47 protein-coding genes (2 of these 47 only partly in view) are annotated in these 57,671 nt (G+C 66.2%); 29 read left to right on the forward strand and 18 right to left on the reverse strand.

Annotation, left to right across the window (positions count from 1 at the left end; translation table 11 throughout):
- From clpP to lon, 3 genes are all read left to right on the forward strand, one after another.
- Positions 1–176: the 3' portion of an ATP-dependent Clp endopeptidase proteolytic subunit ClpP gene (clpP, locus tag ACMHYJ_RS06705; protein WP_414245426.1), read on the forward strand. 484 nt of this gene lie to the left of the window's left edge; the window shows 176 of its 660 coding nt (coding positions 485–660); the start codon falls outside the window, past its left edge; the stop codon is at positions 174–176.
- 13 nt (positions 177–189) lie between these two features.
- Positions 190–1,485: an ATP-dependent Clp protease ATP-binding subunit ClpX gene (gene clpX / locus ACMHYJ_RS06710; RefSeq protein WP_414245427.1), complete on the forward strand. Its 1,296-nt coding sequence runs from the start codon at positions 190–192 to the stop codon at positions 1,483–1,485.
- Positions 1,486–1,644: 159 nt separating this feature from the next.
- On the forward strand, positions 1,645–4,101 hold the full coding sequence (lon, locus tag ACMHYJ_RS06715; protein WP_414245428.1) for an endopeptidase La: 2,457 nt from the start codon (positions 1,645–1,647) through the stop codon (positions 4,099–4,101).
- A gap of 246 nt (positions 4,102–4,347) precedes the next feature.
- On the opposite strand, the gene lexA is transcribed toward lon, so the two are convergent.
- Together lexA and ACMHYJ_RS06725 are read right to left on the reverse strand one after the other, a co-directional pair.
- On the reverse strand, positions 4,348–5,064 hold the full coding sequence (gene lexA, locus ACMHYJ_RS06720) for a transcriptional repressor LexA (protein ID WP_414245429.1): 717 nt from the start codon (positions 5,062–5,064) through the stop codon (positions 4,348–4,350).
- Between the two features lie 155 nt (positions 5,065–5,219).
- Positions 5,220–6,422, reverse strand: a complete 1,203-nt coding sequence (locus ACMHYJ_RS06725; RefSeq protein WP_414245430.1) for an amino acid aminotransferase — start codon at positions 6,420–6,422, stop codon at positions 5,220–5,222.
- A gap of 119 nt (positions 6,423–6,541) precedes the next feature.
- Here ACMHYJ_RS06725 and uvrB point away from each other — a divergent pair, with 119 nt between their 5' ends.
- The 6 genes from uvrB (at position 6,542) to iscA (ending at position 11,971) form a co-directional block, all read left to right on the forward strand.
- Positions 6,542–8,569 carry an excinuclease ABC subunit UvrB gene (uvrB, locus tag ACMHYJ_RS06730; RefSeq protein WP_414245431.1) on the forward strand — a complete coding sequence of 676 codons (2,028 nt, stop codon included), beginning with the start codon at positions 6,542–6,544 and terminating at the stop codon, positions 8,567–8,569.
- A gap of 97 nt (positions 8,570–8,666) precedes the next feature.
- Entirely contained in the window at positions 8,667–9,158 is a 492-nt protein-coding gene (locus ACMHYJ_RS06735; protein WP_414245500.1) for a low molecular weight protein-tyrosine-phosphatase, read from the forward strand.
- A gap of 320 nt (positions 9,159–9,478) precedes the next feature.
- A complete protein-coding gene (iscR, locus tag ACMHYJ_RS06740; RefSeq protein WP_414245432.1) occupies positions 9,479–9,997 on the forward strand; it encodes a Fe-S cluster assembly transcriptional regulator IscR in 519 nt (172 codons plus the stop codon).
- Positions 9,998–10,014: 17 nt separating this feature from the next.
- The gene (locus ACMHYJ_RS06745) at positions 10,015–11,232 is read left to right on the forward strand and encodes an IscS subfamily cysteine desulfurase (protein ID WP_414245433.1); all 1,218 of its coding nucleotides are present in this window, start codon (positions 10,015–10,017) and stop codon (positions 11,230–11,232) included.
- On the forward strand, positions 11,232–11,621 hold the full coding sequence (locus ACMHYJ_RS06750; protein WP_414245434.1) for an iron-sulfur cluster assembly scaffold protein: 390 nt from the start codon (positions 11,232–11,234) through the stop codon (positions 11,619–11,621). The genes ACMHYJ_RS06745 and ACMHYJ_RS06750 overlap by 1 nt, the downstream gene beginning before the upstream one ends.
- Before the next feature lie 26 nt (positions 11,622–11,647).
- Complete coding sequence (gene iscA, locus ACMHYJ_RS06755) at positions 11,648–11,971, forward strand: iron-sulfur cluster assembly protein IscA (RefSeq protein WP_414245435.1); 324 nt, start codon at positions 11,648–11,650, stop codon at positions 11,969–11,971.
- Between the two features lie 175 nt (positions 11,972–12,146).
- Here iscA and lysS read toward each other — a convergent pair whose 3' ends face one another.
- Together lysS and prfB are read right to left on the reverse strand one after the other, a co-directional pair.
- Complete coding sequence (lysS, locus tag ACMHYJ_RS06760) at positions 12,147–13,661, reverse strand: lysine--tRNA ligase (protein WP_414245436.1); 1,515 nt, start codon at positions 13,659–13,661, stop codon at positions 12,147–12,149.
- A gap of 6 nt (positions 13,662–13,667) precedes the next feature.
- Positions 13,668–14,772 (reverse strand): peptide chain release factor 2 gene (gene prfB, locus ACMHYJ_RS06765; RefSeq protein ID WP_414245437.1). Its coding sequence is split into 2 segments (ribosomal slippage): positions 13,668–14,690 and positions 14,692–14,772, totalling 1,104 coding nucleotides; the frame shifts between segments, so codons are not numbered across the junction.
- Between the two features lie 141 nt (positions 14,773–14,913).
- Between prfB and ACMHYJ_RS06770 the strand changes: the two genes are divergently transcribed.
- Positions 14,914–16,041 carry a tellurite resistance/C4-dicarboxylate transporter family protein gene (locus ACMHYJ_RS06770; RefSeq protein ID WP_414245438.1) on the forward strand — a complete coding sequence of 376 codons (1,128 nt, stop codon included), beginning with the start codon at positions 14,914–14,916 and terminating at the stop codon, positions 16,039–16,041.
- Here ACMHYJ_RS06770 and ACMHYJ_RS06775 read toward each other — a convergent pair.
- The 5 genes from ACMHYJ_RS06775 to ACMHYJ_RS06795 form a co-directional block, all read right to left on the reverse strand.
- A complete protein-coding gene (locus ACMHYJ_RS06775; protein ID WP_414245439.1) occupies positions 16,038–17,684 on the reverse strand; it encodes a methyl-accepting chemotaxis protein in 1,647 nt (548 codons plus the stop codon). The two genes, ACMHYJ_RS06770 and ACMHYJ_RS06775, sit on opposite strands and share 4 nt — an antisense overlap.
- A gap of 98 nt (positions 17,685–17,782) precedes the next feature.
- Positions 17,783–19,060 carry a TRAP transporter large permease gene (locus tag ACMHYJ_RS06780; protein ID WP_414245440.1) on the reverse strand — a complete coding sequence of 426 codons (1,278 nt, stop codon included), beginning with the start codon at positions 19,058–19,060 and terminating at the stop codon, positions 17,783–17,785.
- Positions 19,057–19,602: a TRAP transporter small permease gene (locus ACMHYJ_RS06785; RefSeq protein ID WP_414245441.1), complete on the reverse strand. Its 546-nt coding sequence runs from the start codon at positions 19,600–19,602 to the stop codon at positions 19,057–19,059. Before ACMHYJ_RS06785 ends, ACMHYJ_RS06780 begins: the two co-directional genes overlap by 4 nt.
- A 64-nt stretch (positions 19,603–19,666) precedes the next feature.
- Positions 19,667–20,671 (reverse strand): TRAP transporter substrate-binding protein, encoded by a 1,005-nt coding sequence (locus ACMHYJ_RS06790; protein ID WP_414245442.1) that lies wholly within the window; start codon positions 20,669–20,671, stop codon positions 19,667–19,669.
- Between the two features lie 132 nt (positions 20,672–20,803).
- Entirely contained in the window at positions 20,804–21,796 is a 993-nt protein-coding gene (locus tag ACMHYJ_RS06795) for a TRAP transporter substrate-binding protein (RefSeq protein WP_414245443.1), read from the reverse strand.
- 153 nt (positions 21,797–21,949) lie between these two features.
- Between ACMHYJ_RS06795 and ACMHYJ_RS06800 the strand changes: the two genes are divergently transcribed.
- Both ACMHYJ_RS06800 and ACMHYJ_RS06805 read left to right on the forward strand, forming a co-directional pair.
- Positions 21,950–23,968, forward strand: coding sequence for a sensor histidine kinase (locus ACMHYJ_RS06800; protein ID WP_414245444.1), 2,019 nt, complete (start codon positions 21,950–21,952; stop codon positions 23,966–23,968).
- 46 nt (positions 23,969–24,014) lie between these two features.
- The gene (locus ACMHYJ_RS06805) at positions 24,015–24,605 is read left to right on the forward strand and encodes a response regulator transcription factor (RefSeq protein WP_414245445.1); all 591 of its coding nucleotides are present in this window, start codon (positions 24,015–24,017) and stop codon (positions 24,603–24,605) included.
- A gap of 109 nt (positions 24,606–24,714) precedes the next feature.
- On the opposite strand, the gene ACMHYJ_RS06810 is transcribed toward ACMHYJ_RS06805, so the two are convergent.
- Positions 24,715–25,206, reverse strand: a complete 492-nt coding sequence (locus tag ACMHYJ_RS06810; protein WP_414245446.1) for a hypothetical protein — start codon at positions 25,204–25,206, stop codon at positions 24,715–24,717.
- Between the two features lie 219 nt (positions 25,207–25,425).
- On the opposite strand from ACMHYJ_RS06810, the gene ACMHYJ_RS06815 reads away from it, so the two are divergent.
- The 4 genes from ACMHYJ_RS06815 (at position 25,426) to ACMHYJ_RS06830 (ending at position 28,938) form a co-directional block, all read left to right on the forward strand.
- Positions 25,426–26,202 carry an ABC transporter ATP-binding protein gene (locus ACMHYJ_RS06815; RefSeq protein WP_414245447.1) on the forward strand — a complete coding sequence of 259 codons (777 nt, stop codon included), beginning with the start codon at positions 25,426–25,428 and terminating at the stop codon, positions 26,200–26,202.
- Positions 26,199–27,194, forward strand: a complete 996-nt coding sequence (locus ACMHYJ_RS06820) for an ABC transporter substrate-binding protein (RefSeq protein ID WP_414245448.1) — start codon at positions 26,199–26,201, stop codon at positions 27,192–27,194. The genes ACMHYJ_RS06815 and ACMHYJ_RS06820 overlap by 4 nt, the downstream gene beginning before the upstream one ends.
- 86 nt (positions 27,195–27,280) lie before the next feature.
- Positions 27,281–28,054 (forward strand): ABC transporter permease, encoded by a 774-nt coding sequence (locus tag ACMHYJ_RS06825; RefSeq protein WP_414245449.1) that lies wholly within the window; start codon positions 27,281–27,283, stop codon positions 28,052–28,054.
- Positions 28,055–28,113: 59 nt separating this feature from the next.
- Entirely contained in the window at positions 28,114–28,938 is an 825-nt protein-coding gene (locus ACMHYJ_RS06830; protein ID WP_414245450.1) for an ABC transporter substrate-binding protein, read from the forward strand.
- A 48-nt stretch (positions 28,939–28,986) separates the two neighbouring features.
- Here ACMHYJ_RS06830 and infA read toward each other — a convergent pair whose 3' ends face one another.
- Positions 28,987–29,247: a translation initiation factor IF-1 gene (gene infA, locus ACMHYJ_RS06835; RefSeq protein WP_414245451.1), complete on the reverse strand. Its 261-nt coding sequence runs from the start codon at positions 29,245–29,247 to the stop codon at positions 28,987–28,989.
- 309 nt (positions 29,248–29,556) lie between these two features.
- Here infA and ACMHYJ_RS06840 point away from each other — a divergent pair, with 309 nt between their 5' ends.
- The gene (locus tag ACMHYJ_RS06840) at positions 29,557–30,465 is read left to right on the forward strand and encodes a DMT family transporter (RefSeq protein ID WP_414245452.1); all 909 of its coding nucleotides are present in this window, start codon (positions 29,557–29,559) and stop codon (positions 30,463–30,465) included.
- A gap of 59 nt (positions 30,466–30,524) precedes the next feature.
- Here the strand turns inward: ACMHYJ_RS06840 and recJ are convergent, their stop codons facing one another.
- Together recJ and ACMHYJ_RS06850 are read right to left on the reverse strand one after the other, a co-directional pair.
- Complete coding sequence (gene recJ / locus ACMHYJ_RS06845; RefSeq protein ID WP_414245453.1) at positions 30,525–32,225, reverse strand: single-stranded-DNA-specific exonuclease RecJ; 1,701 nt, start codon at positions 32,223–32,225, stop codon at positions 30,525–30,527.
- The gene (locus ACMHYJ_RS06850; RefSeq protein ID WP_414245454.1) at positions 32,210–33,118 is read right to left on the reverse strand and encodes a hypothetical protein; all 909 of its coding nucleotides are present in this window, start codon (positions 33,116–33,118) and stop codon (positions 32,210–32,212) included. The genes recJ and ACMHYJ_RS06850 overlap by 16 nt, the downstream gene beginning before the upstream one ends.
- Before the next feature lie 40 nt (positions 33,119–33,158).
- On the opposite strand from ACMHYJ_RS06850, the gene ACMHYJ_RS06855 reads away from it, so the two are divergent.
- From ACMHYJ_RS06855 to purL, 12 genes are all read left to right on the forward strand, one after another.
- Positions 33,159–34,430 carry a lipoprotein-releasing ABC transporter permease subunit gene (locus ACMHYJ_RS06855; protein WP_414245455.1) on the forward strand — a complete coding sequence of 424 codons (1,272 nt, stop codon included), beginning with the start codon at positions 33,159–33,161 and terminating at the stop codon, positions 34,428–34,430.
- Complete coding sequence (locus ACMHYJ_RS06860) at positions 34,423–35,127, forward strand: ABC transporter ATP-binding protein (RefSeq protein ID WP_414245456.1); 705 nt, start codon at positions 34,423–34,425, stop codon at positions 35,125–35,127. The genes ACMHYJ_RS06855 and ACMHYJ_RS06860 overlap by 8 nt, the downstream gene beginning before the upstream one ends.
- Positions 35,121–35,939, forward strand: coding sequence for a TatD family hydrolase (locus tag ACMHYJ_RS06865; RefSeq protein ID WP_414245457.1), 819 nt, complete (start codon positions 35,121–35,123; stop codon positions 35,937–35,939). The genes ACMHYJ_RS06860 and ACMHYJ_RS06865 overlap by 7 nt, the downstream gene beginning before the upstream one ends.
- 157 nt (positions 35,940–36,096) lie before the next feature.
- Complete coding sequence (locus ACMHYJ_RS06870; RefSeq protein ID WP_414245458.1) at positions 36,097–38,715, forward strand: DNA internalization-related competence protein ComEC/Rec2; 2,619 nt, start codon at positions 36,097–36,099, stop codon at positions 38,713–38,715.
- A 166-nt stretch (positions 38,716–38,881) separates the two neighbouring features.
- Positions 38,882–40,114 carry a 3-methyl-2-oxobutanoate dehydrogenase (2-methylpropanoyl-transferring) subunit alpha gene (locus ACMHYJ_RS06875; RefSeq protein ID WP_414245459.1) on the forward strand — a complete coding sequence of 411 codons (1,233 nt, stop codon included), beginning with the start codon at positions 38,882–38,884 and terminating at the stop codon, positions 40,112–40,114.
- A gap of 2 nt (positions 40,115–40,116) precedes the next feature.
- Positions 40,117–41,154, forward strand: a complete 1,038-nt coding sequence (locus ACMHYJ_RS06880; protein WP_414245460.1) for an alpha-ketoacid dehydrogenase subunit beta — start codon at positions 40,117–40,119, stop codon at positions 41,152–41,154.
- The gene (locus tag ACMHYJ_RS06885; protein ID WP_414245461.1) at positions 41,154–42,542 is read left to right on the forward strand and encodes a dihydrolipoamide acetyltransferase family protein; all 1,389 of its coding nucleotides are present in this window, start codon (positions 41,154–41,156) and stop codon (positions 42,540–42,542) included. The genes ACMHYJ_RS06880 and ACMHYJ_RS06885 overlap by 1 nt, the downstream gene beginning before the upstream one ends.
- A gap of 6 nt (positions 42,543–42,548) precedes the next feature.
- Complete coding sequence (lpdA, locus tag ACMHYJ_RS06890) at positions 42,549–43,961, forward strand: dihydrolipoyl dehydrogenase (protein WP_414245462.1); 1,413 nt, start codon at positions 42,549–42,551, stop codon at positions 43,959–43,961.
- A 187-nt stretch (positions 43,962–44,148) separates the two neighbouring features.
- Positions 44,149–45,081, forward strand: a complete 933-nt coding sequence (locus ACMHYJ_RS06895; RefSeq protein ID WP_414245463.1) for an alpha/beta fold hydrolase — start codon at positions 44,149–44,151, stop codon at positions 45,079–45,081.
- 80 nt (positions 45,082–45,161) lie between these two features.
- The gene (locus ACMHYJ_RS06900) at positions 45,162–46,004 is read left to right on the forward strand and encodes a PHP domain-containing protein (protein ID WP_414245501.1); all 843 of its coding nucleotides are present in this window, start codon (positions 45,162–45,164) and stop codon (positions 46,002–46,004) included.
- Positions 46,001–46,555 (forward strand): transcription elongation factor GreB, encoded by a 555-nt coding sequence (greB, locus tag ACMHYJ_RS06905; RefSeq protein ID WP_414245464.1) that lies wholly within the window; start codon positions 46,001–46,003, stop codon positions 46,553–46,555. Before ACMHYJ_RS06900 ends, greB begins: the two co-directional genes overlap by 4 nt.
- A 153-nt stretch (positions 46,556–46,708) precedes the next feature.
- Positions 46,709–50,755: a phosphoribosylformylglycinamidine synthase gene (purL, locus tag ACMHYJ_RS06910; protein WP_414245465.1), complete on the forward strand. Its 4,047-nt coding sequence runs from the start codon at positions 46,709–46,711 to the stop codon at positions 50,753–50,755.
- Here purL and ACMHYJ_RS06915 read toward each other — a convergent pair whose 3' ends face one another.
- From ACMHYJ_RS06915 to ACMHYJ_RS06935, 5 genes are all read right to left on the reverse strand, one after another.
- Positions 50,756–51,838, reverse strand: a complete 1,083-nt coding sequence (locus ACMHYJ_RS06915; protein ID WP_414245466.1) for an ABC transporter ATP-binding protein — start codon at positions 51,836–51,838, stop codon at positions 50,756–50,758.
- On the reverse strand, positions 51,831–53,600 hold the full coding sequence (locus ACMHYJ_RS06920) for an ABC transporter permease (RefSeq protein ID WP_414245467.1): 1,770 nt from the start codon (positions 53,598–53,600) through the stop codon (positions 51,831–51,833). Before ACMHYJ_RS06920 ends, ACMHYJ_RS06915 begins: the two co-directional genes overlap by 8 nt.
- Before the next feature lie 135 nt (positions 53,601–53,735).
- Entirely contained in the window at positions 53,736–54,836 is a 1,101-nt protein-coding gene (locus ACMHYJ_RS06925) for an ABC transporter substrate-binding protein (protein WP_414245468.1), read from the reverse strand.
- Positions 54,837–54,913: 77 nt separating this feature from the next.
- Positions 54,914–57,436, reverse strand: a complete 2,523-nt coding sequence (locus ACMHYJ_RS06930) for an extracellular solute-binding protein (protein ID WP_414245469.1) — start codon at positions 57,434–57,436, stop codon at positions 54,914–54,916.
- Positions 57,426–57,671 carry the 3' portion of a response regulator transcription factor gene (locus ACMHYJ_RS06935; protein WP_414245470.1) on the reverse strand. The gene runs 426 nt beyond the window's last position, so only the last 246 of its 672 coding nucleotides appear in the window; its start codon lies off the right edge, out of view — the gene reads right to left on this strand; the stop codon is at positions 57,426–57,428. Before ACMHYJ_RS06935 ends, ACMHYJ_RS06930 begins: the two co-directional genes overlap by 11 nt.

A 57,671-nucleotide genomic window follows, 5' to 3' on the forward strand; every position in this document is an offset into this window, starting at 1 on the left:
AGGAAATCCTCAGCCTGCGCGAACGCCTCAACGGCATCCTGGCCGAACGCACCGGCCAGGACATCCAACGCATCGAAATCGACACCGAACGTGATAATTTCATGTCGGCCGATGATGCCCAGGTCTACGGCCTGATTGATAAAGTCCTGGTTTCGCGCACCGACGAAACCAAATAAGTACGGGTTTGCCATGACCGAAAAAAAGGGTTCCGGCGAGGATAAACACTTGCACTGTTCCTTCTGCAACAAAAGCCAGGCTGAAGTCCACAAACTGATCGCGGGGCCTTCCGTGTTCATTTGCGACGAATGCATCACGCTGTGCAACGACATCATCCGCGACGACAAGCAGGAAGCCGCCCGCGAAGCCGTGCGCAACGAGCTCCCCACCCCCCAGGAAATCAAGACCTTCCTGGATGGCTATGTCATTGGCCAGGAAACGCCGAAGCGCAATCTGGCCGTGGCGGTATACAACCACTACAAACGCATCCGCTACGCCGACGCCAAAAGCGGCGACGTCGAGCTCTCCAAAAGCAACATTCTGCTGATCGGCCCCACCGGGTCGGGCAAGACGCTGCTGGCGCAAACCCTGGCGCGCATGCTGGACGTGCCGTTCGTCATGGCCGACGCCACCACCCTGACCGAAGCCGGCTACGTGGGGGAAGACGTCGAGAACATCATCCAGAAGCTGCTGCAGAACTGCAACTACGAAGTCGAAAAAGCCCAGCGCGCCATCGTCTACATCGACGAGATCGACAAGATTTCGCGCAAGGCCGACAACCCGTCCATCACCCGCGACGTTTCGGGCGAAGGCGTGCAGCAGGCGTTGCTGAAGCTCATCGAAGGCACCGTGGCCTCGGTGCCGCCGCAGGGCGGGCGCAAGCATCCCAATCAGGATTTCGTCCAGGTGGACACCACCAACATCCTGTTCATCGTGGGGGGCGCGTTCGACGGCCTCGAAAAAATCATCCGCGACCGCAGCGAACGCTCCGGCATCGGCTTTTCCGCCACGGTGCGGGCGCGCTCCGAGCGCGGCGTGGGCGAACTCTTTGCCGAGGTCGAGCCCGAAGACCTGATCAAGTTCGGCCTGATCCCGGAACTGGTCGGGCGGCTGCCGGTGGTGGCCACCCTCGAAGAACTCACCGAGGACACCCTGGTGCGCATCCTGACCGAACCGCGCAATGCGGTGGTCAAGCAATTCCAGAAGCTCTTCGAGATGGAAGACGTCCAGCTCGACGTCACCCCGGAAGCCCTGGCCGCCATTGCCCGGCGCGCCATCAAGCGCCGCACCGGGGCGCGGGGCCTGCGCTCCATCATGGAGCAATCCCTGCTGGGCACCATGTTCGACCTGCCTTCCAGCCTGGACATCAACCGGGTGGTGCTGGACGCCGACGCGGTCGAAGGCCAGGGCAAGCCGCAGTTGGTCAAGGGCCCGCGCAGCAAGCCCGAAGCCGACGACAGCAAGCCGCTGCGCACGGCGGCGGCTTGATCGGTCAACCCCGCAATCGGGCTTGCAGTAACGCGTATACTAAAACAGTGCCGGGTCTTGAAATCCACCGACCCGGCACCATTTATACCAGCAGGCAACATGCAAAAAAGGAAGCCTGCGCTTCCTTTTTTATTGGAATAACCGTTTTAGGAAGCAACCATGTCTGCTAGTCAGATTCTGACCCAGGAACCTGTGGATCTACCGCTGCTGCCGTTGCGCGATGTCGTGGTCTTTCCCCATATGGTCATCCCCCTGTTCGTGGGGCGCCCGCGTTCCATCAAGGCACTGGAACTGGCCATGGAGGCCGGCAACAGCATCATGCTGGTGTCCCAGAAATCCGCCGGCAAGGACGAGCCCACGCCCGAAGATTTATTCGATATCGGCTGCGCCGCCAATATTCTGCAGATGCTGAAGCTGCCAGACGGGACGGTCAAAGTCCTGGTCGAGGGCCAGCAGCGCGCGCACATCCATGCGGTGGCCGATGTCGAAACCCATTTCATGGCGCGGGTCACCGGCCTGGCCGAAGACACCGCCGACCAGGCCGAGGCCGAAGCCTTGCGCCGCGCCGTCATGGCGCAATTCGAGCAATACGTCAAGCTCAACAAGAAAATCCCCCAGGAAATCCTGACCCAGCTCAACGGCATCGAAGAAGCCGGCCGCCTGGCCGACACCATCGCGGCCCACCTGCCGCTGAAAATCGACCAGAAACAAAGCCTGCTGGAAATGCCGGGGGCGGCCCAGCGCCTGGAAACCCTGCTCAATCAGCTGGAATCCGAAATCGAGATTCTGCAGGTCGAGAAGCGCATCCGGGGCCGGGTCAAAAAGCAGATGGAGAAAAGCCAGCGCGACTACTACCTGAACGAACAGGTCAAGGCCATTCAGAAAGAGCTGGGCGAGGGCGAAGAAGGCGCCGACATTGAGGAACTCGAACGCAAGATCGAGGCGGCGCGCATGTCCAAGGAAGCCCGTAAAAAGGTCGATGGCGAACTCAAAAAGCTGAAATTGATGTCGCCCATGTCGGCCGAGGCCACGGTGGTGCGCAATTACATCGACACCCTGATCAACCTGCCCTGGCATAAAAAAAGCCGCGTCAACAACGCCCTGGCCAATGCCGAAGAAGTTCTGGACGCCGATCACTACGGCCTCGAAAAGGTCAAGGAGCGCATCGTCGAATACCTGGCCGTGCAGCAGCGGGTCGAAAAGCTCAAGGCACCCATTCTGTGCCTGGTGGGGCCCCCCGGCGTGGGCAAGACGTCCCTGGGGCAGTCGGTGGCGCGCGCCACCAACCGCAAGTTCGTGCGCATGGCCCTGGGCGGGGTGCGCGACGAGGCCGAAATCCGCGGCCACCGCCGCACCTACATCGGTTCCATGCCGGGCAAAATCCTTCAGAACATGAGCAAGGTCGGGGTGCGCAACCCCTTGTTCCTGCTGGACGAAATCGACAAGCTGGGCGCCGATTTCCGGGGCGATCCGTCTTCGGCCCTGCTGGAAGTCCTGGACCCGGAACAAAACCACACGTTCCAGGATCACTACATCGAGGTCGATTTCGATCTGTCGGACGTCATGTTCGTGGCCACCAGCAATACGCTCAATATCCCGCCCGCGCTGCTGGATCGCATGGAGGTCATCCGCCTGGCCGGCTACACCGAGGACGAAAAAGTCCACATCGCGTTCGACCATCTGCTGCCCAAGTTGATGAAGAACAACGGGGTGCAGGATGGCGAACTCAACGTGACCGAATCCGCCATCCGGGATATCGTGCGCTACTACACGCGTGAAGCCGGCGTGCGGGCGCTCGAACGCGAAATCTCCAAAATCTGCCGCAAGGCGGTCAAGCGCCTGCTGCTGGCGAACCCGATGACCAAGGGGCGCAAGGTGGCGAAGGTATCCGAATCCATCACGGTGGATTCGGAGAATCTCAGCGAGTACCTGGGGGTGCGGCGCTTCAGCTTCGGCATGGCCGAGAAAGAAGACCGCGTGGGCCAGGTCACGGGCCTGGCCTGGACGGAAGTCGGCGGCGATCTGCTGACCATCGAGGTCGCGGACATGCCGGGCAAGGGCGTGGTCACCCGCACCGGGTCCTTGGGCGACGTCATGAAAGAATCCGTCGAGGCGGCGCGCACCGTGGTGCGGGCCCGCGCCCGGCACTGGGGAATCGCGGATCAGGTGTTTGAAAAACACGATCTGCATGTGCACTTTCCCGAAGGCGCCACCCCCAAGGACGGCCCTTCCGCCGGGATCGCCATCACGACGGCCATGGTGTCCGCGCTGACCGGCATTCCGGTGCGGGCGGACGTCGCCATGACGGGTGAAATCACCCTGCGCGGCGAGGTGCTGGAAATCGGCGGCCTGAAGGAAAAACTGCTGGCGGCCCTGCGGGGCGGCATCAAGACCGTCATGATCCCCGAGGACAACGTGAAAGATCTGTCCGAAATGCCGGACAACGTCAAGAACCACCTGGAAATCATCCCGGTGCGGTGGATCGACCGGGTACTGGAAGTCGCCCTGCAGCACATGCCCACCCCGTTGTCGGACGAGGAAGTCGCCCGCCTGGCCGCCGAGGCCGTGGCGGCGGCCAAGCCCGCGCCCGCATCGGGCGACGTGCTCAAGCACTAGTGCCCCGATTGGCGTCCTGATTGGCTGATCGGGACGCCAGGCGGCGGGGCCTTGCCCGCACCGCCGCCGCCCATGTCAATCAGTAAACCCCCGGCCTGTTTTAGGAGCAAGCCGGGGGTTTTTGCGTGGTGCGCGGCTTTGTGTGTCGGGGCGTGCGCCTGGCCCGATGGTCCCGGCTGCCGGATTTTGCGGTGCGAAACGGCCCGGCTGCCGGACTCGGAGGCGCGTACCGGCCGGGCCGGAGAATCAGTGCAGGTTGCCCGTGCGGATCAGGCCCACGGCGATGCCCTCGATGGCGAAGTCATCGGCCGCGGTGATCACGATCGGGGAGAAATCCGGGTTTTCGGGCAGCAGGCGGATGTGCGGGCCCTGGTGATCCAGGCGCTTGACGGTGACGTCGTCGCCCAGGCGCGCCACGATGACCTGCCCGTGATGGGCTTCGGGGGTGCTGCGCACGGCCAGCAGATCGCCGTCCAGGATGCCGATGTCGCGCATGCTGCTGCCGCGCACCCGCAGCAGGTAGTCTGGCGGAGAGGTGAACAGGTGGGCGGAAACATGGATTTCGGCTTCGATGTGTTCGGCGGCCAGAATGGGGTGCCCCGCAGCTACTCGGCCGATCAGGGGCAGGGTATGCCGGTGAGGCGCCCCCCAGGCGGCCGGAACGCCGGAGCGCTGAGGTGACGGCGGGGCGGCCAGGCGGCCGGCCGCCGGGGCGGGCGGGCTGGCTTGCCCCCGGGCTTCGCCGGCCAGCGTGGTGGGCTGTATGCCGCGCGACGTGCCCGCGACCAGGGTGATGTAGCCTTTTTTCGCCAGGGCGCGCAGGTGGTCTTCGGCGGCGTTGGCCGATTTGAAGCCCAGTGCATGGGCGATCTCGGCCCGGGTGGGAGGGCGGCCGTCCTGCTGGATGGCCTGCACGACCAGAGCCAGGATTTGGGATTGGCGGGCGGTGAGCTTGGTGGACATGGCGGCTGCTGGATGAAAACACAGCCTGTATTTTGTCCGATTACCCTGGAGACCGCAAGCGGGGCGCTGTCTTGCGTGGCGGCGGCGGTTTGCATCGCGGCCCGCTGCGGCTATCGAACCGGGCCAGCCCGCAGGGACTGCGCCCGGTCTTTGGATTATTGCAGCACTTGGGCGATGGCGCGGGCGACGTAGTCGACGTTCTTGCTGTTCAGCGCCGCCACGCAGATGCGGCCGCTGCCGACGGCGTAGATGCCGAAGTCTTCGCGCAGGCGTTCGACCTGGGGTTTGGTGAGGCCGGAATACGAAAACATGCCGCGCTGGGTCTTGACGAAGCTGAAGTCCTGGCTCACGCCCTGGGCGTGGATCTGCTCGACCAACTGGTGGCGCATGGTGCGGATGCGGTCGCGCATGCTGGCGAGTTCTTCGGACCACAGTTGATGAAGTTCGGGCGTGTTGAGCACCGTGGACACCAGCGCCCCGCCGTGGGTGGGCGGGTTGGAGTAGTTGGTGCGGATGACGCGCTTGAGCTGGCTGAGTACCCGGGCGCTTTCGTCGTCGCCGCCGGTGACCAGGGTGAGGGCGCCCACGCGCTCGCCGTACAGCGAGAACGACTTGGAAAACGACGAGCTGATGAACAGCGTCATGCCCAGGTCGGCGAACTGGCGCACCACGGCGGCGTCTTCTTCCAGGCCATCGCCAAAGCCCTGGTAGGCGATGTCCAGGAAGGGCACCAACTGGCCCGCCTGCAGGGTCTGGGCGATTTCGCGCCATTGCTCGGGGCTGGGATCGACGCCGGTGGGGTTGTGGCAGCAGGCGTGCAGCACCACGATGGTGCCGGCGGGCAGGGCTTTCAGGGATGCCAGCATACCGTCGAAATCCAGCCCGTGGGTGGCGGCGTCGTAGTAGGTGTAGCTGATCACGGGAAAGCCGGCGGCCGAGAACAGGGCTTCGTGGTTGGCCCAGCTGGGGTTGCTGATGGCGACCTGGGCATTGGGCAGGATGTGTTTCAGGAAGTCGGCGCCGACCTTGAGCGCGCCCGTGCCCCCCAGGGTCTGCACGGTCAGGGAGCGGTGATCGGCCAGCAGCGGGGAATGCTTGCCCAGCAGCAGGGTGGCGGCGCCCTGGTTGTAGCCGGGGATGCCGTCGATGGGCAGGTAGTTGCGCGGGGCGGCCTGCTCGAACAGGATGGCTTCGGCCTGGCGCACGGCCTTCAGCAGCGGCACCTGGCCGTTGTCGTCGGTGTAGATTCCCACGCCCAAGTTGACCTTGGTGGACCGATTGTCGGTTTTGAATTGTTCGTTCAGGCCCAGGATGGGGTCGCGAGGGGCGAGTTCGACGGAAGCGAAAAGAGAGGTCATGGGATACCGTGAGGACGATGTTAAACGAGAGGACGGGAAGACAAAAGTGAAATGGTCTTGGTCGCCAAGGCCAACGATGTGATAATAAGGGGTTAACCCGAATAGTGTCTAGGCGAACCATGGAGAACCAGAAAAACTCTCCGGGCTTTGTGCATTTCCCGGATAGTCCTTTTCAGCTGTACCAGCCGTATCCGCCCGCCGGCGACCAGCCCGCGGCCATTGACGCGCTGGAGGCCGGCGTGCGCGATGGCCTGATGTGCCAGACCCTGCTGGGGGTGACGGGCTCGGGCAAGACCTACACCATGGCCAACCTGATCGCCCGCACCGGCCGCCCGGCCATCGTGCTGGCGCCCAACAAGACGCTGGCGGCGCAGCTGTATGCCGAGATGCGCGAATTCTTCCCCCGCAACGCGGTGGAATATTTCGTGTCGTATTACGATTATTACCAGCCCGAGGCCTACGTGCCGTCGCGCGACCTGTTCATCGAGAAGGATTCGTCCATCAACGAACACATCGAGCAGATGCGCTTGTCGGCCACCAAAAGCCTGCTGGAGCGCCAGGACACCATCATCGTGGGCACGGTGTCCTGCATCTACGGGATCGGTAACCCGGCCGATTACCACGCCATGGTGCTGACTCTGCGCACGGGGGATCGTATCGGCCGCCAGGAAATCCTGGCTCGTCTGGTATCCATGCAGTACGAGCGCAACGATACGGACTTCGCCCGGGGGACGTTTCGCGCGCGCGGCGAGACCATCGACGTGTTCCCGGCCGAGCACGCCGAGCACGCCTTGCGCATCACCCTGTTCGACGACGAAATCGAATCCCTGGACTTGTTCGACCCCTTGACCGGGCAATTGGCGCAAAACCTGCTGCGTTTCACGATTTTCCCCAGTTCGCACTATGTGACCCCGCGCGAGACCGTGCTGCGGGCCATCGACACCATCAAGGTCGAACTGCGCGAACGCCTGGCCGACCTGACCGCCGAGGGCCGCCTGGTCGAGGCCCAGCGGCTGGAACAGCGTACCCGCTTCGATCTGGAAATGCTGCAGGAGCTCGGGTTTTGCAAGGGCATCGAAAACTATTCCCGGCATCTGTCGGGAGCGGCGCCGGGCGAACCGCCCCCCACGCTGATCGACTACTTGCCGGCCAATGCCCTGATGTTCATCGACGAAAGCCATGTCACCATCGGCCAACTGGGCGGCATGTATCGCGGCGACCGTTCGCGCAAGGCCACGCTGGTGCAATTCGGCTTTCGCTTGCCGTCGGCCCTGGACAACCGGCCTTTGCGCCTGGAGGAATTCGAGGCGCGCATGCCGCAGTGCGTCTTTGTTTCCGCCACCCCCGGCGCCTACGAGGCCGATCACGCCGACGAGATCGTGGAACAGGTCGTGCGCCCCACGGGCCTGGTCGATCCCGTGGTCGAGCTGCGCCCCGCCGCCACCCAGGTGGATGATCTGCTGGGCGAGGCCAAGCTGTGCATCGCCCGGGGCGAGCGGGTGCTGGTCACGACGCTGACCAAGCGCATGGCCGAGGATCTGACCGAATACCTGCAGGAAAACGGCCTGAAAGTGCGCTACCTGCATTCCGACATCGACACGGTCGAGCGCGTGGAGATCATCCGCGATCTGCGCCTGGGCGCTTTCGATGTCCTGGTGGGCATCAACCTGCTGCGCGAGGGCCTGGATATCCCGGAAGTCTCCCTGGTGGCGATCCTGGATGCCGACAAAGAAGGTTTTCTGCGTTCCGAACGCAGCCTGATCCAGACCATCGGCCGGGCCGCGCGCAACCTGAACGGCCGGGCCGTGCTCTATGCCGACCGGGTGACGGACTCCATGCGCCGCGCCATGGACGAGACCGCCCGCCGGCGCGAAAAACAACAGGCGTTCAATGTCCAGCACGGCATCACGGCGCGCGGGGTCAGCAAGGCGGTGCGCGACCTCATCGACGGGGTTTCGGTGGCCGCCGCCGCCGCGCCCGACGCCGGTTTCGACGAAACCGTTCTGGGCGATGAAAAAGCCCTGGCACGCGAAATCAAACGCCTGGAACAGCGCATGAACGAGCATGCCCGCAACCTGGAATTCGAGCAGGCCGCCGCCGTGCGCGACACCTTGCGCAGCCTGAAAGACCGCGCCCTGCTGTCCTGATTTCCGGTTTTGCAAAGTTCTGACAGATCGGGTTTTTTTATGAATTTTGGACAAAAAATACTTGCCAATTCTCGGGTTTTCCCGCACACTTCTACCTATCATGCATAAGGTACTTTTTGTCTGCACGGGCAATATCTGCCGCTCCCCATCCGCCCAGGGCGTCTTCCAGCATCTGGTCGACGAAGCCGGTCTGTCCGAAGCCATTCGCGTCGATTCCGCCGCCACCCATCAGTTTCACGTGGGCGAGGCCCCGGATGCCCGCGCCCAAACCGCAGCGCGCAAGCGCGGCTACGACCTCTCCACCCATGTGGCGCGCCAGGTCTGTGCCGACGACTTCAGCGATGCCGATCTCATCCTGGCCATGGACTGGGAAAACCTCTCGGCGCTGCAGCAGCGCTGTCCCAAAGTGTATCAGCACAAGCTGATGCTGCTGATGCGGTTTTCCAACGAATACGAAGAAGCCACGGTGCCCGATCCCTACTACGGCGGCCCCGAAGGCTTCAACAAGGTGCTGGACTACATCGAAGACGCCAGCCAGGGCGTGCTCGAACTCGTCCGCAAACGGGTGCTGCAGTACCAGGCCGCCTAGTTTCTTCCATCGCTCCCATTCCCCTCCAAGCCCTGTAAACCAGGGCTTTTTTTCTGCCGGGCCGCCCCAAGGAAAAAAGGCCCCCTTGGGGGGCAGCAAGCGGGCGCAGCCTGCGCAGCGTGGGGGTATCTTTTTCCGCCGGGCCGCCCCAAGACAGCGCACCGTGCGGCGCAGCCTGAAGACAAAATTGATATCCATCAATAAGCCCCGTCATATCGGCCTAAAGCTGAGTGTTTTAGTCGGGTACTGGGGTATACTTGACTTCGTTGGTCGGGTATAGGTTTGCCCGAGAAGATTCATCCAGATATAAGGGGTTCATCATGCGTTTGACGACGAAAGGGCGCTTTGCCGTAACGGCAATGATCGATCTGGCTTTACGGCATCACAGCGGCCCGGTCACCCTGGCCGCCATCAGCACGCGCCAAAACATTTCCTTGTCTTACCTCGAACAATTGTTCGGCAAGCTGCGTCGCCACGAGCTCGTCGACAGCGTGCGCGGGCCGGGCGGGGGCTATATGCTGGCACGCCACACGCGTGACATTTCCGTGGCCGACATCATTTTCGCGGTCGACGAGCCCCTGGACGCCACCAGCTGCGGCGGCAAGGAAAACTGCGACATCGGCCGCAATGGAAAATCCGGCAAATGCATGACGCACGACCTCTGGGCCACGCTAAGTCGTAAAATGCTGGATTATCTGGATTCGGTCTCGCTGCAGGATCTGGTGGATCAGCAGCGCCTGCGCGAATGGCAGGAATCCGGCCAGCTGCGAAGCGGCCGACCCACGATTCCCATCACCCCGGTGGCCAGCGGCGCGCAACGGGAGACCGTGTCCGCCTGATCGGAGCCCCCATCTTCATGTCACAGCAGCAGCAACATCCCCCTGTCTATCTGGATTATTCCGCCACCACGCCGGTCGATGACCGCGTGGTGCGGGCCATGGTGCCGTGGCTGGGCCAGCGCTTCGGCAACCCGGCCTCGCGCAGCCATGCCTGGGGCTGGGATGCCGAAGAAGCCGTCGAACAGGCGCGTGCCCAGGTGGCCGGCCTGATCCATGCCGATCCGCGTGAAATCATCTGGACCTCCGGCGCCACCGAGTCCGACAACCTGGCCATCAAAGGGGTGGCCGAATTCCACGCGGCCCGGGGAAAGCACATCGTGACGCTGCGCACCGAGCACAAGGCCGTGCTCGACGCCTGCCAGGCGCTGGAACAACGCGGGTTCAGCGTCAGCTATCTGGATGTGGACGCCAACGGCCTGCTCGATCCCGACACCCTGCGGGCCGCGCTGCGCCCCGACACCATCCTGGTGTCGGTCATGCTGGTCAACAACGAAATCGGCGTCATCCAGGATATTGCCGCCCTGGCGGCCGTCGCCCGGCGGCAGGGTATTCTGTTTCACACCGATGCGGCCCAGGCCACGGGCAAGGTCGACATCGACGTCCAGGCGCTGGATGTGGATTTGCTGTCCATGTCGGCCCACAAAACCTATGGCCCCAAGGGCGTGGGGGCCCTGTACGTGCGGCGCAAGCCGCGCGTGCGCCTGGCGGCCCAGATCCATGGCGGCGGCCACGAGCGCGGCATGCGTTCGGGCACCTTGCCCACGCACCAGATCGTCGGCATGGGCGAAGCCTATGCCCTGGCCGGGCAGTTGATGCACGAAGAAATCCCGCGCATCCGGGCCCTGCGCGACCGCCTGTGGGATGGCCTGAAAGACTTGCCCGACATTTATCTCAATGGCGATCCCGACCGGCGCGTGGCCCATACGCTCAATTTCAGCGTGGCCCACATCGAAGGCGAAGCCTTGTTGATGTCCATTCCCGAACTCGCAGTCTCCACGGGTTCGGCCTGCACCTCGGCCAGCCTCGAACCCTCTTATGTGCTGCGCGCCCTGGGGCGCTCCGACCCCCTGGCGCACAGCTCTCTGCGCCTGACCCTGGGGCGCTACACCACCCAGGCCCAGGTCGATCTGGCCATCCGCCTGCTGCGCGCCCAGATCCAGCGTTTGCGGGATATCTCCCCCCTATGGGAAATGCGCCAGAAAGGCACCCTGGCCGACTGGGCGGGGGTGTTGTAGTGGCCGCGCCGGTTGTTTATGGGGACGCGATCCTCGATCATTATCTGCATCCGCGGCACGTGGGTTCCTTTGATCCGCAAGACGCGCAGGTTGGCACGGCGCTGGTGGGCTCGCCGCAGCTGGGGCAGGTGCTGAAACTGCAAATCCGCCTGCGGGACGACCGTATCCAGGCGGCCTGTTTCCGGGCCTTTGGCTGCGGGGCCGTGATTGCGGCGGGGTCGCTGCTGACCGAATGGCTGCAAGGCCGCGCCCTGGATCAGGCCCTGGCCATCGAGAGCCAGGATCTGGTTCAGGCGCTGGGCCTGCCGCCTGCTAAACTACATTGTGCTTTGTTGGCTCAGGATGCCGTCCGGGCCGCTGTGGCGGATTACACCCGAAAGCACGCCTGAACCTTGATTTCACCCCAGAGGTCTTTATGGCGATCACTATTACACAATCAGCGGCCGATCACATCCGGCGTCACCTGGACAAGCGCGGCCATGGTCTGGGCCTGCGCCTGGGGGTCAAGCCCTCCGGGTGCTCGGGCATGTCCTACCAGATCGAATTCGTGGACGACCCCGCGCCCGAAGACCAGCGCTTCGAGGCGTTCGGGGTGGCCGTTTTCGTCGCCCCGGACAGTCTGCCTTATTTGCAGGGCACCCAGCTGGACTACGCCCGCGAGGGCCTGAACGAAGGCTTCCGGTTCCGCAATCCCAACGAAAAAGCCGCTTGCGGCTGCGGCGAATCCTTTACGGTTTAGCCGGATTGCACCCTGGTCGGCGGTTGCGGGGCGGCCGTTGCGTCATGCGCTGGGATGGCCCGGCATATATGCTTGAAAAGGGCTGGCCAGCGTGTGCTGGACAGCCCTTTTTGGCGCATGGCGCTGCGCGGTGGCGCGCCACGCAATCCCTACGCGGGCGCGCGCTTGGGCGCGCTCAGTCTTCGCGCCGCAGATGCGGAAACAGGATCACGTCGCGGATGTTCGGCGCGTCCGTCAGCATCATCACCAGGCGGTCGATGCCGATGCCGCAGCCGCCCGTGGGGGGCATGCCGTATTCCAGGGCGCGCACGTAGTCGGCGTCAAAGTACATGGCTTCCTCGTCGCCCGCGTCCTTGGCCGCTACCTGCGCGTGAAACCGCGCCGCCTGATCCTCGGGGTCGTTCAGCTCGGAAAACCCGTTGGCGATCTCGCGCCCGCAGGCAAACAGCTCGAAGCGCTCGGTGATGCCGGCCTGGGTGTCGGACGCCCGCGCCAGCGGCGACACTTCGACGGGGTAGTCGATGATGAAAGTGGGGTGCCACAGCCGGGCTTCGGCGGTTTCTTCGAACAGGGCCAGTTGCAGGGCCCCCAGGCCGGCGTGGGCCAGGGCGGGGCCGTCCACTTCGGCCCCCAGGCGGCGCAGTTCCTGCCGCAGGGAATCGGCGTCTTGCAGTTGCTGCGGCGCATAGGCGGGGGCGTGCTTCTGGATCGCCTCGACGATGGTCAGGCGGTCGAAGGCGCGGCCCAGATCCAGGGGCTGGCCCTGGTAGGTCAGGGCCGTGGCGCCGCAGACCCGCAGCGCGGTTTCCCGGATCAGGGATTCGGTGTAGTCCATCAGCCAGCGGTAATCCGTGTACGCCGCGTAGAACTCCATCATGGTGAATTCCGGGTTGTGGCGCGGGCTGACCCCTTCGTTGCGGAAGTTGCGGTTGATCTCGAACACGCGTTCCAGGCCGCCCACGATCAGGCGCTTCAGGTAGAGTTCCGGCGCGATGCGCAGGTACATGTCCATGTCCAGCGCGTTGTGGTGCGTGACGAACGGCTTGGCCGCGGCCCCCCCCGGGATGGGGTGCAGCATGGGGGTTTCCACTTCCAGGAAATCGGCGTCCGACATGATCTGCCGGATGGCGTTGACGATGCGGCTGCGCGCCAGAAAGGTCTGGCGCGTGCTGTCCGTCATGATGAGATCGACGTAGCGCTGGCGGTAGCGCAGTTCCTGGTCGGCCACGCCGTGGAATTTGTCGGGCAGGGGCCGCAGGGACTTGGCCAGCAAGCGCAGGGTGCGCACGCGCAGGGACAACTCGCCTTTGTGGGTCTTGAAGATTTCGCCCTCGGCCCCCAGGATGTCGCCGATGTCCCAGGTTTTGAAGGCCGCGTAGGCCTCGTCGCCCAGGACGCTGCGGTCCAGGTACAGCTGCAGCCGCCCGGTGGCATCCTGGATGGTGGCGAAACTGGCCTTGCCCATGACGCGCTTGAGCATCATCCGGCCCGCCACGCGGGCCTGGACGGCCTGGCTGTCCAGGGCGCCGGCATCCTGGGCGTCGTAGTCGGCATGCAGGGTGGCGGCGTGCGCGTCGGGGCGGAAGTCGTTGGGATAGGCCGGGCCGCCGTCGCGCAGGGCGGCCAGTTTGGCGCGGCGTTCGGCGATCAGGCGGTTCTCATCGGGGGCGGGGGTGTCTTGCGGGTTCATGTCTGCTTATACGCCCTGTTTCAGGCTGGCGGTGATGAAGGGATCCAGGTCGCCGTCCAGCACCTTCTGGGTGTTGGAGATCTCGACCCCGGTGCGCAGGTCTTTGATGCGGCTTTGATCCAGCACATAGGATCGGATCTGGTGACCCCAGCCCACGTCGCTCTTGGCGTCTTCCCGTTTTTGCTGTTCGGCCATGCGGTTGCGCATTTCCAGTTCGTACAGGCGGGATTTCAGCATCTGCATGGCTTCGGCCCGGTTGCGGTGCTGGGAGCGGTCGTTTTGGCACTGCACCACGATGCCGGTGGGGTTGTGCGTGATGCGGACGGCCGAATCGGTCTTGTTGATGTGCTGGCCGCCCGCGCCGCTGGCGCGGTAAGTGTCGATGCGCAAGTCGGCGGGGTTGATGTCGATTTCGAAGGAATCGTCGATTTCCGGGTAGACGAACACGCTGGCGAACGAGGTGTGGCGGCCGTTCGATGAATCGAAGGGGCTTTTGCGCACCAGGCGGTGCACGCCGGTTTCGGTGCGCAGCAGGCCGTAGGCGTATTCGCCCTCGAACTTGATGGTGGCGGATTTGATGCCGGCCACTTCGCCTTCGGATTCTTCCAGGACTTCGGCTTTGAAGTCCTTGCGTTCACCGTAATGCAGGTATTGGCGCAGCAGCATGGAGGCCCAGTCCTGGGCCTCGGTGCCGCCGGCGCCGGCCTGGATGTCCACGAAGCAGTTCAGCGGATCGGCCGGGTTGTCGAACATGCGGCGGAATTCCAGGGCTTCCAGGCGCTCGCCCAGGGCGGCGCAGTCGGCTTCGATGGCCTGGAGCGTGGCGTCGTCGTCGTCCTCGGCGGCCAGTTCGTACAGGTCGCGGGCGTCCAGCAGGCCTTGCTTGAGCTCGGTCAGGGTCTGGACGATGGTTTCGAGGGATTTTTTTTCACGGCCGAGTTCCTGGGCATGCGCGGGGTCGTTCCACACATCCGGGCTTTCGAGTTCGGCATTGACGACGATCAGGCGTTCGGACTTGATATCGTAGTCAAAGATACCTCCGAAGAATGTCCTGGCGCTCCAGGTAGTCTTCGATGTGGGCGCTGATCTGGTTCTGGCGTTCGGCTTCCATAGGGTTCTGTCCGGTAGGGGTGGCGCGCGTCGGGCCCGCGCGGCGGGCGGCGGATCGACGACACGTTACAATTTAAGGTAATCGTCCATTTTAACGCGTCAGTCAAGCCTCGTGATTTTGGCTGCCAGCCGGGAGAACCTCATGGAAAACAATGGGCCCAATCCGTCGCCGAAAGTGCCCGCCTCGGTGGCGGCGGCAGGCCTCCGGCCAGCGGCTCCGTGGCGGCCCGACGGCGGCCGGGGCCGCCTGCGGCACCTGCACCCCGCGTATTTCGGCCTGGTCATGGCCACCGGCATTGTGTCCATCGGCGCCCATACGCTGGGCTATCCCGGGATCGCGGGCGTTCTGCTGGGGCTGAATATCGTCCAATACCTGGTGCTTTGGGTGCTGTATGTGGCGCGGGCGGCGCGCTACCCGCGGGATTTTTTTGCGGACATGGTCAGCCACCTGAAAGGGCCGGGGTTTTTCACCCTGGTGGCCGCCACCGGGATTTTGTCCAGCCAGATGCTTCTGCAGGTGGATAATGTGCCGGCGGGCCTGGTGTTGTGGGCGGTGGCGGTGGTGCTGTGGGTGTTGCTGATGTACACCATTTTTACCGCGCTCACCATCAAGACGGAAAAACCGACGCTCGATCAGGGGATCAGCGGGGCCTGGCTGCTGGCGGTGGTGGCCACGCAGTCGCTGGCGGTGTCCAGCGCCCTGCTGGCGGCGCGCATCGGCCAGCCGTTTCGCCTGGAACTCAATTTCCTGGCCCTGTCGATGTGGTTGTGGGGCGGCATGCTGTACATCTGGATGATGTCCCTGATTTTTTACCGCTATGTGTTTTTTCGTTTTCCGCCCAGCGACCTGTCTCCGCCCTACTGGATCAATATGGGGGCGATGGCGATTTCCACCTTGGCGGGGTCGCTGCTGATCCTCAATGCCCCCGACGCGCCTTTCCTGGTGTCGCTGCTGCCTTTCCTGAAAGGCTTCACGGTGTTCTACTGGGCCACCGGCACCTGGTGGATTCCCATGCTGCTGCTGCTGGGGCTGTGGCGCTATGTGTTTCAGCGTTTTCCGTTTGAATACGATCCCTTGTATTGGGGGATGGTGTTCCCCCTGGGTATGTATGCGGTTTGTACCTGGCAGCTGGAACACGCCATGGACTTCGGCTTCCTGTCGGGGGTTTCCTGGCTGTTTTTCCATGCCGCCCTGGTGGCCTGGGCGGCCACGTTCTTTGGCATGGCGCGCAGCGTGCTGCGCCGGGGGCGGCGGCCCGCGCCGGATTAATCCGCCGCTTCGAGGGCGGCGCGGGGGCCGCGCAGCGATCCGGCATCCAGCTGAAATCGCCCCAGCGTCAGGCGCAGCCTGTGCATGCCGGATGCCTGCTCGGCGATGACTTGGGCCGTGTCCTCCGCGTGGCGGGTGCTTTGGGCGCCCATGGCCTCCAGGGCGCGGGCGGCCTGGGCGGTTTCATGGATCGCCTGGGCCTGCTGATCCGTGTCCGCGGTGACGGCATCCATGATCTCCCGGCTGCGCGCGGTCGCCTGGACGACGTTGCGCATGGCCTGCTGCGCGGCAGCAGCCAGCAGGGTGCCTTGGCGGCTGTTGTCGATGGCCTGCGCGATGGTCGCGTGCACCGTGTCGGCCGCGTTGCGGATGCCCTGGGCCAGCAGCCGGATTTCGGCGGCGACAATGGCGAACCCCCGGCCATGCGGCCCCGCGTGGGCCGCTTCGACAGCGGCATTGAGCGCCAGCAGATTGGCCTGGAACGTGATTTTCCCGATTTGTCGGGTGGCGCTCTCGACACGCAGCCCGTCTTCCGTGATTTCCGCGATGGCTTGGGTGAGCCGGGCGACGCTTTCCGAGCCTGCGTGAGCCTGCTGGTCGCTCTGTTCGCTCAGGCGTCGCGCCGCCAGGGCACGGTCGTGGTTCTGCTGGACGGTATTGTCCAGATAATGCATGGCCGCCGAGACTTGGCTGGCCATCTGGCGCTGCGTGTGACTATTGTGCAGCGCGGTGTCCTGGCTGCGGGTCAGGCGGCCGGCGTTGACATCGACGCGGGTGAAGTGGTCGGATACTTCGTACAGCGTTTTATTGATGTCGGCGCGGATGTTTTCCAGCGCCGTCGTCATCCGGCCCATTTCGTCGCGTCCGCCCTGCTTGATGCTTACGGTGAGGTCGCCGGCGGAAAGATGATTGACCAGCGCGAGCCCCTGATCCAGGGGGCGCTTGATGGAGCGGTACAGGCTGAACAGCGCCATCGCGCTGAACAGCCAGAGCGCCAGGATGGCGGCGATCGCCGTATAGCCCGCGGATCGCCCTTTTTCGTTTGCCGCGTTCACGCGCTGCGTCATGCGCTGTGCCTGCCGGGCGTCAAAGGATTGGATCATGGCGCGGATGGCGGCTTCAGTATCCGTGTATTGCTGACTGAGAATCAGTGCCTTGGCCAGCATGGCGTTGGGCAGGGCGATTTTGATGCCGCCCTGGCCATCGTCCAGTGCGCCCTTGGCGGTGTTCATGGCTTCGCGCTGGATTTGGGCCAGCGCCAGAAGCTGGGCGTGCGCGTCCTCGATGAGGGCAAGCTCCGCCGCATCGAAATCGGCCTGGCGAAATCGCGCCAGGAAGTCGGCCTGAATGCCCGCGGCGTCTGGCGCCTGCCCCGTCAGGACAGCGAAATCGTGCTGGTGGCGTTGCTCGAATTCCGGTTGTTCACTGGCGACGAACGCCATGGTATGGCGGGTCAGCGCGTCGAGCGCGGCTTGGTATTGCGTGGCCAGCTGGGTGGCCTGGTGGCGCGCGGTTTCTGTCTGCCGCAGCGTGTCCGTTGTGCGCAGCAGGTGCAGCACGGCCCCCTGCACCAGGGCGGTGCAGAGGGCGAGCAGAGAAAGAAATAGAATGAAACGGCTTTTCAGTGTGAATGCGGGCCGCATGCGAGAATCCCCTTGCAACAGAAGCCTGGGCCGGATGGCCCAGGCACTGCGGGGATGATGAAGCGCGCGTATGACACCCGTGTGTCAGCGGCGAAATCCTAGTGGAACAGGCCCGGCAGCCACAGGCTGACGGCGGGCACGTAGGTGATGAACATCAGGTAGGTCAGCAGCAGCAGCAGCCAGGGGGTGGCGGCGCGGATCACCTGGGCGATGCTCAGGTTGGTGATGCCGGCCGTGACGAACAGATTCAGGCCCATGGGTGGTGTGACCATGCCGATTTCCAGGTTGACCACGATCAGGATGCCCAGGTGGACGGGGTCGATGCCCAGTTCCATGGCGATGGGAAACAGGATGGGCGCCAGGATCAGGATGATGCCGGTGGGCTCCATGAAGGCCCCGGCCACCAGCAGCAGGATGTTGACCACGATCAGGAACTGCCAGGCGCTCATGTCCCAGGCGATGATCTGCTCGGCGATGGCCTGCGGGATGCGTTCGGTGGTCAGCACGTGGGCGAACAGCAGGGCATTGGCGATGATGAACATCAGCATGATGGTCACTTTCGCGGCGTCGACCAGCACCTCGGGAACCTGTTTCATGCCGATGTCGCGGTAGATGAACACGGCGATGAGAAAGGCGTAGACCGCAGCCACGGCGGCGGCTTCGGTGGGGGTGAATATACCGCCGTAGATCCCGCCCAGGATGATGATGATCAGCAGCAGCCCCCAGATGGAATCGCGCGCGGCCACGGTGATTTCGGCCAGGCTGGCGCGTGGCTGGCAGGGCATCTTGCGCACCCGGGCGATGATGTAGATGGCCACCATCAGCACCAGGCCCAGCAGCAGGCCGGGCACCACGCCCGCCATGAACAGCGCCCCCACCGAGGTTTCGGTGACCGCGCCGTAGACCACCAGCACGATGGAGGGCGGGATCAGGATGCCCAGCGTGCCGGCATTGCACACCACCCCGGCGGCGAAGGATTCGGTGTAGCCGGCGCGCACCATGCCGGCGATGACGATGGAGCCCACGGCCACCACGGTGGCGGGGGACGAGCCGGACACGGCGGCGAACAGCACGCAGGCCATGACGGAGGCGATGGCCAGCCCGCCGTGCAGGTGGCCCACTGAGGCATTGGCGAAGCGGATCATGCGTCTGGCCACGCCGCCGGTGGTCATGAAGGCCCCCGCCAGGATGAAGAAGGGGATGGCCATCAGGGTGAAGTGTTCGGAGGTTTCGTACAGCTTGAGCGAGAGCGAGGCCAGGGAATCGTGGCCGAAGACCAGGATGGTCAGCAGCGAGGACAGGCCCAGCGCGATGGCCACGGGCAGGCCCATGAACATGAACAGGAACAGCAGGATGAAAAGGGCGGTCGTGGTCATTTCTGGTCTCCGGGCTGGCCGTTGTCGTCGGTGCGGTATTTCATGGCGTCGGCGACTTCGTCGCCCAGCAAAGAGGCGTTATCGCCGCGCACCAAGTGCCAGAGCACTTCGCCGAAGCGGTAGATCAGCAGGGCGAATCCCACGGGCATGACCAGGCGCGGCACCCACTGCGGGATGGGAAGGTCCTGCGCCAGGATGCCGATCATGTGGATTTTGCTGACGTAGATCCAACTGCCGTACAGCACGATGGCGGCGTAGACGATGCACAGCAGGGTGCCGACGATGGCCAGGCGGTGGGCGGCGCGGGCCGGCAGCAGGCGCACGAGGGCGTCCACCCCGATGTGGGCGCCCACGCGCACGCCATAGGACATGCCCAGGAAAATGAGGGCGCCGAAGCAGTACATCGTCAGTTCCAGCGCCCAGACGAAACTATAGTTGAAGACATAGCGGGCGACGACCTGGGCGAAGGTCACCACGGTCATGGCCGCCAGCAGGAAGGCGATCAGGCCCTCCTCAGTGTGTTCCAGCCAGTTTTTCAACATGGTGGGGAGCTCCTGGTGGGATACAAAAGGGCCGCCGGGCGGCGGCCGTTGGAGAGCGCGTGGCTTATTCCTGGTTGGCGGCCCGGGCCTTGGCAATCAGGTCTTCGCCGATCTGGTCGGAAAATTGCGTCCACACGGGCCGGACGACATCGCGCCATGCCGCGATGTCGCGTTTGGACAGAGTCTGGATTTTCGCCTTGCCGGCTTCCTCGATGCGTTTCTGATCGCGCTCGTTGATGTCGGCCGCCAGTTTGTTGGCGTGTTCGGTGGCGCCCGCCATGGCGGTCTTCAAGGCGGCGCGGACGTCTTCGGGCAGGCCGTCCCACCAGCCGGCGTTGGTGATGACCATGTAGTCCAGGGCGCCGTGGTTGGTCACGGCGATGGTCTTCTGGACTTCATGGAATTTCTGCGAATAGATGTTGGACCAGGGGTTTTCCGCGCCATCGACCACTCCGGTCTGCAGCGCCTGGTAGACCTCGGCGAAGGCTAGTTTTTGCGGGTTGGCGCCCAACTGGCGGAACTGGGCCTCCAGCACGTCGGAGGCCTGGATGCGGAATTTCAGGCCCTTGATGTCTTCCGGCCGGGTGAGCTGATCCTTGTTGGTGGACATCTGCTTCAGGCCGTTGTGCCAGTAGGCCAGGCCCTGGATGCCCTTGGACTGCATGGAATTCAGCAGTTCCTGGCCCGCGGGGCTGGACTGGAAGCGGTCCAGCGCGTCCATGTCGTCGAACATGAAGGGCAGATCGAAGATCTGCAGCTTCTTGGTGTAGCGGTCGAATTTGGCCAGCGAGGGGGCGATGATCTGCACGTCGCCCAGCAGCAGGGCTTCCATTTCCTTGCCGTCGCCAAACAGCTGCGAGTTGGAGAAAACCTGCACGTCCACCTTGCCGGGCAAGGCGGCTTCGGCGAGTTCCTTGAATTTCAGGGCGCCTTGACCCTTGGGCGTGTTCTCGGCCACCACGTGGCTGAATTTGATCGTGATGGGCTGGTCGGCGGCCAGCGCCGAGGCGGAAAACGCCAGGGCGAGGCACACGCCCAGAGTCTTGACGAGAGGGAGGCGAATAGCCATGAGGAAGTCTCCTTGTTTTATGGACTGGATGGAAGGAATAGCCGAATCAACATCTGGCCGCCTGGTGTTCTGTGCGCTTGCCTGGGTGGGACAGGGGTTGAAGGCAAAGCGCGGCATCAAGCGGGTAGAACATCATGGGGCGGCCATGGTGCGCCGAATGTCGGCGATCAGTTGCGCACCGATGTAGGTTTCCAGGCCGGCGCCAACACCGGCCAGGGCGTTTTTCCAGGTTTCGCGCTCGGCGGCCGTCAGCACCTTGATCTGTGTCTTGCCGGATGCGCGGATGGCTTCAAGCGCCCGGTCGTTTTCTTCCTGGGCGATCTGGCTGGCGTAGCGGGTGGCTTCTTGCATGGCGTCTTCCAGCGCCTCGCGGATGTCCGGCGGCAGGCCTTCCCAGAATTTGCGGTTGACGATGACGGCGTAGCCCAGGTAGCCATGGTCGGTTACCGTCAGATGAGACTGCACGTCCTGCATGTCTTGGGTATAGAAATTGGAGTGCGGGTTTTCGGTGCCGTCGACCACGCCGGAAGCCAGCGCGTCGTAGACTTCGCCGAAGCGCAGGGTGGTCGGCTGGGCCCCCAGGGCCCGCATCTGCGCGTCCAGCACCCTGGACGGCTGGATGCGCATTCGCAGCCCGGCCAAATCCGCCGGCGTGCGCAGCGGCCGGTTGGCGGAAAAGGACTTGAAGCCGTTGTCCCAGAAAGCCAGGCCGATGACGCCCTTGAGCCGCAGGCGCTGCAGCATGCCCGCGCCGATCGGCCCTTGGGTGATCCGGTGCAGCGCCGCCGTGTCGGGGAACATGAAAGGCACATCGAAGACCTGGAATTCGCGCGCGCCCAGCGGGCCGAACTTGGACAGGGACGGCGCGATCATTTCGACGGCGCCCAGCTGCAGGGCTTCGAGTTCGTCGCGATCCCGGTAGAGTTCGCTGTTCGGGTAGATGCGCACCTGGACGCGGCCGCCCGTGGTCTGTTCGGCCAGCTGGCGAAAATGTTCCGCCGCCTTGCCCTTGGGCGTGTCCGTGGCCACGACGTGGCTGAAGCGGATCAGGATGGGCGCCTGTTGCGCGTGCGCCAGGGGGGCGAGGGACAGCAGGCAGGCGGATAGAAAAGCGAACCATTTCATCGGATAAATCGGATCCCGAGGCAGAGGCGGTCGAAAGAAAATACAGGGTCATTGTCCATAGTCGGGCCGGGTGTCTCAATTGTGGAAATCCGAAACTGGGCCGTCGGGCAGACGGCGCTGTCGCGCGGTCGGCGCGGTTACACTAGGGGCAAGATGAGTCGCCCCCCACCGCTTCACGCTTCGCTGGTTCGTCGGCGCACCTGGCAATGGCTGGTGCCGATTCTGTGCGCGCTGCTGTTTCTGGCCACCGCGATCTGGCTGCCCCGCCAGGCGCAGCAGATGGAGTCCACAGAGCGTCAGGAACAGCAGATCGCCGACACGCTGTGGGTCGAGCAGACCATTCGCTTCCAGCTGGGCCGGGACGAGGACGACATCCGCTCCCTGGCCAATGAGATCGCGGCGGGCCGCCTGGCGGGCGACAAACTGCGTGCCCGGATGCGTTTTCTGCTGCGCACGCATCCCGAACTGGCGCGCATTGCCTGGGTGGCCGCCGACGGCCCCGGGGTGGCCACCGATGCCCTGCACGGTCTGCCCGAGGCGGACTTGCCCGAGACGCTGCGGCTGAAGCTGATGCGTGTGCGCAGCACCGGCACGCCGGAATACACCCAGCCCGGCCCGCCCGGAGGGGATGCGCAGCGCCCGGTCTGGATGGATTATCTTTTTCCCGTTCAACCGGATGGCCATTATCTCGGCGTCCTGGTCGCCTCCTATTCCCTCGGCGGCATTCTCGAACAGATGGTGCCCTGGTGGTTTGCCCAGAAAAATGAAATCCGCCTGACGGATCGCCACGAGCGCGTGCTGGGGCAGCGCACGGCCGGCGGGGCCGGGCGCGGGGTCTACACCTATGCCCACGATCTGAACCTGCCCTATGCGGACATCACGCTGCGCACGGACAGTGTCCGGGGTGCCCCGGATCTGCTGCCCAATTTGCTGGTGGTGGTCATCATCGCCCTGACCCTGGGCCTGCTGGGCAGCCTGGCCGCCCTGTGGCGCGACATCAACCGCCGGATGGCCGTCGAGCGCGCCTTGCGCGAACAGATCGCTTTTCGCACGGCGATGGAGGATTCCCTGGTGACCGGCCTGCGGGTATACGACCTGAGCGGCCGGATCACTTATGTCAATCCCGCGTTTTGCCGGATGGTCAACATCCCGGCCCAGGAACTGATCGGGTGCGCGCCGCCCATGCCGTACTGGGCGCCGGAGGTGATGCGCGAATATCAGATGCGGTTTGCGCAGCGCATGGCGGGCGAGATCAGCCCGAATGGGTTTGAAACCTTGTTCCTGCGCAATCGCACCGAACGCTTTCCGGTACTGGTGTATGAATCCGCCCTGGTCGACGAGAGCGGCCGGCAGACCGGCTGGATGAGTTCGATCCTGGATATTTCCGACCGCAAGCGCTTCGAGGAACTGAACCGGCGCCAGCAGGAAAAGCTGCAGGCCAGCGCCAGGCTGGTGACCATGGGGGAAATCGCTTCGTCCCTGGCGCACGAGCTGAACCAGCCCTTGGCCGCCATCACCAGCTACACCACCGGCGCCTTGAACCTGCTGGACGATTCGGCGCAGGCCCCGGCGGCGGCCGACCTGACGCGCATCCGGGGGGCGCTGGAAAAGGCCAACGCCCAGGCGCAGCGCGCCGGGCACGTGATCCGCAGCGTCCATTCCTTCGCCAAGCGGCGCGAGCCGCGCCGGGAGGCCGTGCACTTGCCGACGCTGGTCGCGGATGTGGTGCAGTTGGCCGAGCTTCAGGCCAGCCAGCACGACATCGCAATCCAGGCCGACGTCGAGGCGGACACGCCCGCGGTGCTGGCCGATGCGATGATGCTGGAACAGGTGCTGCTGAACCTGACCCGCAATGCCATCGAGGCGATGCGGGACGTGGCGCCGGGCCGCCGGGTCTTGCAGATCCAGGCCAGGCCCGACCCGCAGCAGCCGGGCAGTGTCATGATCAGCGTGGCCGATCATGGCTGCGGTATTGCGGAATCGGCCCGGGAGCGCTTGTTTTCGCCGTTTTTTTCCACCAAATCCGATGGCATGGGCATGGGCCTGAAAATCTGCCGCACGATTGTGGAGTTCCATGGCGGCACCCTGGCCTATGCGGATCGCGCTGGCGGCGGCACGGTTTTCCGGTTTTCTCTGCCGGCAAGCCCCGTCGCCGAAAACATGAAAAAATAAGACAGCCCCGCTGGCGGATCCGCCGCAACCAGAGGAGAACAACAAGGTGCTGCATATTGTCGATGACGAAGAAGTGATCCGGGATGCGCTGATCTGGCTGGCGCAGTCACGCCGGATCGATGCCGTGGGCTATGACGGCGCCCGAGCATTCCTGGATGCGCTGGGGCCGGACTACGCTTTCAGCGCACAGGGCGACTGTCTGCTGCTGGACATGCGGATGCCCGACATGAGCGGCGCGCTGTTGTTCGACACCCTGGCGGCGCGGGGGCTGGTGCAGCGCATGCCCGTTATCTTCCTGACCGGCCATGGCGACGTGCCCATGGCGGTGGACAGCCTGAAGCGCGGGGCGTTCGATTTTTTTGAGAAGCCCTTCAACGACAACAAGCTGATGGATCGTGTGCTGGAAGCGCTGCAGGCTTCGCTGGCGGCGGGCGATCAGGCCCAGGTGCAGGCCCGCCTGGCTTCGCTGTCGTCGCGTGAACGCGAGGTCATGGATCTGATGCTGGAGGGCAAGCTGAACAAGGTGATCGCCGACCTGATGGGGATCAGCATGCGCACTGTCGAAGTGCATCGGTCGCACATCCTGGCCAAGATGCGCGTGCGCACCGCCGTCGAATTGGCGCGGTTGCTGAAATAGGCGCGTTCCGGCGGCCCGCCGGCGGCGCGTGCCCGTCGAAGCCATGGGCATGCGCCGTCGGGCCGGGCCGTGTGGGCCGGGCTCCCGCCGGGCCGGGGGCTTCGTCTTTTTACGGCCGTGGCGCCGCGCACGGCGAACCGGCGCCGATTTCGCGGCAGGCCCGGGCCAATGCGTCCAGGGCCTGGTCGTCCAGCAGGCGGCCGGCCATGGGCAGCAGTTCATCGTCCGCCCGCTGCAGATAGGCCTGGTATTGCCGCACCCAGGCGGGCAGGGCGGTGCATTCGGGCGGCCGGGCCCGCAGCCCCGGGGCGATCTCGCGGCGCCATTGCCGATCCAGTTCGGCGCCTTGCAGGCCCAGCCCCTGCGCCATGCCTTGGATGCAGACGGCATCGGAGCCGGCCATGGACTCGATCAGCAAAGGGCACAGCACGGTGCGCAGCAGGCGGTGCTGGGCCGGGGCCGGGCCGTCGAACCAGGCGAGGGCGGCCCGCAGGCCGGCCTCTGTCCAGGCGCCGTCCAGCAGGTGTTGCAGATATTGGCGCGTGTCGCCATGCCGATCCAGCAGGCTGGCGATGGGGTCGGGGTCGGGTGTGCGGGCCATGGGGCTTCCCGGTTGTGCAGATATTGGCATGGTAACGCCGCGCCGCTGCGGGCCATGCCTAGTTTATACATTTTAGTTATTAAAAAATCATGAATTTATCGTTGTTAGGTATTAAGCAAAGTCGTTAAAGTTTTGACTATCCCATTAGTTTTGACTATTCCACAATCCCCAGGATCGGGCCGGCATGGCATGCCTGCTCCGCCCGGACGGAAAGACCTCATGAATCTATCCTTCAAGCAAGTCGAGAAGCGGTTTGGCGCTTTGCAAGTCGTCGATCAATTCAGCAGCGATATCGCCCCGGGCGAGCTCGTCGCCCTGGTGGGGCCGTCGGGGTGCGGGAAATCCACGCTGCTGCACTTGGCCGCCGGCCTGGAAAAGCCCAGTGCGGGCCAGGTGCTGGCGGATGGTCAGGCCGTTGCGCGCCCGGATCCCAGCCGCATGCTGATGTTCCAGGAAAACGCCCTGTATCCCTGGCTGACTCTGGCGCAAAACGTCGCCATGGCGCTGGAACTGCAAAAGACGCCCCGTCGACAGGCGCGTCGGCAGGCCGTCGCCTGGCTGGACAAGGTGCGCCTGAAGGGGTTCGAGGATTATTTCCCGCACCAGGTGTCGGGCGGCATGCGTCAGCGCTGCGCCCTGGCGCGCGCCTTCATCACGCAGCCCGAGGTCTTGCTGCTGGACGAACCCTTCGGGGCGCTGGACGCCCTGACCCGCATGACTTTGCAGGACGCCCTGCGCACCCTCATCCGCGAGACCCGGCCGACGGTGCTGCTGGTCACCCACGATGTCGATGAAGCCTTGTTCCTGGCCGACCGCATCCTGGTCTTCAGCGCGCGCCCCTCGCGGCTGCTGCGCGAATTCCACTTGTCGGCCAGCGAGAAAACACACGACCTGTCCAATTTCGCCGGCATGCGCCGGGAAATCCTGAGCCTGCTGGGCATCACGACGGACACCGCCTCCGAATCCCTTTCATACCCCGAGGAACTTGCAGCATGAAATTTCGTCATTTATTGGTTCCGGCCCTGGCCGCCCTGACTTTCGCCGCGCAATCGTTTGCCGCCGAACCCTTCAAGGTCGGCTATATCCGCGTCATGGACGATGCGCAGGCCATCGCCGCCTACGAAGGCAAGTTCTACGAAAAGCAGGGCCTGGACGTGCAACTGGTGGAATTCAAGTCGGGCACCGACTTGATCAAGGCCATTGTGGGCGGCCAGTTGGATACCGGGGTGCTGGGGTTCACCAACGCGGCGTCGTGGTCCTCCCGAGGGGCCGACCTGAAGGTCGTGGCGGGCGCGCAAAGCGGCTATCACGCCCTGGTGGTGCGCGATAACGCCAACATCAAGACCGTGGCCGACCTCAAAGGCCATACGCTGGCCTCTCAAAAAGAAGGCAGCACGGCCGATACCGTCCTGCGCGGCGTGGTTCTGAAGGACGCGGGCCTGACAGTGGACGACGTCAATATCATGGGGGTCAGCCCGCAGGTGGCGGTGCAGTCGCTGGTGGGCGAGCGCGTGGATGCGGCCTTTTTGTTCGAGCCCCAGGCCAGCATTGCGCAGCTGATTGCGCCGGTCAGCCAAATCTATGAAATCGGCGAAGTCTGGCCTTTCCCCTGCATGGTCACCATCACGTCGGGCGATACGCTGAAAAATAAAAAAGATCTGGTCTGGAAATCCCTGGATGCCCAGGCCGAGGCCATCGCGCTGCTGCAGGACAAGCCCGATGAAGCAGCCAAGCTGATTGCCAGCTACTTCATTGCCGAGCCCACACTGAAAACCCTGAAGCAGGGCGAGCTGCCGCGCGAACAGGTGATCAGCAAAGCCATCCAGACGCAGACTTTCAGCCCGGCCCTGAGCCCCAAGGATCTGGGCCGTATGCAGGAAGTCGCCGACATCATGCAGGCGCGCGGCGCGCTGAAAACGAAGGACGGCCAGCCTTTTGATGTCAGCGCCATTGTCGACCTCGAATGGCAGCAGACGCGCAAGCTGTGACGGCGTGTCGGGCGGGGATGCGATAATCGCTGTCCCTGACATCCTCGAAACCCGGGCCGGATACGATTCCGGCCTTCTTCTTGATTATGAGCACAAGTAAACGCGTTTCTCCCGCCGCCCGTAAAGTGGCCATGGCGGTGGCGATAGCCGCCATTTTGCTGGTTTGGCAGATGGCGGCCTGGACCCTGCCGGATTTCTTGATGCCGGGCGTGCCCGCGGTGCTCGAACGGTTGTGGAATGATGTCCAGACCGGAGAATTCCGGGCCGTGCTGGCGGGCAGTATGGGCCGCCTGGGGGTGGGCTATGGCTTTGCCCTGCTGTTCGGGGTGGGTTTTGGCCTGGCGGGCGGGCTGTTGCTGTTTTTCCGCGAGGTGCTGAAATCGGCCATCATCATTCTGCAGTCGATCCCGTCCATCGCCTGGGTGCCGCTGTTCTTGATCCTGATGGGCTTTGGCAATGTGCCGATGATCGTGGTGGTGGCCCTGGCGGCGTTTTTTCCGGCCGCCTTGTCCGTCATGAATGCCACTGAAAGCGTGTTGCAGACCCACGTGTCCGCCGCGCGCGTCATGGGGGCCGGCCCCTGGGACATGGTGCGCCGGGTGTATCTGCCCGCCGTCATGCCCGAACTCATCACGGGGGCCCAGCTGGCTTTCGGCAATGCCTGGCGGGCCTTGATTTCAGCCGAGATGCTGATTGGCTTCGGCCAGGGGCTGGGCCGTTCGCTGGCCTATGCCGGCGAGACCGCCGACATGGTCGGCGTCATGGCCAATATCCTGACCATTGCCATCCTGGCGACTTTGATCGACCAGGTGTTTCTGGAAAACATCAAACGCAGCGTGCTGCGCTATCAATATGTCTGATTTTGCCGACCTGCGGCTTCGGCCCTTGTTGATCGACACGGCGGCGTCCGTCTACCCCTATGCCTGATTTTTCTTGCTTATGGACTTCCCGCCGGCCGCTGCGCCCCGGGGCTTTTCTGAAGGCGGCCGCGTTGGCCGGCTTGTTGGGGGCGGCGTGCCCGGCGGCGGCGCAGGCCGTCCCGGCAGCAGCCCAGGCGGTCGCGCCCTGGCGTCTTGGCGTGGCCGGCCTGCCGCCCGCGCCGGTGCCCGGGGCCAAGGATCGCACCCCGGCCCGCATCGAGGTGTTGGCGGGCCAGGCCGGCGGCGCGGCCGACTTGCGGGCGGTAGATCGGGATCAGGCGGCGGCGCAGCTGCGGCAGGCCGCACTGGATGGCTGGGTGGGGGTGTGGCCGGCGGAGGCATCCCTGCCGCCCGGCGTGCGCCGAGAGCCGCTGGACTGGTCGGCCAGCCCCATGGCCATCATGCGCACGGATACGGATATCCATGCCTGGGCCGATCTGGCGGGGCGCACCGTGTGCCTGAGCGCCGATGGCCGGTATGTGGGCGAATTGGCCGCCCGCCAGGGGGCCATCGAGCAGGTTTATCCTTCGGCGACCGATGCGCTGCTGGCTTTGCGGATCGGACAATGCGATGCGGCGGTGCAAGACGAGGATTTCTTGCGCCAGCTGTTGAAGTTCCCGGAATGGAAAAAGTTTTCGGCCCAACTGGCGCCGTACCGGCGGGCAACGCTGGCGCAGCTGTCACGGGCGGACTTGCCGGACGATGCCGCCCGCGCCTTGCGCCAGGCGGTGGCGCCCGGCCAACTGCGGCAACTGGCGCAGCAGCAGGCGAAGTCGATTGCGTTCGAGGTGTATCTGGATCAGGCGGTGCCGGATTGCCACTGACCGCCTGTCGGGCGGTGCCGGGCCTTATTGCGCCGATATCCGGGCGCCTCAGTGGCGGCGGCGCTGCACGGGGGCCGAGCCCGCCGGGCGGTTGAGGTGGCGAAACGTAATGCGCCCCTTGCTGAGATCGTAGGGGGACATTTCCAGGGTGACCTTGTCGCCCGCCAGGATGCGGATGTGATGCTTGCGCATTTTCCCGCCCGTGTAGGCGATGACGGGGTGCCCGTTGTCCAGCGTCACGCGGAAGCGGGAATCCGGCAGGACTTCAGTGACAGATCCTTGCATTTCGAGTAGTTCTTCTTTGGCCATGGTGACTCCGGTGAAGGGTGATTGAACCAGCGGGCCCATGCCGCCCGGCCTGGCGGCAGGACAGGCGCGAGAACCGGGGCGATCAGAGTTCAGACGGGGGCAGAACCGCCCCCAAAGGCAGCAGGCGCAATGCCTGGCAAGACAGCCGGCAACCCGGCAAGTGCTGAAAACCGCTGATGAAACAAGCCCTTATCTTAAGGCTTGAAACAGTATTATGTCAAGACTTTTGACATGCTTTTGGCATGAAAACCGGGCGAATGCGCGGGACGGTTAGAATTTCGGGTGTATGAACCCGTTCCTGGATGCGGCATGAATGAACGATTGACGTCCGGCACTGTGGCGCTGCTGCTGGTGCCGCCGGCCATGTGGGCCAGCAACGCGGTGGTGGGCCGGGCCGTGGCCGATCTGGTGCCGCCCATGACGCTGAATTTCTTTCGCTGGGCGACGGCGCTGCTGTTGCTGCTGCCCCTGGGCTATCGGGTGCTGCAGCGCAACAGCGCCATTTGGCGCGACTGGCCGCGCTATGCCTTGCTGGGGCTGCTGGGGGTAGGGCTGTACAACTCGCTGCAATACCTGGCGCTGCATACGTCCACCCCGGTCAATGTCACGCTGGTGGCCGCCAGCATGCCGGTGTGGATGATGCTGGTGGGCCGCCTGTGCTACGGGGTGGCCATCCGGCCCGCCCAGGTGCTGGGCGCGGCGCTTTCGCTGGCCGGGGTGGCGATCGTGCTGTCCCATGGGCAGTGGGGGCAGCTGCTGGCGCTGCGGTTCGTGGCGGGCGATCTGCTGATGGTGCTGGCCACCGTCATCTGGGCGTTCTACAGCTGGCAGCTGACCCGGGTGCCGGCCGATGCGCCGGTGCGCGCGCATTGGGCCGGGTTTTTGTTGGGCCAGGTTCTGTACGGGGCGGCCTGGTCGGGCCTGTTCGCCGCGCTGGAATGGCGGCTGACTGACTGGCAGGTGGCGTGGGGCGCGCCTTTGCTGCTGGCCGTGGCCTTCGTGGCCATCGGCCCCGCCGTGATTGCGTTTCGCTGCTGGGGCGCGGGGGTGCAGCGGGTGGGGCCCACCCTGGCCGGCTTTTTCAACAACCTGACCCCGCTGATCGCGGCCCTGCTGTCTTCGGCCCTGCTGGCCGAAAGCCCGCATTTCTACCATGCCGTGGCTTTTCTGCTGATCATCGGCGGCATTGTGCTGTCTTCGCGGCGGCCCGCCGCCTGAAGCAAGCCGGGCCGGGCGCGACTCGGCCCGGCCCGGCCGCGTCCGGCCCGCGTGCCGGTTCAGGCCGGGCGCGCGTGCTCGATCAGCAATTGCAGGCGAGTCTGCCCCCCCCAGGTGTTGCGTTCCAGGCGGTAGGCCGCCTCGATGCGCTCGGGCAGAGGGTCGGCGTGGTTGAACCAGATGGCGTCCAGGCGCTGGCCGTGGTGTTCCAGGAACAGTTTCAGGTGCTTGTCCTGCAGGACGCGTTGGTGGATGACCTGGAACGTATCCTGGAACAGCGGGGGGGCGAAGCCCGCGCCCCAGACATGCGTCGCCAGCATGGCTGCGGTTTCCACCGAAAAATACGCGGGCTCCAGCGCGCCGTCGGTTTCCAGGCAGGGCTCGAACGCCTCCTGGCCGCTGAGTGTGCGCACCGCCTGATCCAGCTGTTCGGTAAAGTCTTCGAACGCGGCCCGCCGCAGCGTCAGGCCCGCGGCCATGGCATGGCCGCCGAACTGCAGGATCGCCCCGGGCAGGCGCTTGCTGACCAGATCCAGCGCATCGCGCAAATGCACTTCCGGGATCGAGCGGCCCGAGCCGCGCAGGGTGGCCTCGTCGTCCGGGGCGAAGGCCAGGACGGGCCGCCAGTAGGTTTCCTTCAGGCGCGAGGCCACCAGGCCGATGACACCCGGATGCCAGTCGGCCTGCCAGACGCACAGGCTGGCGGCCTGGCGCGGGGGCTGCAGATTCAGCTGCGCCAGGGCCTGGTCGCGCATGGTGGATTCGCGGTTGCGGCGTTCGCGGTTGATGTCGTCCAGGGATCGGGCCAGGGCCAGGGCGCGGTCGGGGTCGTCTTCCAGCAGGCATTGGATGCCGATGCCCATGTCGGCCATGCGGCCGGCGGCATTGATGCGCGGCCCCAGGGAAAATCCCAGATCGGCGGTGCTGGCCTGGCGGGGGTCGCGGCCCGCCACGGTGAACAGGGCGGCCACGCCGGCCTGCATTTGCCCCTGACGGATGCGTTTCAGGCCCTGGCCGACCAGCAGGCGGTTATTGGCGTCCAGGCGCACGACGTCCGCCACGGTGCCCAGCGCCACCAGATCGCTCAGGGCATCCAGCCGGGGGCCGCCCCGGGGGGGCAGCACCCCGCGCGTGCGCAACTCGGCCCGCAGGGCCAGCAGAACATAAAAAATGACGCCGACGCCGGCCAGATGCTTGGATGGAAATGCGCAGGCGGCCTGGTTGGGATTGACGATGGCCAGGGCCTGGGGCAGCGTGTCGCCGGGCAAATGGTGGTCGGTGACGATGACCTGCATGCCGGCGGCCTGGGCGGCGGCCACGCCTTCGACGCTGGCGATGCCATTGTCGACCGTGATCAGCAGGTCGGGCCGGCCGGCCGGGTGGCTGCAGGCCAGCCGCACCACGGCGGGCGACAGGCCATAGCCGGTCTCGAACCGGTTGGGCACCAGGAAATCCACCTGCGCCCCCATCAGGCGCAGCCCCCGCACCGCCACGGCGCATGCGGTCGCCCCGTCGCAGTCGTAATCGGCCACCACCAGCAGTTTCCGCTGCGCGGCGATGGCGTCGGCCAGCAGGCCGGCGGCGTGCTCGACCTGGGTCAGGCGGGCCGGGGGGATGAGGTGCGCCCAATCGGCGGGCGCGGCCTGGGTCAGCCCGCGCGCCGCCCACAGTCTGGCCAGCAGGGGGTGGACGCCGGATTCGGCAAGGGCCTGGGTGGCGGGGCGGTTGGTGCGGCGCGGGCGAATCAGCGGCTGCACCACCAGCGCCTCCAGTCCTGGGTCTTGAAACGGGCCAGCCAGCCGCCGGCCGCCTGCACGGTGACGAAGCGGTCGCGCCCTGTCAATATCAGGGCGGGGCGCTGCGCCGCCAGCGGGGCCAATTGCCGATCCAGCTGGGCCAGCGCGTCGATCCATTCGCCCCAGCGCTGGGCGATGGCCAGATCCTGCAGCCCGGAAAGGAGGCGCAGGTCAGTGGGCGGGGCGGTGGTCAACTGGCTGGGCCGGGCCCCGCCGTACAGCCAGAGGCTGTTGATGGGCGGCAGGCCGTCGCGCTGGCGCGCCTGGTTGACGGGGTGTTCGAACCAGGCCATCTGCAGTGTGTTGACGAGCCGCCGCCAGGGCTGGGCGGCGGCGTCCTGGGGCCACCAGTCGTTGACCGCGCTGGTGGCGACCAGCGCCGGGCTGGCGCAGGGCAGGGCCGGGGGGATGGGCCCGCGCACCCGCCAGGTGTGCGGGGTGTGCAGCGATTCCAGCCGCAGGCCGTCTTCCAGATGCGCCTGGGCCGACGCCCAGAGCGCGTCGGCTTGTTCGGCGGTCACGGCCAGCGTGTCCGCGGGCAGCAGGGCGGCGCCGTCGCGCGAGGGGGCCATGTGGATGAGCTCGGCCAGCCAGACGGGTTCGTCGTCCAGGGCGGGCGCGCGCAAAGGGCCCAGACCTGCGCTAAGATGCTCGGTTTGCGCGGGCACGAATCCGTGCGCGTCCAGCAGCCAGTGTTCCAGCGGGGTGCACCAAGTTTGCGCCGCCGGGCTGGGCTGTATGGCGGGTTTGCCCCGGGCCAGCCAATGGGCCAGGGTGGGGGCGCGCTGCGCCAGATGTGGGGCCAGTTCGGTGGCGACTTCAGGATCGGGCCAGGCCCCGGGGATCACAATATGCATGGCGGGATTGTAAAGTCAAACGCCGGCAAAGGCTGTTTACATGAGTTATGAATGGTGGATAGGGGCGCGCTATGCGGGCCTGTCGCGCACCGGCCGGGGCGGACGCCGGGGCGACCGCTTTGTGTCGTTCGTGGCGGCCAGCTCGATGGCGGGCATCGCCCTGGGCGTGGCGGCCCTGATCGTCGTGTTGTCCGTCATGAATGGTTTCCAGACCCAGGTGCGCGACCGCATGCTGTCGGTGCTGCCGCACATCGAACTGTACTGGCCGGGGGTGCCGCACCAGCAGGTGCTGGATCACTGGCAGGCGCTGGCCCGCGAGGCCGAGGCCGATCCGGCCGTGCGCGGGGCCGCGCCCTTCGTGGCGGCGCAGGCCATGCTGGCCCGGGGCCAGTCGTTCAGCGGGGTGCAGGTGCGCGGCATCGACCCCGCCACCGAGCCCCGGGTGTCGGCCTTGCGCGACCAGCTGGAATCCGGCACGCTTGACAGCCTGGCCCCCGGGGCATATCGGGTCATCATCGGCAGCCAGATCGCCCAGTCCCTGGGCCTGCGGGTGGGCGATACCGTGCTGCTGCTGGCGCCGCAGGGGTCGATCTCGCCCGCCGGGTTTTCGCCCCGCATGCGCCAATTCACCGTTTCGGGCGTCTTTGCCTCGGGCTATTACGAATACGATGCCACCCTGGCCTTTATCAATGTGGAAGACGCCGCCCGCGTGTTCCGCGACAGCGGAACCAGCGGGGTGCGCCTGCGCATCGCCGACATGCAGCAGGCCCCGGTGGTGGCCCGCCAACTGTTGGCCGTCCTGCCGCCGGGGGTGAGCGCCGCCGATTGGACGCAAAACAACCGCACCTGGTTTGCCGCCGTGCAAACCGAGAAACGCATGATGTTCTTGATTCTGACCCTGATCGTGGCCGTGGCCGCGTTCAATCTGCTGTCGTCCCTGGTCATGGCGGTCAAGGACAAGCAATCCGACATTGCGATCCTGCGCACCCTGGGGGCCACGCCCGCGGAAATCGCCCGGATCTTCCTGGTGCAGGGCACCTTGATCGGGGTGGTGGGCACGGCGGCCGGCGTATTGCTGGGCGCCCTGGTGGCCTACCATATTGATGTGATCGTGCCCTGGATCGAGCATCTGATCGGGGTGCAGTTCTTGCCGCAGCAAATCTATTTCATCAGCGAGCTGCCCTCCAATCCCCAGCTGGGCGACATGACCGTCATCGGCTTGACGTCGCTGGCCTTGTCCCTGCTGGCCACCCTGTATCCCAGTTGGCGGGCCTCGCGCCTGCAGCCCGCCCAGGTATTGCGCCATGACTGATGCCCCGACCCAAGCCGCGCCGGTGCTGCGCGCCGAACATCTGCAAAAGACCTACGACGAGGGCACGGGGCGGGTGGATGTGCTGCGCGATATCAGCCTGACGGTGCATGCCCGCGAAATGCTGGCCATCATCGGGGCGTCGGGCTCCGGCAAAAGCACGCTGCTGCATGTGCTGGGCCTGCTGGATCAGCCCGATCAGGGCCGTTTGTGGGTGGCGGGCCAGGCGGCCGACGGCCTGTCCGAACGCCAGCGCAGCCGCCTGCGCAACCAGTCCCTGGGCTTTGTGTATCAGTTTCACCACTTGCTGCCGGAATTCACGGCGCTGGACAATGTGGCCATGCCGCTGATCGTGCGCCGGATGAGGCGGGCGGCGGCCCGCCAGCAGGCCCGGCAGCTGTTGGATCAGGTGGGCCTGTCCCAGCGGGCCACGCATTTTCCGGGGCAGCTTTCCGGCGGTGAACGCCAGCGCGTGGCCTTGGCGCGCTCCCTGGTCACCCAGCCGGCGTGCGTGCTGGCCGACGAACCCACGGGCAATCTGGATCGCCACACGGCGGATGCCATGTTCACCCTGCTGCGCCGGGTCAACCAGGATCTGGGCACCGCCTTCATCATCGTCACGCACGACCCGGCCCTGGCCGCGCTGGCGCACCGGCAGCTGGAAATGCAGGCGGGCCGCCTGCAGGCGGCGGGATGCTGATCGACACGCATTGCCACCTGGATGCCGCCGAATTCGACGCGGATCGCCAGGCGGTGCTGGCCCGGGCGCAGGCGGCCGGTGTGCGGCGGATCGTGATCCCCGCCGTGGGCCGCCGGAATTTCCAGACGGTTCGGGATTTGGCCTGGGCCTGGCCCGGTGGGCGCTATGCCCTGGGTATCCATCCTTTGTGCGTGGCTGAGGCGCAAGCGTCGGACTTGGCCGCCTTGGAAACTTGCCTGATGAATTGGCGCGATGACCCCCGGCTGGTGGCCATCGGAGAAATCGGCCTGGATTTTTTCGTCCCCGCCCGCAGCGGCCCGGCGGCGCGCAGCCGCCAGGAACAGGTGTATGCGGCGCAACTGGCCCTGGCCCGGCGCTTCGGCCTGCCCGTGCTGCTGCATGGGCGCCGATCCCAGGATACGCTGCTGAAATATCTGCGCCGCCAGCCGCCCATCGGCGGGATTGCCCACGCTTTCAATGGCAGCTTTCAACAGGCTCGGCAGTTTCTCGGCCTGGGCTTCGCGCTGGGCATGGGGGGCGCCTTGACGTTCGACCGGGCTTTGCAGATCCGCCGCCTGGCGGCCCAACTGCCCGCCAGCGCGCTGGTGCTGGAGACCGACGCGCCCGACATGGCCCCCGCCTGGCTGGGGCGCGATGACCAGGGCCGGCGCGCGCCCGCCCGCAACGAACCTGCCGAAATCGCCCGCATTGCCGCTTGCCTGGCGGCGCTGCGGGCCAGCCCGACGGACGCCGTGATCGCCCAATGCGCGGAAAATGCGCAGCGCGTGCTGCCGCGCCTGGCGGGGGAATGACGCTCGGCAGTCCTTGCCCTTACCCTGACGTGATGTCGCAGGCGCGGCACCAATCCGAGGGCGGTGGCCGCGCGACGGATTGATCCCATGGCCCTGGATTTGTCCTGTCGCCTTGGCGTAGTGTGCTTTCTTCCACTCAGGCAGACAGAGACACACGATGAAGGGGCGCTTGATCGTTGCCGCGGGCTTATCGGGGGTGATGCTGATTCATCGGCAGGCCGAGCTGCCGGGGTGGCCTGGATTATTGTCCTGGGGATTATTGCCCCTGGCGTTGCTGGCCGGGGCTGGATATGGCCTGCGCCAAGGTAGCGGGACAGGCGGTGGCGGGACAGGCCGTTTCAGCGGCCTGTTGCGTATGGCCCGATTATCGGGCCTGTGCCTGCTGGCGGCCTGGCTGGCCGCCGTCACCACCAGCCTGTGGGCGCAGCAGCGCCTGGATCAGGCCCTGGCCCCGGGCAATGTGGATCGTGTGTCCCGGGTGACTTTGCGCGTGGCGGGTCTGCCGCGCCTGCGGCCCGACCGCATCCGCTTCGAGGCCGATGTGCTGGATGCCCACCCGGCGGGGGTGCCCGCCCGGATCGTGGTCACTTGGCCCGCCGCCGGGTGGCGCAGCCCCTATGCGGCGGCCCGGGCGGCCGATCCGCCGTTTCCCGAGATTCATGCGGGCCAGGTCTGGCGCATGGCCCTGGTGCTGCGGCCCATCCAGGCGGCGCAAAATACGGCGGCCTTCGATTATGAAGGCCATGTCTTTGCCGCTGGTATTCGGGCCAGCGGCACGGTGCGCGGCCAGCCCGGCTATCTGCGCGACGAGCCGTGGCACAGCCTGGCCACGGTGGCGGATCGGGCGCGCCATCGAATCCGCCAGGCCATGGCGCCGCACCTGGAAGGCAAGCGCTATGGGGCGGTGTTGCGGGCGCTGGCGATCGGCGACCAGGATGGCATGGACGATGCCGATTGGGCCGTGTTCAACCGCACGGGCCTGACCCACCTGGTGTCGATTTCAGGCTCGCACATCACCATGCTGGCCGGTCTGGGCGGATTGTCGATGGCGTGGGCCTGGCGGCGTGTCAGTTGGCGGGGCCGCCTGCTGGCCGAGCGCTGGCCAGCGCGCCGGGCGGGGGCTTGCGCCGCCTTGGTCGTGGCCTGGCTGTACTGCCTGCTGGCGGGGTGGGGCGTGCCGGCGCAACGCACTTTCATGATGCTGGCGGTGGTGGCCGGGGCGCAGGCGCTGCAGTTGCGCTTGAGCGGCCCCCGGGTGCTGGCCCTGGCCGCCGTGGCCGTGGTGGCGCTGGATCCCTGGTCGGTGCTGGCCAGTGGATTCTGGCTGTCGTTCACGGCGGTCGGGGTGCTGTTGGCCGTGAGTCTGGATCGTGACGGCGGCGTGGCCGCTCAAACGCCGCGGATCGCGCCGCCCGCGCCGTCGTCGCCATTGCCGTCGTCGCTGTCGGCATCGGCCGCCCGCTGGCAACGCATGGCCCGGGGCCTGCGCCTGGCCGCCCGCGTGCAAGGGGCGATCACCTTGGCCCTGGCTCCGGTGCTGGCCTGGATGTTTCATGAGGTCTCGCTGGTGTCGCCGCTGGCCAATGCCTATGCCATCCCGCTGATTGAGTTGCTGGTCACGCCTTTGTCGCTGCTGCTGGCCGCGTGCGCCGTGATCCCCGGTCTATCGACGGTGGCCGCGGGCTTGGCCTGGCTGGCGCATACGGTATTGGAAGGCCTGATGATTCCTACCGTGTGGCTGGCGGCCTTGCCTACCTTGCCGGTCGCCGCCGGCCCGATGGGGCTGTATGGGCTGGCGCTGGCCGGCGTGGCGGTCGCTTTATGGCCTGCCGGTCTCCCGAGCCGTTCTTGGGCCAAGTGGGCGGCTTGTCCCCATGTTTCCCGCTGGCGCCGTCTGGGCTGGCTGGCCCTGTTGCCCATGGCGCTGTGGTCGCCGCCTCGTCCGGCGGACGGCGAGTGGGATTTGCATGCCCTGGATGTGGGGCAGGGCAGCGCCTTGCTGATCCGCACGGCGCGGCATGCCTTTTTGTTTGACGCCGGCCCCCGCCATGCGCGCGACCGCGATGAAGGGGCCAATACGGTGCTGCCGGCCGCCCGGGCCTTGGGGGTGCGGCGTCTGGATGTCCTGGTTGTGTCCCATGCGGATCTGGATCATGCCGGCGGGGTGCGCAGCGTCTTGGCGGGCTTGCCTGTGCAACAAAGTTTCAGTTCGTTCGACCTGGATCGCTGGCTGCGCCGCGAGGCCCGCCTGCTGCAGGCCGGCCCCGCGTTACAGCCGTTGGCGGCAACGCCCTGCCAGTTTGGCGGCCGCTGGCAGGTGGATGGCGTGCACTTCGAGTTCTTGTGGCCCTTGGACGTGCGCCCTGAACGCAAAGGCGCGCAGGCCAACGCCGGCAGCTGCGTGCTGCGCGTGCGGGGCCGCCATCACAGCCTGCTGCTGACGGGCGATATCGACGCGCATACCGAAGCCAGGCTGGTGGATCGCGGCCTGACGCCGGTGGATGTGGTGGTGGCGGCCCACCATGGTTCGCGCACCTCGTCTTCGGCGGCCTTTGTCCAGGCGGTTGCCGCGCGCCATGTGATCATGCAGGTGGGCCGATGGAACCGCCACGGGCATCCCGCCGATGCCGTGGCCCGGCGCTGGCGGCGCGCCGGCGCCCGCCTTTGGCGCACCGATTGGCAGGGCGGGGTAAATGCCCAGTCGCGCGCGGAGGGGCTGTCGTTGTACAGTGTCCTGGAGTCGTCCCGGCGGTACTGGCATGGGCAGCGCCCCTGATGGTTTGTCCGGCGCATTCGGCTTCAAGCCCCGGCGCCGGGCAGGGCACTAGTGGTTAATCCGCTCTTGTGTTGGATCGCAAGATCGGCGATGATGCGCCAGCCGTCCACAAGACGACAATTGCCCGCCCGCGGGTTAATGGCAAATCCAAAAGATTGTTCCGACCATGACACAGACACCCCTGAAATTCTACGTTCCAGAGCCCTCTGGGCGTCCCGGTCAGGCGACCGATTTCTCGTATTTACGGCTGCAGCCGGCAGGCGCGGCCCGAAAACCCCCCATCGACACCATTCCCTACGACACGCGCGACCTGGCCCTGGGGCTCATCCGCGTGCTGGACGACGATGGCCAGGCCCAGGGCCCCTGGGCCGAGGATATCCCCGACGACGACACGCTGCGGCGCGGCATGCAGGCCATGATCAAGACCCGCGTCTTCGATGCGCGCATGGTCATCGCCCAGCGCCAGAAAAAAACCTCGTTCTACATGCAGTGCCTGGGCGAAGAAGCCATCGCCATCGGCCAGTCCCTGGCCTTGCGCGATGGCGACATGCATTTCCCGTCCTATCGGCAGCAGGGCCTGCTGATCGCCCAGGACTACCCCCTGTTCGACATGATGTGCCAGATCTTTTCCAACGACAAAGATCCGCTCAAGGGCCGCCAGCTGCCGGTGTTGTACTCCGTGCCCGAAAAAGGCTTTTTCACACTGTCGGGCAATCTGGGCACGCAGATGCCTCAGGCGGTCGGCTGGGCCATGGCCTCGGCCATCAAGGGCGATACCCGCATCGCCTGCGGCTGGATCGGCGACGGTGCCACGGCCGAGTCCGACTACCAGACCGCCCTGTTGTTTGCCAATGTGTACCGGGCGCCGGTCATCCTCAATGTCATCAACAACCAGTGGGCCATTTCCACCTTTCAGGCGGTGGCCGGGGGCGAGGGCATCACGCTGGCGGCGCGTGGCATCGGCTCCAACGTGGCCTCGCTGCGGGTGGACGGCAATGATTTCCTGGCGGTGTATGCGGCGTCCCGCTGGGCCGCCGACCGGGCGCGCAACAACCACGGCGCTACCCTGATCGAATGGGTCAGCTACCGCGCCGGGCCGCATTCCACCTCGGACGATCCCTCCAAGTACCGCCCCGCCGACGACTGGTCGCGCTTCCCCCTGGGCGATCCCATCGACCGCTTCGAGCAATATCTGATCCAGCGCGGCCTCTGGTCCGAGAAAGAACACCAGGAAACCCAAAAGGCCTGCGAGGCCGAAGTCGTGGCGGCCCAGAAAAAGGCCGAAGCCCACGGCACGCTGGCCACGGGGCGCACGAGCAGCGTGGCCACCATGTTCGAAGACGTCTACAAGGAAATGCCGGAACACCTGCGCCGCCAGCGCCAGGAACTGGGGGTGTAATCATGGAACAGAAAAAACTCAAGACGCGCCCCATGACCATGATCCAGGCCCTGCGTTCGGCCATGGACATCATGCTGGAGCGCGATGACAACGTCGTCATCTTCGGCGAAGACGTCGGCTATTTTGGCGGGGTATTCCGCTGCACCGAAGGCCTGCAGGCCAAGTATGGCCAGCCGCGGGTGTTCGATGCCCCGATTTCCGAGAGCGGCATCGTGGCGGCCGCCGTGGGCATGGGGGCCTATGGCCTGCGGCCCGTGGTCGAAATTCAGTTCGCCGATTATTTCTATCCGGCCGCCGACCAGATTTTCTCCGAAGCGGCCCGTCTGCGCTATCGCTCGGCCGGGGGCTTTACCGCGCCGCTGACCATCCGCATGCCTTGCGGGGGCGGCATTTTCGGCGGCCAGACCCACAGCCAAAGCCCGGAGGCCCTGTTCACGCACGTGTCGGGGCTGCGCACGGTCATGCCGTCCAATCCCTACGACGCCAAGGGCTTGCTGATCAGCTCCATCGAAAACGACGACCCGGTCATCTTCCTCGAACCCAAGCGCCTGTACAACGGCCCCTTCGATGGCCACCACGACCAGCCCGTGGTGCCGTGGTCCAAGCACCCCCTGGGCAATGTCCCGGAAGGCTATTACACCGTGCCGCTGGACAAGGCGGCGCTGTACCGCGAAGGCCGCGAACTCACCGTCATCACCTATGGCACCATGGTCTACGTGGCCGAGGTCGCCGCCCAGGAGGCCGGCATCGAGGCCGACATCATTGATCTGCGCAGCATCTGGCCGCTGGATCTGGACACCATCCTGAATTCCGTGCGCAAGACCGGCCGCTGCGTGGTCTTGCACGAAGCCACGCGCACGGGCGGTTTCGGCGCAGAACTCTGCGCCCTGGTGCAGGAACACTGCTTTTATCACCTGGAGGCCCCGATCGAGCGCATCACGGGCTGGGACACGCCGTATCCCCATTCGCATGAATGGGCTTATTTCCCCGGCCCCAAACGGGTGGCCGAGGCATTCAAACGCGCGTTCCGGGAGGCATAATGGGTATTCATATCATCAAGATGCCGGACATCGGCGAAGGCATCGCAGAAGTCGAGCTCGTCGAATGGCACGTGCAGCCGGGCGACGCCGTGGTCGAAGACCAGATCCTGGCCGACGTCATGACGGACAAGGCCACCGTCCAGGTGCCGTCCCCGGTGCAGGGCCGCGTGACCGCCCTGGGCGGCCAGGTGGGCGAAGTCATGGCGGTGGGCTCCGAGCTCATCCGCCTGGAGGTCGAAGGCGAGGGCAACGCGCACACGTTCAAGACCCGGACGGCGGCGTCCCAGCCGGCCGCCGCTCAGGCAGCGGCGGCATCGGCCGATGCGGATGCCGCGCCGGCCGTGCCGGCGGCCCGCGCCGCCGCCGCGCCGCCGTCGTCCGCTCAGGCCGGCGTGGCGGCCAAGGCCAGCCCCGCGTCGCCTGCCGTGTCCGCCGCCGCCCCGGTGGCGGATGCGCAGCGGCCCGCCGCGCCGCATTCGACCGCGCACGCGCCCGCCCGCACGGCGGGCCAGCGGCCCCTGGCCTCGCCCGCCGTGCGCCGCCGCGCCTGGGATCTGGGTATTACCCTGCAGTACGTGCCGGGCAGCGGGCCGGCCGGCCGCATCACCCATGGCGACTTGGACGCCTGGCTGGCCCGCGACCGCAATGCCACGTCGCACCGCACCACGGGCACGCTGTACCAGTCGCACGACGAGGAAACCCAGGTGCCGGTCATCGGCCTGCGGCGCAAGATCGCCCAGAAAATGCAGGAGTCCAAGCGCCGCATCCCGCATTTCACCTATGTCGAGGAAATCGACGTCACCGAACTCGAATCCCTGCGGGCGCGGCTCAACGCCCAATACAGCACCCAGCGCGGCAAGCTGACCCTGCTGCCGTTCCTGGCCCGGGCCATCGTGCTGGCGCTGCGCGAATATCCGCAGATCAATGCGCGTTACGACGACGAGGCCGGGGTCGTCACCCAATACGGGGCGGTGCACCTGGGGGTGGCGGCCCAGACCGCCGCCGGCCTGATGGTGCCCGTGGTGCATCACGCCGAAACCCTGGATCTCTGGTCGTGCGCCGCCGAAGTGGCCCGCCTGGCCGAGGCCACGCGCCAGGGCAAGGCCGCGCGCGACGAGCTCACCGGCTCCACCATCACCTTGACCAGCCTGGGGGCCTTGGGGGGGATTGTTTCCACGCCCGTCATCAACCATCCCGAGGTCGCCATCGTGGGCGTCAACCGGGTGGTCGAACGGCCCGTCTTCCAGGAAGGCCGCGTGGTGGCGCGCAAGCTCATGAACCTGTCCTCGTCCTTTGATCATCGTGTGGTCGACGGCATGCACGCCGCCGAATTCATCCAGTGCATCCGGCGCTACCTGGAATGCCCGGCGCTGTTGTTTGTGGAGTAACCCAGCATGTCCAATCCCATTCAAACCACCTTGCTGATTCTTGGCGGGGGGCCTGGCGGCTATGTGGCCGCCATCCGGGCCGGCCAGTTGGGGATTCCCACGGTGCTGGTCGAAGGGGCCACCCTGGGGGGCACCTGCCTGAACATCGGCTGCATTCCCTCCAAGGCCCTGATCCACGTGGCCGAGCAGTTCCACGCCCTGCAGGGCTATGCGGGCGATTCGCCCCTGGGCATCCGGGTTCAGGCACCGGCCCTCGACCTGGATCGCAGCATTGCCTGGAAGGACGCCATCGTCAAAAAACTCACCACCGGCATCGCGGCCTTGCTGAAAAAGCACAAAGTCACCGTGATGCAGGGCTGGGCCCGCATCGTCGACGGCAAGACCGTGGACGTCGATCCCGTGGCCAAAGGCAAGGCGGGCGCGCCGCAGCGCATCCGCTGCGAACATCTGCTGCTGGCCACCGGCTCCGAGCCCGCGGCCTTGCCGTTCATGCCGTTCGGCGGGCCGGTCATCTCGTCCACCGAAGCCCTGTCGCCCAAGACACTGCCCAAGTCCCTGGCGGTCGTGGGCGGCGGCTACATCGGGCTGGAACTCGGCACGGTCTACCGCAAGCTGGGCGTCAAGGTCGACATCATCGAGGCCCAGGATCGCGTCCTGCCCGCCTATGACGCCGACCTGGTCAAGCCTGTCCACAAGGCGCTGAAGTCCCTGGGCGTGGGGCTGCACCTGCAGACCCAGGTGTTGGGGCTGGCCGAAGACGGCAAGGGCCTGCGCATCCAGCCGCCCAAGGGCGAGGAGCAACTCCTGGCTGCCCAGCAGATTCTGGTGGCGGTGGGCCGCCGGCCCCGCAGCCGGGGCTTCGGGCTCAGTTCGTTGATGCTGGACATGGACGGCTTGGCGGTGCGGGTGGACGACCGCTGCCGCACGTCCATGACCGGGGTCTGGGCGATTGGCGATCTCACCGGCGAACCCATGCTGGCGCACCGGGCCATGGCCCAGGGCGAGTGCGTGGCCGAACAGATCGCCGGCAAGACCCGGCACTTCGTGCCCGCCGCCATTCCGGCGGTCTGCTTCACCGACCCCGAGGTCGTCACCTGCGGCCTGTCGCCCCAGCAGGCGCAGGCGGCGGGCATCGACGCCCTGGACGGCGTGTTTCCGCTGGCCGCCAACGGGCGCGCCCTGACCCTCGAATCCGCCGATGGCTTTGTGCGGGTGGTGGCGCGGCGCGACAACCACCTGATTCTGGGCTGGCAGGCCGTGGGCCGGGGGGTCTCCGAGTTCGCGGCGGCCTTTGGCCAGTCCATCGAACTCGGCGCCCGCCTGGAAGATGTGGGCCACACGATCCACGCCCATCCCACTCAGGGCGAGGCCATTCAAGAAGCCGCGTTGCGGGCCCTGGGTCAGGCCTTGCACATTTGACGGCGGATCACCACAGCGGCGCACAGCCCGCCACGCGCTTCAGGGCGCGGGCGGGCTGTTTTGCAGATGCGCCGCAAGCGGTGCGGGATGACGCCGCCGCGCCTGGCCGGCGACGGGGCGGCCAGCTTGGCTACAATCAAGGCAAGCCCTTTATCAAGGCAAGCCTGTTGCCACAAGGAGTCTTCCCATGTCCTCGCCCGCCGCCCCCCGCCTTCATTCCGTCACCTGCGCCAGCGCCGCCGGCCTGCACCGCATGGCGTACTGGGAATGGGGCGATCCAGACAACGACCATGTCTTGTTGTGCGTCCATGGCCTGACGCGCACCGGGCGTGATTTCGACCTGCTGGCGCGGGCCCTGCAAGACCGCTACCGGGTGGTGTGCCCGGACGTGGCGGGCCGGGGCCGATCCGATTGGCTGGCCGATCCCGCCGCCTACGTGGTGCCGCAGTATGTGGCGGACATGGTCACCCTGATTGCCCGCCTGAATCCGGCGCGGCTGGATTGGCTGGGCACGTCCATGGGCGGGCTGATCGGCCTGGGCCTGGCCGGGGCCGCCGTGGCTTCGCCGCTGCTGCGGCCCGCGCGCGGGCCCTGGGGGCTGGGGGCCGCCCCGGATGTGCCGTTGGGGCGCATGGTGTTCAACGACATCGGCCCGGTTCTGGACCGCGAGGGCCTGGCGCGCATCGCCGATTACGTGGGCCAGGATATCCGTTTCGACCGCTTCCCGCAGGCCGTGGATTATGTCCGTTCGGTGTCGCAGGGCTTTGGCCCGCATGACGCGGACGGCTGGGCCGCCCTGACCGAGCATGTGTTCCATGAGCAGGACGGCCAATGGATCAAACACTACGATCTGCGCATGGCCCAGCCCTTTGCCCTGCAGACGCCCGAGGCCCTGGACGCGGCGGAAACCCTGCTGTGGCAGGCCTGGGATCACCTGCCCATGCCGTTGCTGGTGCTGCGCGGCGCGGATTCCGATATCCTGCCGGCGGCGGCCTTGAAGGACATGCTGGCGCGCAACCCGCGGGCCCGCAGCGTCGAGTTTGCCGGCGTGGGCCACGCCCCCACGCTGCGCAGCCCGGATCAGATCGACGCGATCCGGCGGTTTTTGCTGGCGGATTAGACGAGCGCCCTGGGCATCGCCGGGGGCCGGCCTGCGGGCGCAGGATGCCGGCTTCCCCGGTCAAGAGAGATTTCATGTCGTTGAATATTGATTTGCACAGCCATTCCTGCCAGTCCGATGGCGTCCTGGCCCCGGCCGAAGTGGCCGCGCGGGCCCGCGCCAACGGGGTGGACTGGTGGGCCCTGACGGACCACGATGAAACCAGCGGCCTGGCGCAGGCCGCGCAGGCGGCCGGCCAATTGGGCATGGGCTTTATCCCGGGGATCGAAATCTCGGCCACGTTTTGCCAGAAGACCGTGCATATCGTGGGCCTGGGCATCCAGGCGGATCACCCGGCGCTGCAGGCCGGCCTGGCGGACATCCGCCGCAGCCGCTTCGCCCGGGCGCATCAATTGGACGCCTTGCTGGCGGATTGCGGGATCGAGCACGCCTACGCCGGGGCCTTGCAGTATGTGGACAACCCCGATCTCATCAGCCGGGTGCATTTTGCGCGGCACCTGTTGCAGGCGGGTCACGTGAAATCCCTGCAGCAAGCCTTCGACCGTTACCTGGGCGAGGGCAAACGCGCCTTCGTGCCCACCCGATGGGCCTTGTTGGAAGACGCCGTGGCCTGGATACTGGCTGCGGGCGGCAAGGCGGTGATTGCCCACCCCGGGCGATATAAGTACACGCCCCAGCAGCACGATGCCTTGTTCTCCGCATTCAAAGACCTGGGGGGGCAGGCCATCGAGGTCGTCACCGGCAGCCATACCCCGGCGCAATACCAGCGCTACGCCCGCCTGGCGCGGCAATACGGCTTCCAGGCTTCGCGCGGGTCGGATTTTCACGCCCCCGGCACGGGCCGGGTGGATCTGGGGGCCATGCCGCCCCTGCCCGATGGCCTGACGCCGGTGTGGGCCGATTGGATACAGGAATCGCCATGAACAAAGCCTTTGTCAAAGAATCCGACCACGACGAGGACGACGATCTGCCCGATCCGCCCGCCTTGCCGGCGGGGGTCAAGAACTACATGACCACCGGGGGCTACCGGGCCTTGCACGACGAACTCATGCATTTGATGAATACCGAGCGCCCCGACGTGGTGCAGACCGTTTCCTGGGCGGCGTCCAATGGCGACCGCTCCGAGAATGGCGACTACATCTACGGCAAGAAACGCCTGCGCGAGATCGACCGGCGCATCCGCTTCCTGACGCGCCGCCTGGCGGCCGCCGAGGTCGTCGATCCCGCCTTGCAGCCCAATCGGGATCAGGTGTTTTTCGGGGCCACGGTGCAGTATTGCGACAGCCAGGGCCAGGAGACCACCGTCACCATCGTGGGGGTGGACGAGGCCGATCCCCTGGCCGGGCGCATCAGTTGGGTGTCGCCCGTGGCGCGGGCGCTGATCAAGGCGCACGAAGGCGATACCGTCACGCTGCGCACGCCCGCCGGGGTGCAGGAACTCGACATCCTGGCGGTCACGTACCCGGATGCCTGAAAGCGCCGCCCAGGCGCGCCGGCGCGCCGGCGTGGCGGGTGCCGTTTGATCCAGGCGTCCGCCGGCCATGCCGAACACGGGCCTGGGGTTTTCCGCGGCAGGGGGCGCCGATCCCGGTAAAATACAGGATTCTCCACTGTTGGGCCCCTCGCCGTGACCACCGTCCTGAAGATTTCCGGTTCTGCCGCCTTGTCCGATTTTCGCCAGCAAGGCCTTTTGCGTCTTTTCGCCCAGCGCGGCCTGCCCGTGGCGTCGATCGTGGCCCAGTCCTGCTACTTCGTGGGGGTGGACGGCGATCTTTCCGACGCCGACCATCAGCGCCTGCGGGCCTTGCTGGACGATGGCCAGCCCGCGCCCGCCGCGCCGGATCGCCAGGCCCTGCAGTTTCTGGTGGTGCCGCGCCTGGGCACGATTTCCCCCTGGGCCAGCAAAGCCACGGACATCGCCCGCCACTGCGGTCTGCCCCAGGTGCTGCGCATCGAACGCGCCGTGTGCTATACCGTGCAGCTGGAACGCCGCCTGCTGGGCAGCCACAAGCTGGACGACGCCCAGCGGCAGGCCCTGGCCGCCTGCCTGCACGACCGCATGACCGAAACCGTGGCGCCGGCCGATTTCGATGGCCAGGCCCTGTTCGCGCCGGTATCCGGCCAGCCGGTGCAGACGGTGCCGGTCATGGCGCAGGGCCGGGATGCCCTGGCCGACTGCAATGTCCGCTTGGGCCTGGCTCTGTCGGACGATGAAATCGACTACCTGTGGCGCGCCTATCGAGACCTGGGCCGCGACCCCACCGATGTCGAACTGATGATGTTCGCCCAGGCCAACAGCGAGCACTGCCGCCACAAGATCTTCAATGCCCGCTGGACCGTGGACGGCCAGGCGCAGCCGCACACGCTGTTCGACATGATCCGCGCCACCCACGCGGCCCAGCCCGAAGGCACGGTGGTGGCCTATTCCGACAATGCCGCCGTCATGGCGGGGGGGGCGGCGTCCCTCTTTCAGGCGGCGGGGGCCGACGACACCCTGTACCGCCGCCAGGACATCACCAGCCACATCCTGATGAAGGTCGAAACCCACAACCATCCCACCGCCATCGCGCCTTTCCCGGGGGCCGCCACCGGGGCGGGGGGCGAGATCCGCGACGAGGGCGCCACCGGGCGCGGCTCCAAACCCAAGGCTGGCCTGACTGGCTTCACGGTGTCCGCCCTGCGCGTGGACGACGCCGCCGAGCCCTGGGAGGACGCCGCCTGCGCCCCGGCCCGCATCGCGACGCCGCTGGACATCATGATCCAGGGGCCGATTGGCGGGGCCGCCTTCAACAACGAATTCGGCCGCCCCAATCTGCTGGGGTATTTCCGCAGCTTCGAGCAAACCGTGGACGGGGTGCGCTGGGGCTACCACAAGCCCATCATGCTGGCCGGCGGCCTGGGCCAGATCGACGCCCGCCTGACCCACAAAGACCCCTTGCCTCCGGGCGCCTTGCTGATCCAGCTGGGCGGCCCCGGCATGCGCATCGGCATGGGCGGCGGGGCGGCTTCCAGCATGGGGGCGGGCGCCAACCAGGCCCAGCTCGATTTCGATTCCGTGCAGCGCGGCAACCCCGAAATGCAGCGCCGCGCCCAAGAGGTCATCGACCGCTGCTGGCAGCAGGGCGATGCCAACCCCATTCTGGCCATCCACGACGTGGGCGCGGGCGGCTTGTCCAATGCTTTCCCCGAACTCGTGAACGACGCGGGCCGGGGGGCCGAGTTCGAACTGCGGCGCGTGCCGCTGGAGGAATCCGGCCTGTCGCCCGCCGAGATCTGGAGCAACGAATCCCAGGAACGCTATGTCCTGGCCCTGTTGCCGGCCGACCTGGATCGCTTCGCCCGGATCGCCGAGCGCGAGCGCTGCCCCTATGCCGTGGTGGGCATCGCCACCGAAGAACGCCGCCTGCGAGTGACCTTGGGCGAAGGCCTGCCCGGCCTGGATCGCGCGCCCGGCGAGATTCCGGCGCAGGGGCTGCGTCCCGTGGATGTGCCGGTCGACGTCATCCTGGGCAAGCCGCCGCGCATGCAGCGCGATGCCCGGCGGGCCCCCGTGCGGGGCGCGCCGCTGGATCTGGCCGGGATCGAACTGGCGGACGCCGTCGAGCGCGTCTTGCGCCACCCCACCGTGGCCAGCAAGTCCTTTCTGATCACCATCGGCGACCGCAGCGTGGGCGGCCTGACGGCCCGCGACCAGATGGTCGGCCCCTGGCAGGTGCCGGTGGCCGATTGCGCCGTCACCCTGCGCGACTACGAAGGCGTGGCGGGCGAAGCCATGGCCCTGGGCGAACGCAGCCCGCTGGCCGTGCTGAATCCGGCCGCCTCCGGCCGCATGGCCGTCACCGAGGCCCTGACCAACCTGGCCGCCGCCGGGGTGGCGCGGCTGGAAGACATCAAACTGTCGGCCAACTGGATGGCCGCCTGCGGGGTCGAGGGCCAGGACGCCGCTCTGTTCGACACCGTGTCCGCCGTCAGCGACTGGTGCCAGACCCTGGGCCTGTCCATTCCGGTGGGCAAGGATTCCCTGTCCATGCGCACCGCCTGGCGGGACGAGTCGGGGGATCACCAAGTGGTCTCGCCGGTGTCCCTGGTGGTGACGGCTTTCGCCCCCGTAGCCGACGCGCGCGCCACGCTGACGCCGCAAGTTCGCGCCGATGCGGGGGATTCCGTCCTGCTGCTGCTGGATCTGGGCGAAGGCCGCCAGCGCATGGGCGGCTCGGTGCTGGGGCTGGTGACCGGCGGCATGGGGGTCGAAACCCCGGACATGCACGATGCCAATCTGCTGCGCACGGCCTTTCTGGCGGTGCGCGACCTGGCCGCGCGCGGCTGGGTGCTGGCCTGCCACGACCGCTCCGACGGCGGCCTGCTGGCGGCGGCCGCCGAAATGGCCTTTGCGGGGCGGCTGGGCCTGTCGCTCAACCTGGACATGCTCACCATCGACCCCGTCACGGCCGATGCGGGCGACTACAAGATCCGCAATGATCAGGTGGCCGTGCTGCACCACGAGCACAACCTGACGGCGCTGTTCAATGAAGAAGCCGGCTGGCTGCTGCAGGTGCCGCGCGTTCACCGCGATGCCATTCTGCAGCACCTGCGCCAGCTGGGCCTGTCGGCCATCACCCATGTGGTGGGCATGCCCAACAGCCGCCAGGAACTTCAGGTGTTCCGCGACGGCGCCATCCTGTACCACCGGCCGCTGTCCGAACTGGGCCAGGTTTGGAGCGAGACCACGCGCCGCATCATGGCGCGCCGCGACCATCCCGACTGCGCCCAGGCCCAGCACGACACCTGGCTGGATACCGAAGATCCGGGCCTGTCCGCCCGGGTGGCGTTCAATCCCCAGGAAGACGTGGCCGCGCCGTTCATCGCCACCGGGGTGCGGCCCCGGGTGGCCATCCTGCGCGAACAGGGTTGCAACAGCCAGGTCGAAATGGCCTGGGCCTTCGACGTGGCCGGCTTCGATGCGGTGGATGTCCACATGACGGATCTGCTGTCCGGGCGCATCGGCCTGGACACCGTGCAGGGCCTGGTGGCCGTGGGCGGCTTCAGCTATGGCGACGTGCTCGGGGCCGGCGAAGGCTGGGCGCGCACTATCCGCTTCAATGCCGCCCTGGCCGATCAGTTCGCGGCGTATTTCGCCCGCCCGGACATCTTTGCCCTGGGGGTGTGCAATGGTTGCCAGATGCTGGCCGCCCTGGCCGACATGATTCCCGGCGCGCAGCATTGGCCGCGCTTCACGCGCAACGTGTCCGAACAATACGAAGCCCGCCTGTCGCTGGTGGAAATCCTGGATTCTCCGTCCATTTTCTTCAGCGGCATGGCCGGCACCCGCGCCCCCATTGCCGTGGCCCACGGCGAAGGCTTTGCCAACTTCAGCCGTCAGGGCGATGCCGCCCAGGTGCTGGCCGCCGCCGCTTTCGTGGATCATCGCGGGGCGCGCACCCAGGCCTATCCGGCCAACCCCAACGGCAGCCCGGACGGCCTGACGGCGGTGACCACGGCGGATGGCCGTTTTACCGCCATGATGCCGCACCCCGAGCGCGTCACGCGCAATGTCGCCATGTCCTGGCGGCCGGCCCCGTGGGGGCCGGCGGATCAGGGGGCCGAGCAGGCCGCCCACGGGGGGTATACCCCGTGGATGCGGATGTTCCGCAATGCCCGGGTGTCGCTGGGCTGATCAGGCGGGGAACACCCACACCGCCGCGGGCGGCAGGCTCAGGTAGCAGGGGTCGGCGGGCGTGCGTTCCTCGCGCCCATAGGCCCGCAGCGTCAGGCTGTGCGGGTCGTGGCTGCCCCCCTGGCGGAACAGGTATTCCCATTTGTCGCCCAGGTACATGCTGGCCGACACCGGCATGCACAGGCTGTTGGCGGACGGCGTGTCGCTCAGGCGCACTTGTTCGAGGCGGATGATGGCCACGGCATCCTGGCCGGGGCTCAAGGCCCCCATGGGCTTGCCGGTGATCGACCAATTGGCCCCCTGGATCGTCACCTGATCCGGGGCCGCCTGCGCGACCTTGCCCTGCAGCTGGTTGTTGCTGCCCATGAATTCGGCGCAAAACCGCGTCCGGGGCGCGCCGTACATTTCCTGGGGGGTGCCTTGCTGCTCGATCTTGCCATTGTGCAGCAGCAGGATGCGGTCGGCGATGGCCATGGCTTCGGCCTGGTCGTGGGTCACCATGATGGCCGACAGGCCCAGGCGCAGAATCAGTTCGCGCAGGAAGGCGCGGGCTTCTTCACGCAGCTTGGCGTCCAGGTTGGACAGTGGTTCGTCCAGCAGCAGCACCGGCGGGTTGTAGACCAGGGCGCGCCCGATGGCCACCCGCTGCTGCTGGCCGCCGGAGAGTTCGTTGGGATAGCGCGCACCCAGGTGCCCCATGCCCAGCTGGTCGAGTATCTCCTGCACCCGGGCTTGCTGCTCGGCCGTCTTGACCTTGCGCAGCTTCAGTGGATAGGCGATGTTCTCGGCCACCGTTTTGTGCGGCCACAGTGCATAGGATTGGAAGACGATGCCCAGGTCGCGGTGTTCGGCGGGTAGTTCTTCCTTGGTCTGGCCATTGAACAGGACGCGCTCGTTCATGGTGATGCGGCCCTCGCTGGCCTGTTCCAGACCGGCGATGGCGCGCAGCAGCGTGGTCTTGCCGCTGCCGGAGGATCCCAGCAGAGCGACGACTTCCCCTTTTTTGAGTGCCAGAGAGACACCCTTGAGCACCGGATTGGCGCCGTAGTTCAGATAGAGGTCTTGTACAGTGAGTTCAATCATGGAGCTTGACTCCGAAACGTAATGCCACGCCCATGCCGACGACCACGAGCAGGATATTGATGAAGGACAGGGCGGCGACGATGTCGATGGCGCCGGTCGCCCACAATGAGACCAGCATCGAGCCGATGGTTTCCGTGCCGGGGGTCAGCAGGTAGACGCCGGTGGAATACTCGCGCTCGAAAATCAGGAACATCAGCAACCAGGAACCGATCAGGCCGTAGCGGGCCAGCGGCACCGTGATGTGGCGCGTGACCTGGGCCTGGCGCGCCCCGGTGCTGCGGGCGGCTTCTTCGAGTTCAGGCGACACCTGCAGCAGGGTGCTGGAGATCAGCCGCAGGCCATAGGCCATCCAGACCACGGAATAGGCCAGCCAGACGCTGAAGATCGTGGATCGCAGGCTGCGCAGGGGTTCGACCAAGTGTTCCTGCATCCACAAGGCCCCCGGCAGCACGGACAGCCAGCCTGCGGCCAGGGAATCTTTCAGCCACATGGGGATGAACAGAAAAATCCACAAAAAGGCCAGGCCGGCCAGCAGCCCGGGCACCGCGCGCGGGATCAGCACGCTGTAGTCCAGAAAGCGCGTGACATGGTCGCGCTTGCGGTGGCTGGCCAGGGCGATGGCGGTGTAGCAGGCCACGGCCAGCGCCCCGCCGATCACGCCGATCAGCACCGAATTCCAGATGGCGCGCATCAGGGTGGGCTGCTCCCAGATGGTCTGGAAGGCGCGGATGGACAACACGTCGGTCAGCGAGATGCCGATCCCCCAGTTAGTCACGAAGGCGCGCAGGACGACGCCGGTGAGCGGCACGATGATCGCCACGAACAGCCACAGGGCGACCACCGCGCCCGCCACCCAGCGCCATTTGCCCAAGGGCAGCACGCGCGGCCGGGTGACTTTTCCCTTGACCGTGGCATAGCGCGCCGCGCTGGCCAGCAGGCGGCGCTGCAGCATCACCAGCGGGATGGTGAAGGCGATCAGCACCATGGCGACGGCGGCCATCAGGTGATAGGACGGGATGCCCAGCTTGTTGGTCAGCTTGTACAGATAGGTGGACAGCACCAGGTGGCCTTCCGGGTCGCCCAGCACCAGCATCAATCCGAAGACTTCCAGTCCCAGGAAGAACAGCAGCACCGAGGCATAGGACAGCGCCGGGCGCACCATGGGCAGGCTGACGGCGGTCATGACCTGCAGCGGGCTGGCGCCGGTGCTGCGGGCGGCTTCTTCGACGTCCGACCCCAGGCTGTGCAAGGCCGAGGAAATATACAGGTAGGCATAAGGGACGTGCGTCAGCCCGGCGATCAGGATGATGGCGGGCAGGGAATAGATGTTCCAGGGGGTGAACCCCAGAATGTCCTGGGCCCAGGTGGAGAAAAAACCCACCGGCCCGGCGGCCACCACGTAGCCGAAGCCCAGCACCATGGGCGAGACAAACACCGGCACCAGGATCAACGGCTGTATCCAGCGCCGTCCGGGCAGGTCGGTGCGCGAGACCAGAAAGGCCAGGATGCCGCCCAGCGGTACGGCGATGACAATGAGGCCGAACGCCAGCAAGAAGCCGCTGCGCAGGGCGCTGTAAAAATCCGGGTCGGCGAAGATGAAGCGGAACGCGTCCAGCCCGACATGCTTGTCGGGCATGAAAAACGGCTCCGACAGGAAGCTTTGGACGATGATGAATGACAGCGGCAGGTAGATCGCCAGCGCGGTCAATAGCACCACCAGCCCGCGCGGCATGGACTGCCGCCGTAGGCGCAGGAAAGACATGGCGGATATCCTGTGATTCGTGGAGGATGCCGCACCGGCCGCCGGGATCCCGCCGGCCTGTCCGGGGTGTCGAAACAGGCCGGCAGGCAGGCGGCGCGGGGTGCGGGCTTGGCGAGGAAAAACGCGGGGACGGGCTTATTTGCCGGTGTCGGCGCGCCACATCTTGATGAATTCCAGGCGCTTGTTCTGATCCAGGTATTCCAGCAGCGTTTCGTTCACCGGGATGGGCTTGAGTGCATCGCCCAGCTTCTGGGTCATGCCGGCCACGTCGTTGTCACCCTCGATGTCGCTGCGCACCGAGGCCAGATTGGCCTGGTTGGCCAGGACGTCCTGACCGCGCTTGGACAGCAGGTAGTCCAGCCACAGCTTGGACGCGTTCGGGTGCAGGGCGTTCTTGCTGATGAAGGCCACCCGCGAGACCACCAGGGTGTAGTCGGTGGAGTAGGCGACCCCCAGGCCGGGGTCGGATTGGGCGCGGGTTTCGGCGTAGGAGCCCAGGATGTTGTAGCCCAGCAGGTTTTCGCCCGAGGACACGCGCTCCATCATGGTGCCGGTGGAAGATTGCACGACCAGCCCCGCCGCGCTGGATCCCTTGAGGAAGCTTTCGTAGTCGGGGTCGTTCAGCTTGTCCTGCACGGCCAGCATGAAGCCCACGGCGGATTTCTCCACATCGTAGGTAGTGACCTTGTTCTTGAACTGGCTGGTGTCGCCGGACACCAGGCGGGCGAATTCGGCGTGGGTCTTGGGCACCTGGTCTTCCTTGAGCAGGCGCTTGTTGTAGATGAAGACGGAAGGCTCGTAGGTGGTGCCGTAGGCCTTGTTTTCCCAGACCGACCAGGCGGGCAGGGCGGGAATTTCGACAGAAGGATAACTGGCCGCGTAGCTGGTGGCCAGCTTCATGGCGGAATCCATGGCCGAGCTCCAGACCACGTCGCCGCTGTTGCTGCCCGACGCTTGTTCGCTGAGGTAGCGGCTGTAGAGTTCCGTGCTGTTCATGTCGTTGTATTCGACCTTCACGCCAGGGTAGGCTTTTTCGAAATCCTGGATGACCGGATTGGCGGCCTTGGTGTCGGTGGTCGAATAAATGATGACCTTGCCTTCTTTTTTCGCGCCGTCGATGATCTGCTGGTAATCGGCCGGATAGCCGTCCGGGGCCGTTTGCGCAAGTGCCGTGCCGGCCATCATGGCGGACAGGATGGCGGTGTACAGGATGGTGCGCGAGGCGGGATATCGCATGCTTGTCTCCGTGTGGTTTTTTCGTCTTGTGCCGATGATGCATCGGCGCATACGAACCATCTTAGGGAGCCTTGCTGTCACCGTCCTGTCATCGCCGGCCCGCCGGGCGGCGCCCCGGGCCGGTTCGGCGTGTCGGTCACCAGCCGCGCCCAGTTCTGCAGAAATCGCGCCTGGCGCTGCTGATCCAGGCCCACCAGCAGGGTGGGATTCAGGGCGATGGGGCGGATCAGGGCGGAAGTCCGGCGCTCGGGGGGCGCATCGTCCTCGGCCATGAGCTCGGGCAGGGCGCCCAGGGCCGCCTCAGTCTCGATGACTTGCTGGCCCGTGGGCGACAGCAGCCAATCGACGAAGGCTTGGGCCGCCTGGGGCTGCGCGGCGGTGCGCAGGATCAGGGCGGAGCGCGCCAGAACCAGTTGGTAGTCGTCCGGCACGATGACCGCCAGCCGGGTGTAGCGCGGGCCATAGGCGCGCACATAGGATCCCAGCATGTTGTAGCCCAGATCCAGCTGTCCCGCCTGGATCAGGTCGAGGATTTCCCGGGTGTCGGCCGCCAGGCGCACGCCGGCGCGTCCCAGAGCATTGGCCATCCCCCAGAAATTCGAGGAGATCATCTCGTCCTGGGTGGCCAGCAGGTGGCCGACGCTGCTGGCGGCGATGTCGTAGGTGCCGATGCGGGCATAGGGGCCTTGTTGTTCCAGGGTGCGCAACAGCTCGGTGCGCGAATGGGGCGCCGTGGCCGCCGTGTAGTGATCCGTGTTGTAGACCATCACGATGGGTTCGAACGTGAAACCGAAGACCTCGGCGCGCCAGTTGGCCCACTCCGGCAGGCGCTGAGTCCAGGCGGATTCGTAGGCCTGGGCGTAGCCATCGTTGGCCAGACGCAGCTGCAGGTCCGCCGCCGAACTGATCAGCAGGTCGCTGGCCGGCAGCGTGCCCGCCCGGGTTTGCTCGTACAGCTGCTGGCTGCCCCGTTCGTGGTAGACGATGCCGATGTTCGGATGGCTGCGCTGGAACGCCTTGGCCAGGATGGCGAACACGGGGGTGTCGGTGGGGCCGGCGATGGTCAGGGTGCGGGCCTCGGCGAGCGGGGCGGGGTAGCGGCTGGTCTGCGCTTGCGCGCTGTCCGGCATGGCCAGCGCCAGGCCCAGGGCGGCGCAGACGATCAGGCCGATGCCGGATACCGTCCCTTTGCGGGGCGCCGGGCGGTCTTTGCGGGGCGCCGGAGGGTCGGCGGGTTCCAGCGGCAGGCTGACTTGCACCAGCAAGCCGCCGCCCGGGCGGTTGCGCAGGCGCAGCGTGCCCTGGTGGCTTTGCACGACGGACTGGACGATGGCCAGCCCCAGCCCGGATCCTGGCGTGGCCTGGGCGGCGGCACCGCGCACGAAGCGTTTCAGAACCTCGGCCTGTTCGTGCTCGGGGATGCCCGGCCCCCGGTCGGCGACCTGCAGCAGCAGCTGCCCGGCGGCGGGCCGCAGGTCGAGCGTCACCGGGCCGTCGGGCGCGTGGCGCAGGGCGTTGTCGATGAGATTGAGCAGCATTTCGCGCAGGGCGATGCGGTCGCCGCGCAGGCGCGCGCCCTGCAAAGCGGGCGCCTGCGCGATCCGCAGCCGGGGGGCGTCCCGGGTGCCGATGCGCTGGCGGACTTCGTGGAGCACTTCATCGAGCGAGATGGCGTCCTGTGCCCGCGACCCCAGGCGGTGAGTGATGGTGGCGTCCATGAGCAACTGGTTGATCAGCAGGCTGGCGCTGCTTGCGTTGCGCAGAATGCGGTGCAGTCTTTCCCGCAGTCGCTGCGGGTCGCGCTCATCCAGGGCGACCTCGGCCTGGGCGCGCAGCGAGGCCAGCGGCGTGCGCACCTGGTGGGCCGTATCGGCCAGCAGGTTGTGCAGCATGTCCAGCATGACTTGCAGACGCTGCATGAAGCCGTTGACGGCATCCACCAGCCGGGTGACCTCGCGGGGGGCCGGGCTGCGCAGCGGCGCCAGATCTTCCGGCAGGCGGTGGCGCAGTTCGCGTTCCAGGCCGCGCAGCGGCAGGAACGCCCGGCTGATGCCGATCCATAGCAGCAGCAAGGCCACGATGGTCATGATCGGCAGGGGCAGGGCGCCGCGCTGCAGGATTTCGGCGGCCAGGGCCTCGCGCGCCTCGCGGGTCTCGGCTACCCGCACGGTGATCCAGCGGATTTGGCGGTTGAAGCTGATCAGCCGGCCCAGCGTGGCGACGCGCAGCGCATCGCCGTGGTAGTGATGGTTGGTGAAAACGGGCGTGGCGGAGCGGGCCAGCGGCATGCCGCCGTCCAGATCCTCATAGCCGGTCACCAGCACGCCCTGCGGATCGCGGATGCTGTAGAAAACACGCTGCTGGCTGGACAGCATGGCCATGGCGGCGTAGGGCAGCTCGGCGGTCAGGTGGTTGTCTTCCAGGCGGATGGCCCCGGCGATGGAGAGCGCCGAGGCGGCCAGCACCCGGTCGAACGCCTGATCCGCCGAGCGCCTGGCATAGTCCTGCAAGAAGGCGTAAATCCCCAGCGACAGCACCAGCAGCACGCCGACGCCGGCCAGCAGGATGCGCCGCCGGATGGAAAACGGCCTACGCGACATCGTTGTCGGCCTGGTAGCCAATGCCGCGCACCGTCGTGATGCGGATGGGCGTGTGCGCGAGTTTCTTGCGCAGGCGCGAGATTTGCAGTTCCAGGGCATTGAGCGAGACATCTTCATCCAGCGAGAACAGCTGGTTCATCAGACGTTCTTTATGGACGGTCTGGCCCAGGCGGGCCAGCAGGATTTCCAGCAGGCGGAATTCGCGCCGGCCCAGTTCCAGCGGCTTGCCGTCCAG

Source organism: Castellaniella hirudinis (genome assembly GCF_047468865.1).
In the GTDB taxonomy this organism is placed as follows: Bacteria; Pseudomonadota; Gammaproteobacteria; order Burkholderiales; family Burkholderiaceae_B; genus Castellaniella; species Castellaniella hirudinis_A.

Coding starts and splice junctions, on each gene's coding strand:
- clpX (WP_414245427.1), top strand. CDS start 190: ATGACCGAAAAAAAGGGTTCCGGCGAGGATAAACACTTGCACTGTTCC.
- lon (WP_414245428.1), top strand. CDS start 1,645: ATGTCTGCTAGTCAGATTCTGACCCAGGAACCTGTGGATCTACCGCTG.
- lexA (WP_414245429.1), bottom strand. CDS start 5,064: ATGTCCACCAAGCTCACCGCCCGCCAATCCCAAATCCTGGCTCTGGTC.
- ACMHYJ_RS06725 (WP_414245430.1), bottom strand. CDS start 6,422: ATGACCTCTCTTTTCGCTTCCGTCGAACTCGCCCCTCGCGACCCCATC.
- uvrB (WP_414245431.1), top strand. CDS start 6,542: ATGGAGAACCAGAAAAACTCTCCGGGCTTTGTGCATTTCCCGGATAGT.
- iscR (WP_414245432.1), top strand. CDS start 9,479: ATGCGTTTGACGACGAAAGGGCGCTTTGCCGTAACGGCAATGATCGAT.
- ACMHYJ_RS06745 (WP_414245433.1), top strand. CDS start 10,015: ATGTCACAGCAGCAGCAACATCCCCCTGTCTATCTGGATTATTCCGCC.
- iscA (WP_414245435.1), top strand. CDS start 11,648: ATGGCGATCACTATTACACAATCAGCGGCCGATCACATCCGGCGTCAC.
- lysS (WP_414245436.1), bottom strand. CDS start 13,661: ATGAACCCGCAAGACACCCCCGCCCCCGATGAGAACCGCCTGATCGCC.
- ACMHYJ_RS06770 (WP_414245438.1), top strand. CDS start 14,914: ATGGAAAACAATGGGCCCAATCCGTCGCCGAAAGTGCCCGCCTCGGTG.
- ACMHYJ_RS06775 (WP_414245439.1), bottom strand. CDS start 17,684: ATGCGGCCCGCATTCACACTGAAAAGCCGTTTCATTCTATTTCTTTCT.
- ACMHYJ_RS06780 (WP_414245440.1), bottom strand. CDS start 19,060: ATGACCACGACCGCCCTTTTCATCCTGCTGTTCCTGTTCATGTTCATG.
- ACMHYJ_RS06785 (WP_414245441.1), bottom strand. CDS start 19,602: ATGTTGAAAAACTGGCTGGAACACACTGAGGAGGGCCTGATCGCCTTC.
- ACMHYJ_RS06790 (WP_414245442.1), bottom strand. CDS start 20,671: ATGGCTATTCGCCTCCCTCTCGTCAAGACTCTGGGCGTGTGCCTCGCC.
- ACMHYJ_RS06795 (WP_414245443.1), bottom strand. CDS start 21,796: ATGAAATGGTTCGCTTTTCTATCCGCCTGCCTGCTGTCCCTCGCCCCC.
- ACMHYJ_RS06800 (WP_414245444.1), top strand. CDS start 21,950: ATGAGTCGCCCCCCACCGCTTCACGCTTCGCTGGTTCGTCGGCGCACC.
- ACMHYJ_RS06810 (WP_414245446.1), bottom strand. CDS start 25,206: ATGGCCCGCACACCCGACCCCGACCCCATCGCCAGCCTGCTGGATCGG.
- ACMHYJ_RS06815 (WP_414245447.1), top strand. CDS start 25,426: ATGAATCTATCCTTCAAGCAAGTCGAGAAGCGGTTTGGCGCTTTGCAA.
- ACMHYJ_RS06820 (WP_414245448.1), top strand. CDS start 26,199: ATGAAATTTCGTCATTTATTGGTTCCGGCCCTGGCCGCCCTGACTTTC.
- ACMHYJ_RS06825 (WP_414245449.1), top strand. CDS start 27,281: ATGAGCACAAGTAAACGCGTTTCTCCCGCCGCCCGTAAAGTGGCCATG.
- ACMHYJ_RS06830 (WP_414245450.1), top strand. CDS start 28,114: ATGCCTGATTTTTCTTGCTTATGGACTTCCCGCCGGCCGCTGCGCCCC.
- infA (WP_414245451.1), bottom strand. CDS start 29,247: ATGGCCAAAGAAGAACTACTCGAAATGCAAGGATCTGTCACTGAAGTC.
- ACMHYJ_RS06840 (WP_414245452.1), top strand. CDS start 29,557: ATGAATGAACGATTGACGTCCGGCACTGTGGCGCTGCTGCTGGTGCCG.
- ACMHYJ_RS06850 (WP_414245454.1), bottom strand. CDS start 33,118: ATGCATATTGTGATCCCCGGGGCCTGGCCCGATCCTGAAGTCGCCACC.
- ACMHYJ_RS06855 (WP_414245455.1), top strand. CDS start 33,159: ATGAGTTATGAATGGTGGATAGGGGCGCGCTATGCGGGCCTGTCGCGC.
- ACMHYJ_RS06860 (WP_414245456.1), top strand. CDS start 34,423: ATGACTGATGCCCCGACCCAAGCCGCGCCGGTGCTGCGCGCCGAACAT.
- ACMHYJ_RS06865 (WP_414245457.1), top strand. CDS start 35,121: ATGCTGATCGACACGCATTGCCACCTGGATGCCGCCGAATTCGACGCG.
- ACMHYJ_RS06870 (WP_414245458.1), top strand. CDS start 36,097: ATGAAGGGGCGCTTGATCGTTGCCGCGGGCTTATCGGGGGTGATGCTG.
- ACMHYJ_RS06875 (WP_414245459.1), top strand. CDS start 38,882: ATGACACAGACACCCCTGAAATTCTACGTTCCAGAGCCCTCTGGGCGT.
- ACMHYJ_RS06880 (WP_414245460.1), top strand. CDS start 40,117: ATGGAACAGAAAAAACTCAAGACGCGCCCCATGACCATGATCCAGGCC.
- ACMHYJ_RS06885 (WP_414245461.1), top strand. CDS start 41,154: ATGGGTATTCATATCATCAAGATGCCGGACATCGGCGAAGGCATCGCA.
- lpdA (WP_414245462.1), top strand. CDS start 42,549: ATGTCCAATCCCATTCAAACCACCTTGCTGATTCTTGGCGGGGGGCCT.
- ACMHYJ_RS06895 (WP_414245463.1), top strand. CDS start 44,149: ATGTCCTCGCCCGCCGCCCCCCGCCTTCATTCCGTCACCTGCGCCAGC.
- greB (WP_414245464.1), top strand. CDS start 46,001: ATGAACAAAGCCTTTGTCAAAGAATCCGACCACGACGAGGACGACGAT.
- ACMHYJ_RS06915 (WP_414245466.1), bottom strand. CDS start 51,838: ATGATTGAACTCACTGTACAAGACCTCTATCTGAACTACGGCGCCAAT.
- ACMHYJ_RS06920 (WP_414245467.1), bottom strand. CDS start 53,600: ATGTCTTTCCTGCGCCTACGGCGGCAGTCCATGCCGCGCGGGCTGGTG.
- ACMHYJ_RS06925 (WP_414245468.1), bottom strand. CDS start 54,836: ATGCGATATCCCGCCTCGCGCACCATCCTGTACACCGCCATCCTGTCC.
- ACMHYJ_RS06930 (WP_414245469.1), bottom strand. CDS start 57,436: ATGTCGCGTAGGCCGTTTTCCATCCGGCGGCGCATCCTGCTGGCCGGC.